The organism is Marinobacterium sedimentorum (assembly GCF_024267675.1).
GTDB classification, from domain to species: Bacteria; Pseudomonadota; Gammaproteobacteria; order Pseudomonadales; family Balneatricaceae; genus Marinobacterium_A; species Marinobacterium_A sedimentorum.
Map to the genome: position 1 here is coordinate 56,926 of NZ_JALDYX010000010.1, position 55,559 is coordinate 112,484.

At 59.0% G+C, this 55,559-nt stretch carries 56 protein-coding genes (2 of these 56 only partly in view); 32 read left to right on the plus strand and 24 right to left on the minus strand.

The window, feature by feature from the left end; genetic code table 11:
- From MRS74_RS10925 to MRS74_RS10940, 4 genes are all read left to right on the plus strand, one after another.
- Positions 1 to 14 carry the end of an amidase gene (locus MRS74_RS10925; RefSeq protein WP_254580321.1) on the plus strand. 1,420 nt of this gene lie to the left of the window's left edge, so 14 of the gene's 1,434 nt are visible here — the last part of the coding sequence; its start codon lies off the left edge, out of view; its stop codon occupies positions 12 to 14.
- Positions 15 to 64: 50 nt separating this feature from the next.
- Entirely contained in the window at positions 65 to 1,087 is a 1,023-nt protein-coding gene (locus MRS74_RS10930; protein WP_254580322.1) for a TRAP transporter substrate-binding protein, read from the plus strand.
- A 164-nt stretch (positions 1,088 to 1,251) separates the two neighbouring features.
- Entirely contained in the window at positions 1,252 to 1,761 is a 510-nt protein-coding gene (locus MRS74_RS10935) for a TRAP transporter small permease (protein WP_254580323.1), read from the plus strand.
- Positions 1,762 to 1,829: 68 nt separating this feature from the next.
- A complete protein-coding gene (locus MRS74_RS10940) occupies positions 1,830 to 3,128 on the plus strand; it encodes a TRAP transporter large permease (protein WP_254580324.1) in 1,299 nt (432 codons plus the stop codon).
- A 203-nt stretch (positions 3,129 to 3,331) separates the two neighbouring features.
- Here the strand turns inward: MRS74_RS10940 and MRS74_RS10945 are convergent, their stop codons facing one another.
- Together MRS74_RS10945 and MRS74_RS10950 are read right to left on the minus strand one after the other, a co-directional pair.
- Complete coding sequence (locus tag MRS74_RS10945) at positions 3,332 to 3,703, minus strand: carboxymuconolactone decarboxylase family protein (RefSeq protein WP_254580325.1); 372 nt, start codon at positions 3,701 to 3,703, stop codon at positions 3,332 to 3,334.
- A complete protein-coding gene (locus tag MRS74_RS10950) occupies positions 3,700 to 4,683 on the minus strand; it encodes an aldo/keto reductase (RefSeq protein ID WP_254580326.1) in 984 nt (327 codons plus the stop codon). Before MRS74_RS10950 ends, MRS74_RS10945 begins: the two co-directional genes overlap by 4 nt.
- A 97-nt stretch (positions 4,684 to 4,780) precedes the next feature.
- Between MRS74_RS10950 and MRS74_RS10955 the strand changes: the two genes are divergently transcribed.
- On the plus strand, positions 4,781 to 5,671 hold the full coding sequence (locus MRS74_RS10955) for a LysR family transcriptional regulator (RefSeq protein ID WP_254580327.1): 891 nt from the start codon (positions 4,781 to 4,783) through the stop codon (positions 5,669 to 5,671).
- Between the two features lie 106 nt (positions 5,672 to 5,777).
- Here the strand turns inward: MRS74_RS10955 and MRS74_RS10960 are convergent, their stop codons facing one another.
- Positions 5,778 to 6,467 carry a GntR family transcriptional regulator gene (locus tag MRS74_RS10960; protein ID WP_254580328.1) on the minus strand — a complete coding sequence of 230 codons (690 nt, stop codon included), beginning with the start codon at positions 6,465 to 6,467 and terminating at the stop codon, positions 5,778 to 5,780.
- A 658-nt stretch (positions 6,468 to 7,125) separates the two neighbouring features.
- On the opposite strand from MRS74_RS10960, the gene MRS74_RS10965 reads away from it, so the two are divergent.
- The 13 genes from MRS74_RS10965 (at position 7,126) to MRS74_RS11025 (ending at position 20,967) form a co-directional block, all read left to right on the plus strand.
- Positions 7,126 to 8,160 carry a TRAP transporter substrate-binding protein gene (locus MRS74_RS10965; RefSeq protein ID WP_254580329.1) on the plus strand — a complete coding sequence of 345 codons (1,035 nt, stop codon included), beginning with the start codon at positions 7,126 to 7,128 and terminating at the stop codon, positions 8,158 to 8,160.
- Positions 8,160 to 8,705, plus strand: coding sequence for a TRAP transporter small permease (locus MRS74_RS10970; protein WP_254580330.1), 546 nt, complete (start codon positions 8,160 to 8,162; stop codon positions 8,703 to 8,705). Before MRS74_RS10965 ends, MRS74_RS10970 begins: the two co-directional genes overlap by 1 nt.
- A complete protein-coding gene (locus MRS74_RS10975) occupies positions 8,702 to 9,985 on the plus strand; it encodes a TRAP transporter large permease (RefSeq protein ID WP_254580331.1) in 1,284 nt (427 codons plus the stop codon). The genes MRS74_RS10970 and MRS74_RS10975 overlap by 4 nt, the downstream gene beginning before the upstream one ends.
- An 82-nt stretch (positions 9,986 to 10,067) precedes the next feature.
- The gene (locus MRS74_RS10980; protein WP_254580332.1) at positions 10,068 to 10,799 is read left to right on the plus strand and encodes a maleate cis-trans isomerase family protein; all 732 of its coding nucleotides are present in this window, start codon (positions 10,068 to 10,070) and stop codon (positions 10,797 to 10,799) included.
- A gap of 104 nt (positions 10,800 to 10,903) precedes the next feature.
- Positions 10,904 to 11,812, plus strand: coding sequence for a bile acid:sodium symporter (locus MRS74_RS10985; protein WP_254580333.1), 909 nt, complete (start codon positions 10,904 to 10,906; stop codon positions 11,810 to 11,812).
- A gap of 390 nt (positions 11,813 to 12,202) precedes the next feature.
- Positions 12,203 to 13,708 carry a dihydropyrimidinase gene (gene hydA / locus MRS74_RS10990; RefSeq protein ID WP_256557899.1) on the plus strand — a complete coding sequence of 502 codons (1,506 nt, stop codon included), beginning with the start codon at positions 12,203 to 12,205 and terminating at the stop codon, positions 13,706 to 13,708.
- 86 nt (positions 13,709 to 13,794) lie between these two features.
- A complete protein-coding gene (locus MRS74_RS10995) occupies positions 13,795 to 15,000 on the plus strand; it encodes a pyridoxal-phosphate-dependent aminotransferase family protein (protein ID WP_254580335.1) in 1,206 nt (401 codons plus the stop codon).
- Between the two features lie 133 nt (positions 15,001 to 15,133).
- Complete coding sequence (locus tag MRS74_RS11000) at positions 15,134 to 16,171, plus strand: TRAP transporter substrate-binding protein (RefSeq protein ID WP_254580336.1); 1,038 nt, start codon at positions 15,134 to 15,136, stop codon at positions 16,169 to 16,171.
- A gap of 119 nt (positions 16,172 to 16,290) precedes the next feature.
- Positions 16,291 to 16,929 carry a TRAP transporter small permease subunit gene (locus MRS74_RS11005; protein ID WP_254580337.1) on the plus strand — a complete coding sequence of 213 codons (639 nt, stop codon included), beginning with the start codon at positions 16,291 to 16,293 and terminating at the stop codon, positions 16,927 to 16,929.
- Positions 16,926 to 18,218, plus strand: a complete 1,293-nt coding sequence (locus MRS74_RS11010; protein WP_254580338.1) for a TRAP transporter large permease — start codon at positions 16,926 to 16,928, stop codon at positions 18,216 to 18,218. Before MRS74_RS11005 ends, MRS74_RS11010 begins: the two co-directional genes overlap by 4 nt.
- Positions 18,219 to 18,279: 61 nt before the next feature.
- Positions 18,280 to 19,743 (plus strand): amidase, encoded by a 1,464-nt coding sequence (locus MRS74_RS11015; protein ID WP_254580339.1) that lies wholly within the window; start codon positions 18,280 to 18,282, stop codon positions 19,741 to 19,743.
- A 141-nt stretch (positions 19,744 to 19,884) separates the two neighbouring features.
- On the plus strand, positions 19,885 to 20,151 hold the full coding sequence (locus MRS74_RS11020; protein ID WP_254580340.1) for a hypothetical protein: 267 nt from the start codon (positions 19,885 to 19,887) through the stop codon (positions 20,149 to 20,151).
- A gap of 42 nt (positions 20,152 to 20,193) precedes the next feature.
- On the plus strand, positions 20,194 to 20,967 hold the full coding sequence (locus MRS74_RS11025; protein ID WP_254580341.1) for a 2-keto-4-pentenoate hydratase: 774 nt from the start codon (positions 20,194 to 20,196) through the stop codon (positions 20,965 to 20,967).
- Positions 20,968 to 21,406: 439 nt separating this feature from the next.
- Here MRS74_RS11025 and MRS74_RS11030 read toward each other — a convergent pair whose 3' ends face one another.
- Positions 21,407 to 21,559 (minus strand): DUF3309 family protein, encoded by a 153-nt coding sequence (locus tag MRS74_RS11030; protein WP_254580342.1) that lies wholly within the window; start codon positions 21,557 to 21,559, stop codon positions 21,407 to 21,409.
- Between the two features lie 1,069 nt (positions 21,560 to 22,628).
- On the opposite strand from MRS74_RS11030, the gene MRS74_RS11035 reads away from it, so the two are divergent.
- Positions 22,629 to 23,843 carry an MFS transporter gene (locus MRS74_RS11035; protein ID WP_254580343.1) on the plus strand — a complete coding sequence of 405 codons (1,215 nt, stop codon included), beginning with the start codon at positions 22,629 to 22,631 and terminating at the stop codon, positions 23,841 to 23,843.
- An 876-nt stretch (positions 23,844 to 24,719) separates the two neighbouring features.
- On the opposite strand, the gene MRS74_RS11040 is transcribed toward MRS74_RS11035, so the two are convergent.
- The gene (locus MRS74_RS11040) at positions 24,720 to 25,850 is read right to left on the minus strand and encodes a RelA/SpoT domain-containing protein (RefSeq protein WP_254580344.1); all 1,131 of its coding nucleotides are present in this window, start codon (positions 25,848 to 25,850) and stop codon (positions 24,720 to 24,722) included.
- A gap of 295 nt (positions 25,851 to 26,145) precedes the next feature.
- Positions 26,146 to 26,766 carry a hypothetical protein gene (locus tag MRS74_RS11045; protein WP_254580345.1) on the minus strand — a complete coding sequence of 207 codons (621 nt, stop codon included), beginning with the start codon at positions 26,764 to 26,766 and terminating at the stop codon, positions 26,146 to 26,148.
- Between the two features lie 2,147 nt (positions 26,767 to 28,913).
- On the opposite strand from MRS74_RS11045, the gene MRS74_RS11050 reads away from it, so the two are divergent.
- From MRS74_RS11050 to MRS74_RS11065, 4 genes are all read left to right on the plus strand, one after another.
- Positions 28,914 to 29,279 carry a thiol-disulfide oxidoreductase DCC family protein gene (locus MRS74_RS11050; RefSeq protein ID WP_254580346.1) on the plus strand — a complete coding sequence of 122 codons (366 nt, stop codon included), beginning with the start codon at positions 28,914 to 28,916 and terminating at the stop codon, positions 29,277 to 29,279.
- Positions 29,280 to 29,287: 8 nt separating this feature from the next.
- Positions 29,288 to 29,539, plus strand: a complete 252-nt coding sequence (locus MRS74_RS11055; protein ID WP_254580347.1) for a DUF3081 family protein — start codon at positions 29,288 to 29,290, stop codon at positions 29,537 to 29,539.
- 735 nt (positions 29,540 to 30,274) lie between these two features.
- Positions 30,275 to 30,643 (plus strand): DUF2306 domain-containing protein, encoded by a 369-nt coding sequence (locus tag MRS74_RS11060; protein WP_254580348.1) that lies wholly within the window; start codon positions 30,275 to 30,277, stop codon positions 30,641 to 30,643.
- A 394-nt stretch (positions 30,644 to 31,037) separates the two neighbouring features.
- Complete coding sequence (locus MRS74_RS11065; protein WP_254580349.1) at positions 31,038 to 31,982, plus strand: PDC sensor domain-containing protein; 945 nt, start codon at positions 31,038 to 31,040, stop codon at positions 31,980 to 31,982.
- Between the two features lie 320 nt (positions 31,983 to 32,302).
- Here the strand turns inward: MRS74_RS11065 and efp are convergent, their stop codons facing one another.
- From efp to MRS74_RS11100, 7 genes are all read right to left on the minus strand, one after another.
- On the minus strand, positions 32,303 to 32,875 hold the full coding sequence (gene efp, locus MRS74_RS11070) for an elongation factor P (protein ID WP_254580350.1): 573 nt from the start codon (positions 32,873 to 32,875) through the stop codon (positions 32,303 to 32,305).
- Positions 32,876 to 32,917: 42 nt separating this feature from the next.
- Positions 32,918 to 34,108, minus strand: a complete 1,191-nt coding sequence (gene earP, locus MRS74_RS11075; RefSeq protein WP_254580351.1) for an elongation factor P maturation arginine rhamnosyltransferase EarP — start codon at positions 34,106 to 34,108, stop codon at positions 32,918 to 32,920.
- A gap of 73 nt (positions 34,109 to 34,181) precedes the next feature.
- Positions 34,182 to 35,048, minus strand: a complete 867-nt coding sequence (locus MRS74_RS11080) for an MBL fold metallo-hydrolase (RefSeq protein WP_254580352.1) — start codon at positions 35,046 to 35,048, stop codon at positions 34,182 to 34,184.
- A gap of 48 nt (positions 35,049 to 35,096) precedes the next feature.
- Positions 35,097 to 35,507, minus strand: coding sequence for a DUF6691 family protein (locus MRS74_RS11085; RefSeq protein ID WP_254580353.1), 411 nt, complete (start codon positions 35,505 to 35,507; stop codon positions 35,097 to 35,099).
- Between the two features lie 3 nt (positions 35,508 to 35,510).
- Positions 35,511 to 35,930, minus strand: a complete 420-nt coding sequence (locus MRS74_RS11090; protein WP_254580354.1) for a YeeE/YedE family protein — start codon at positions 35,928 to 35,930, stop codon at positions 35,511 to 35,513.
- A gap of 2 nt (positions 35,931 to 35,932) precedes the next feature.
- Positions 35,933 to 36,226, minus strand: a complete 294-nt coding sequence (locus MRS74_RS11095) for an ArsR/SmtB family transcription factor (RefSeq protein WP_254580355.1) — start codon at positions 36,224 to 36,226, stop codon at positions 35,933 to 35,935.
- A gap of 144 nt (positions 36,227 to 36,370) precedes the next feature.
- Complete coding sequence (locus MRS74_RS11100) at positions 36,371 to 36,901, minus strand: hypothetical protein (RefSeq protein ID WP_254580356.1); 531 nt, start codon at positions 36,899 to 36,901, stop codon at positions 36,371 to 36,373.
- A gap of 197 nt (positions 36,902 to 37,098) precedes the next feature.
- Here MRS74_RS11100 and MRS74_RS11105 point away from each other — a divergent pair, with 197 nt between their 5' ends.
- Complete coding sequence (locus MRS74_RS11105; RefSeq protein ID WP_254580357.1) at positions 37,099 to 37,335, plus strand: DUF2986 domain-containing protein; 237 nt, start codon at positions 37,099 to 37,101, stop codon at positions 37,333 to 37,335.
- 115 nt (positions 37,336 to 37,450) lie between these two features.
- Here the strand turns inward: MRS74_RS11105 and MRS74_RS11110 are convergent, their stop codons facing one another.
- The 4 genes from MRS74_RS11110 to MRS74_RS11125 form a co-directional block, all read right to left on the minus strand.
- Positions 37,451 to 38,140, minus strand: coding sequence for a GntR family transcriptional regulator (locus MRS74_RS11110; protein WP_254580358.1), 690 nt, complete (start codon positions 38,138 to 38,140; stop codon positions 37,451 to 37,453).
- A 218-nt stretch (positions 38,141 to 38,358) separates the two neighbouring features.
- Positions 38,359 to 38,532 (minus strand): hypothetical protein, encoded by a 174-nt coding sequence (locus MRS74_RS11115; RefSeq protein ID WP_254580359.1) that lies wholly within the window; start codon positions 38,530 to 38,532, stop codon positions 38,359 to 38,361.
- A 133-nt stretch (positions 38,533 to 38,665) separates the two neighbouring features.
- Positions 38,666 to 39,661 (minus strand): cytochrome d ubiquinol oxidase subunit II, encoded by a 996-nt coding sequence (gene cydB, locus MRS74_RS11120; protein ID WP_254580360.1) that lies wholly within the window; start codon positions 39,659 to 39,661, stop codon positions 38,666 to 38,668.
- The gene (locus MRS74_RS11125; RefSeq protein WP_254580361.1) at positions 39,661 to 41,067 is read right to left on the minus strand and encodes a cytochrome ubiquinol oxidase subunit I; all 1,407 of its coding nucleotides are present in this window, start codon (positions 41,065 to 41,067) and stop codon (positions 39,661 to 39,663) included. Before MRS74_RS11125 ends, cydB begins: the two co-directional genes overlap by 1 nt.
- A gap of 294 nt (positions 41,068 to 41,361) precedes the next feature.
- Here MRS74_RS11125 and MRS74_RS11130 point away from each other — a divergent pair, with 294 nt between their 5' ends.
- The 7 genes from MRS74_RS11130 (at position 41,362) to MRS74_RS11160 (ending at position 47,770) form a co-directional block, all read left to right on the plus strand.
- On the plus strand, positions 41,362 to 43,239 hold the full coding sequence (locus MRS74_RS11130; protein WP_254580362.1) for a sensor histidine kinase: 1,878 nt from the start codon (positions 41,362 to 41,364) through the stop codon (positions 43,237 to 43,239).
- 31 nt (positions 43,240 to 43,270) lie between these two features.
- Positions 43,271 to 44,629 (plus strand): sigma-54-dependent transcriptional regulator, encoded by a 1,359-nt coding sequence (locus tag MRS74_RS11135; protein ID WP_254580363.1) that lies wholly within the window; start codon positions 43,271 to 43,273, stop codon positions 44,627 to 44,629.
- Between the two features lie 33 nt (positions 44,630 to 44,662).
- Positions 44,663 to 45,082, plus strand: a complete 420-nt coding sequence (locus MRS74_RS11140) for an NINE protein (protein ID WP_368671263.1) — start codon at positions 44,663 to 44,665, stop codon at positions 45,080 to 45,082.
- Positions 45,083 to 45,283: 201 nt separating this feature from the next.
- On the plus strand, positions 45,284 to 45,658 hold the full coding sequence (locus tag MRS74_RS11145) for a PH domain-containing protein (RefSeq protein ID WP_254580364.1): 375 nt from the start codon (positions 45,284 to 45,286) through the stop codon (positions 45,656 to 45,658).
- Between the two features lie 4 nt (positions 45,659 to 45,662).
- Positions 45,663 to 45,977 (plus strand): hypothetical protein, encoded by a 315-nt coding sequence (locus MRS74_RS11150; RefSeq protein WP_254580365.1) that lies wholly within the window; start codon positions 45,663 to 45,665, stop codon positions 45,975 to 45,977.
- Positions 45,978 to 46,215: 238 nt separating this feature from the next.
- A complete protein-coding gene (locus MRS74_RS11155) occupies positions 46,216 to 47,208 on the plus strand; it encodes a squalene/phytoene synthase family protein (protein WP_254580366.1) in 993 nt (330 codons plus the stop codon).
- A 190-nt stretch (positions 47,209 to 47,398) separates the two neighbouring features.
- Complete coding sequence (locus tag MRS74_RS11160) at positions 47,399 to 47,770, plus strand: amidohydrolase family protein (RefSeq protein WP_254580367.1); 372 nt, start codon at positions 47,399 to 47,401, stop codon at positions 47,768 to 47,770.
- Positions 47,771 to 47,840: 70 nt separating this feature from the next.
- On the opposite strand, the gene MRS74_RS11165 is transcribed toward MRS74_RS11160, so the two are convergent.
- The 6 genes from MRS74_RS11165 to rsgA form a co-directional block, all read right to left on the minus strand.
- Positions 47,841 to 48,053: a hypothetical protein gene (locus MRS74_RS11165; RefSeq protein WP_254580368.1), complete on the minus strand. Its 213-nt coding sequence runs from the start codon at positions 48,051 to 48,053 to the stop codon at positions 47,841 to 47,843.
- A gap of 750 nt (positions 48,054 to 48,803) precedes the next feature.
- Entirely contained in the window at positions 48,804 to 49,835 is a 1,032-nt protein-coding gene (gene ygfZ, locus MRS74_RS11170) for a CAF17-like 4Fe-4S cluster assembly/insertion protein YgfZ (RefSeq protein ID WP_254580369.1), read from the minus strand.
- Positions 49,828 to 50,718, minus strand: a complete 891-nt coding sequence (gene asd / locus MRS74_RS11175) for an archaetidylserine decarboxylase (RefSeq protein WP_254580370.1) — start codon at positions 50,716 to 50,718, stop codon at positions 49,828 to 49,830. Before asd ends, ygfZ begins: the two co-directional genes overlap by 8 nt.
- Before the next feature lie 28 nt (positions 50,719 to 50,746).
- Positions 50,747 to 51,565: a sulfurtransferase gene (locus MRS74_RS11180; RefSeq protein ID WP_254580371.1), complete on the minus strand. Its 819-nt coding sequence runs from the start codon at positions 51,563 to 51,565 to the stop codon at positions 50,747 to 50,749.
- Between the two features lie 112 nt (positions 51,566 to 51,677).
- Positions 51,678 to 53,336 carry an HDOD domain-containing protein gene (locus tag MRS74_RS11185; RefSeq protein WP_254580372.1) on the minus strand — a complete coding sequence of 553 codons (1,659 nt, stop codon included), beginning with the start codon at positions 53,334 to 53,336 and terminating at the stop codon, positions 51,678 to 51,680.
- Between the two features lie 15 nt (positions 53,337 to 53,351).
- Positions 53,352 to 54,386 (minus strand): small ribosomal subunit biogenesis GTPase RsgA, encoded by a 1,035-nt coding sequence (gene rsgA, locus MRS74_RS11190; RefSeq protein ID WP_254580373.1) that lies wholly within the window; start codon positions 54,384 to 54,386, stop codon positions 53,352 to 53,354.
- Positions 54,387 to 54,525: 139 nt separating this feature from the next.
- Between rsgA and orn the strand changes: the two genes are divergently transcribed.
- Complete coding sequence (orn, locus tag MRS74_RS11195; RefSeq protein ID WP_254580374.1) at positions 54,526 to 55,110, plus strand: oligoribonuclease; 585 nt, start codon at positions 54,526 to 54,528, stop codon at positions 55,108 to 55,110.
- 23 nt (positions 55,111 to 55,133) lie between these two features.
- Here the strand turns inward: orn and queG are convergent, their stop codons facing one another.
- Positions 55,134 to 55,559: the 3' portion of a tRNA epoxyqueuosine(34) reductase QueG gene (queG, locus tag MRS74_RS11200; protein ID WP_254580375.1), read on the minus strand. 735 nt of this gene lie beyond the right edge of the window; the window shows 426 of its 1,161 coding nt (coding positions 736-1,161); the start codon falls outside the window, past its right edge — the gene reads right to left on this strand; its stop codon occupies positions 55,134 to 55,136.

Sequence of the window (55,559 nt, forward strand, 5' to 3'; positions counted from 1 at the left end):
GGCCCTTTGGCTAGAAAACCCGATGGCTTTTGCCATCTACACTGAACGCAACAGGAGTAACACCATGAACGTAACTCTGAAACAGCTGGGTTTGAAAAAGGTGCTGGCAGCCGCGGTCATTGCCGCCGGTGCCCTGTGCACGGCAGGCGCGGCCAGCGCCGATACCATTCGCCTGAGCACCACAGTGTCGGATTCGTCCAACTGGGTGAAGGCGGCCAACAAGTTCAAGGAACTGGTCGAGGAGCGCAGCGGCGCCAAGCACAAGGTTGAAGTCTATGCCAACGGCACCCTGGTCAGCGGTAACGACCGCGTGGAGCTGGAAATGGCTCAGGCCGGTGCCATCGATATCATCATGAAGTCGACCCCCTGGCTGAGCCAGCTCAATCCGGATTTCGTCGTGGTATCCATGCCCTGGATCTTCCCCGATACCGATGCGGCTATGGCGGTAATGGACGGCCCGGTCGGGGACAAGCTGTCGGCCAAGCTTGAGTCCCAGGGAATTCGTGCTCTGGCCTGGGGCTCGGGTAGCTTCTTCCAGCTCTATACCAACCCGGGTCCGATCGAGACAGTGGATGATATCAGCGGCGTGAAGATCCGCACGCCCGGGCTGGAGCTGTACCTGGATTCCTGGTCCGCCATTGGCTCGGTACCGGTTGCCATGAGCTTCGCCGAGGTGTTTACCGCATTGCAGGCCGGCGCTATTGACGGCGGCATTTCACCGATTCCGCTGATCTATTCATCGCGTTTCTATGAGGTGAGCAAGAATATTGCCATGGTCAATTATTCTTTCGAAGCCATTGGCATGCTGGCCAGCAATGTGTTCTGGAGCCGTCTGTCCGACGACGACAAGGCGCTGGTAGGGCAGGCTGCCAAGGATGCCATGATCTATCAGCGTGAGGTTGCCGCCGGTGAAGAGGCGGATCTGGCCAAGGTGATGCAGGAGGCTGGCGTCAATATACAGACACCGTCCGCCGAGGCACTGGCTGGCTTCAAGGCCAAGGTGGCGCCGGTCTATGCAACCTTTAAAGAGAAGGTTGGCGCAGAGCTGGTGAGCGAAGTTGAGGCGCAGGTGCAGGCGCTGAATTGATGTATTGAATTGAAGCGCTAACGGATGACGTTCACTTAAGGAGTCAGGCGCAGGCTCATCGCGGTACTGGCCGCGTTGGGTTGCCGGCGACCTGCTCCGAATGCCATCCATGCAGTTGGCGCTTTATGTCCGCATTCAATGTCCGCATTTATTGGAGACTGATGATGAAATATGTCGCTGCAAAAGCCACCAGCTGGCTCGACAGACTGGAAAAATTTACGGTCGTCACGCTCTGCGGGTCCATTGTCGTGCTGATTTTCATGGGCGTGCTGTCGCGCTTTTTCTTCCACTATTCCATTGCCTGGTCGGAGGAGCTGGCCCGCTACATGTTTCTTCTGGGAGCGCTGTTCGGCGCCGCGGCGGCCTGCAAAACCGGCCAGCATGGCGGCATTCCGCTACTGGTGGACAAGCTGCCACCCGCGTGGCAACGCGTGACCGAAGTGATTGTCGGTATCTGCATGCTGGTGTTTATCGGTTTTCTCGCCTGGCTCAGTTACGGCACCACCATGCGCGCCCTGGCCAGCGGGCAGTCCAGCATGACCACGGGCATTCCAGTCTGGGTCATCAATTGCGGCATGTTCATGGCGTTTTCACTGGCCTTCCTTAGGACCATTCAGGGCCTGTTCCTGGGAGCCTACAGAGTCGACAAGCCGCTCGTGGATGAGCACGAATGACAGAGCGCCCGGCAGGCTAATCAACAGCAGGCCGATCGACAAGCCGCAGCTTACGAGTGGATTGAATCATGGAATTATTAACTAACCCGGCCATTATCGGCCTGATGGTGTTCTTTGGCTTTTTGGCCCTGAACGTCCCCGTATTTGTCTCCATTGGCCTTGCCGGTCTGATGGCGTTTGTAGTGTTTGAAATCGCACCGCTGAGCGTGGTGCCCTATGTCTTTTCCGGCTCGCTGGATTCCTTCCCGCTGCTGGCGACGCCGCTGTTTATTATCGCCGGCAACCTGATTACCCGCACGGGTATCGCCATCAAGCTGGTGCGCCTGGCCGAGATGATGCTCGGGCCCTTGCCGGGTGGTCTTGCGCTGACGGTACTGGTCACAGGCGCGATGCTGGGTTCCATGTCCGGCTCCAATATCGCCACCGTAGCGGCATTGAGCTTTCTGGTCGGACCCATGGTGGAACGTGGCTATGACCGTGGCTTTGCAGTGGCGGTGGTTGCGGCCGGCTGTACCTTTGGGGTGGTGATTCCACCGAGCATCGGTTTTATCATCTATGGCGTTATTACGGAAACCTCGATCCCCAAATTGTTTGCTGCCGGTGTCGGGCCTGGCCTGACCATGCTGCTGATTCTGGGCGGTTATGTACTCTTTATTTCCAAGAAGCGCGGCTATAAGGGCGCGGATATCGAGGAGCGTAACCTGGCGACCTTTTTTGCTGCCTTCAAAGATGCCTTTTGGGGCCTGATGGCGCCGGTGATTATCCTCGGCGGCATCTATACCGGCATCTTTACGGCGACCGAAGCGGCGGCGGTGGCGGTGGTCTATTTGTTCCTGATTGACCGCTTCGTGTACAAGCAGATTTCCTTTGCCCAGCTGCCGGATGTGATCTTCGAGTCGGGCCGTACCATCGGTGTGATCGTGCTGCTGATTGCCACGTCCGCCGTCTATGGCTGGGTGATGCAGACACAGGGCCTGGCCACCATGCTCAACGACTACATACTGGATATCAGCGGCGGCAATGCCATTCTTATTCTGCTGTTCTTCAACCTAGTGCTGATCGTGTCCGGGGCCTTTCTGGAGCCGATTGCCGCCATGTACCTGCTGGTGCCGCTGTTCAAGCCGACCTTGCTGGCGATCGGTTTTGACCTGGTGCACTTCGGTGCGGTACTGACGGTGAACCTGTCCATGGCGCACCTGACGCCGCCCGTGGGCGTGGGGCTCTTCCTGGCCTCGCAGCTGGGCAAGGTGCCCTTCGCCACGGCGGCGCGCTATGCCATTCCGTTCGTGCTCTGCGAGGTGGTCGTGATCCTGCTGGTGACCTACGTAAAACCCATCGCCATGTTCCTGCCGTCCCTGATCGGTTAGCAGAACGCAATCCACGCCTGCCGCGAACGGCAGGCCACGCAACGCCCCCGGTGTCGGCCGGGGGCGTTCTTCGTTTGGCCATAGCGCATTGCTGAACCTGAACGAAGGGTGAAATGGCCGACACTAAGCGCCGCCACGCGCCCGGTTACGCCAGGTCGTGGCTTGAGTATACATCTCAGAATTCTTCCTCTTTGCCCGCTGGCTCAACGGGATGCGAAGGCGGATTTCGCCGCCGTGATGGCATTCATGGCTGCGGGAACTCCCACATAGACCGCCACCTGCAGGACAATCTCCCCACGGGTGACGCCCGTGTTCAGCGCTGCGCGCATGTGAAACTCGAGCTGGCCCGGCGCCGTGCCCATAGCCGCGAGCATTGCGACGGTCAGCATCTCGCGGGTTTTCAGCGCCATCCCGTCGCGTGCGACCACATCGGTGAATGCGAAGCCCAGCAGGAGCTCGGTCGCCTCGCTGTGAAAGTCGTCGAGATTTGCCGCCACGCGCCCGGGGGCGCCGGCTTCGAGTCGTTCGAGCAGCGCCAGGGCCTGCACGCGGCGATCGGAGGGGGCGGTGCTCATGCGTTCACCCCCTTCATGCCCTCGGCGGTGTAGCGTGCGCCCGTCACCGGCAGGCGCGCGATCGACGCTTCGAGTTGCTGCTGTTCTTCGGTGCTGAGTGTGATTTGCGTGGCGGCGGCATTCTCCTCGAGATAGTGCAGTCGCTTGGTGCCTGGGATAGGCACAATGTCGGGGCCTTTCGACAGGAGCCAGGCCAGCGAGAGCTGCGCCGGGCTGCAGCCCTTGCGCGCGGCCAGCTCGGCGATCAGGTCGGCGATCCGGCGGTTGGCACCGATGGCGTCCTGTGCGAAACGCGGCAGCCCGGCGCGGAAATCGCCATCCTCGAACTCGGCCGTAGTCTGAAACCGGCCGGTCAGGAAGCCGCGGCCCAGCGGCGAGTAGGGCACGAATCCAACACCCAGTTCGCGGCAGCTGGGCAGCACTTCGCGTTCCACGTCGCGTGACCAGAGCGAGTATTCGGTCTGTACCGCGCTTATCGGGTGTACCGCATGGGCGCGGCGCAGCGTGTCAGCGCTGACCTCGCACAGGCCGATGCGGGCGATCTTGCCAGCCTTGACCAGGCGTGCGAGTCCGTCGATCGTTTCTTCGATTGGCTGTTCGGGATTGATGCGATGGACGTAGTAGAGGTCGATTTGCTCCACACCGAGCCTGCGCAGCGACGCCTCGCAGGCCTCACGCGCGTAGCTGGCACTGTTGTTCAGGCTGCGTCTGTACTCACCGGGATTACGGACAATGCCAAATTTGGTCGCGATGCGGATCTGCGGTCTGTTGCGGGCCAGAAAGGCACCGAGCAGCTCTTCGTTGTGATGGGGGCCGTAGATATCCGCCGTGTCGAAGAAATCGATACCCAGCTCGACGGCCCGCGCCAGCACACGCAAGGATTCGCTGTCATCGCGAGGGCCGTAGAATTCGCTCATCCCCATGCAGCCCAATCCGAGTGCGGAGACCGAGAGGTCGGTACCCAGTGTTCGTTTTTCCATTTGCGCCTCCTTGAGTCATCGGAGGACAGCGTGACATACTCCGAAAATGGAAAAAATAAAGAATACTGTTAAGCCGATTTCCAATATCGGAAATAGCATGCCGCGGGGAATGATCTGGGACGACACCCGTGCATTTCTTGCCGTGGCGCGCCATGGCACGCTAAGCGGCGCGGCGGTGGCGCTCAACCTTGGCATTGCAACGCTCTCGCGGCGCATCGACCGGCTGGAGGACGCCTTGAAGTTGCCGCTCTTCGTGCGCCAGCAATCTGGCTACCAGCTGACAGAGGACGGCGCCGATCTGGTCGAGAAGGCCGAAGCGATGGAAGTCGCCGCATTGGCCTTTACCTCGGGCGCAGATGCCCAAGCCAGGATTACCGGCAAGGTTCGCCTGGCCACGGCCGAGAATCTGGCGACCGGACTGATCCTTCCGGCGCTGCCTGAATTTTGTGCACAGCACCCTGAGCTGACGGTTGAAATCGTGACCGATATCTCGACCGTGAACCTGCACCGCCGCGATGCCGATCTTGCGCTGCGCATGCTTAAGCCCGAGCGGGGCAATGTCACGCTGCGTCGTCTTGGCACCCTGGGATACGGGCTTTACGGCAGCCCCGGCTACGCGGCGCAGCGCCTGGCCAGCCTCGGTGCGGGCGATTTTGACTCTGATGCCTTCATTGGCTGGACAGAGATGCAGTCGCAGCTGCCGGCCGCGCAATGGATCGAGAGGATTCTGCGCGGGCGCCAGCCGGCACTGACCACAAGCTCACTCGCGACACAGGTGGCGGCGACCAGCGCAGGGCTCGGGCTCGCGGTACTGCCGCATTTCGTTGCCCGCGATGCCGGGCTGGTCTGCATAACGTCGGATATCGGCGTCGACCAGGCGATATACCTGGTGATTCAGTCCGATCTGGCGCGCTCGCGCCGCATCCGTGTGCTGGCTGATTTCCTCAGCGATCTGGTGATCCGCAATAGCACACGGCTGAGCGGCTGAGGCCCGGGCTGGGTGCCCGTTACGGCGGCTTCTTCGTAACAGCCGTGCCGCCCGGGGCGAGCGTCAGCGAGGCTGTTAGATGATGTCTGAGATCCGCCGTGCGCCGTCAGGCCTGAGCAATTTTTTGGTGTTGCATCATGTCGAGAATGGTGTCGCCAGTCTTGATGACATGATCGAACAGAATGCGACCGGCCTGCTTGCCGTCCCGGGCCAGCAGGGCCTGCACCAGGGCGTTGTGTTCCTGTACCGATTCATCCCAGTGGGCATCGGACAGGGTCGAGGAGTAGCGCCCGCGGCGGGTGCGGCCGCTCAACAGGCTGTGCACCCGCTTGAGCTGGCGGTTGCCGGACAGGTCAATCACCCGCTGGTGCACCTGCAGGTTGAGCGCGAAATAGGCGCGTGGGTCGCGGGCGCGGTACTGGGTTTCCATCTCGTCGTTGAGTGCGCGAAACGCCTCCAGCTCCTCATCGCTGGCGCGCTGGGCGGCCAGTTCCGCCGCCAGGCGCTCCAGTCCGCTGAGAACATCGAAGAGTTCGCCAAGGTCAGCTTCGCTCATCGCCGTTACGCGGGCGCCCTTGTGGGGTTCGATGCTGATCAGGCCTTCGCTCTGCAACACTTTGAGCGCCTCGCGCAGCGGTGTGCGGGAAATATCCAGCAGGGCGCAGAGTTCCACCTCATCCACCCGGCTGCCTTCAGCCAGGGTTTCCTCGGTGATCATGGTCCGCAGATGTTCGGCAACATCCTCGTGTAGCAGGCGCCGCCGGACGCTGTGTGTGAGCCGGACGCTTTGATTCATGCCTATCTTCCTCTGTTCTGTGACGCAGGGCCCGGCCGCGGTCAAAGGCGGCAAAGCGCCTGAAAGCGGGCTCTTTCGGTGCCTGTCAGTATGCTCATCGGCTTGCCGGCGGCGAAAATCAGTTTTTGCGTCGGCTCGAAATCATGGCTAGCAATATTTAATTCATAATTATGTTTATTCTAGTGTTGCCTTAGGGGCAGGTCAATCTGTCTGTGCCTCAATGGGGTGCGTTCTCTGCTTTCATGATTTTAAGTTTTTAAAAACAATAGCTTGCGAACAACAAATACACTAAAAATATTGAATTATTAATTCTTTCTAGTCTTTTTGGGTCTTCTTAAGCCCCGTTCTGGTGCGGTCTATGGGCTTGGAAGTAAGGATAACGGGGCAGGGGGCTCACGCAGATGCCGCGGGTGATGTGGCTGAAAAGTGCTGCCCGGGAGGCGCGCTGCGCAGGCAAAAGAGAGACAGCGCAAAAGGTCATGGTGGCTTGTCATCTCTGAATTGCTGGTGTATATATTGTTCATAATTAGAAATTCATAATTATATTTTTAAAAGTGACTGCCGATCAATCCGGCCAGTTAGCCCCCAGAGCCCAGCAAGCGAAGGGGGATTCTGGCCGCTGTCATCGGCGGCAATACGCTGGAAACCAAGAGGAAACATGATGCGAAACAATAACAAGGCGCCATCCCGACTGGACAACCTGGCACGGGCCTGTGTCCGCACGACATTGGCGACCGGGCTGGTGGCGGCGACGCTGTTCTCGGCCAGTGCCATGGCGGAAAAGAATCTGCGCCTGGCGGGCAACTTTGCCACGACCCATTCAAGCAGTGTGGCGATGGAGCAGTTCAAGGCGCGCCTGCCGGAAGTATCCAAGGGGGCACTGACCGTGGATGTGTTCCCGGCCATGCAGCTGGGCGGCGCCAAGGAAAACATCGATCAGGTGCGCTCCGGCGTGCTGGAAATGACCTGGGTGGGCGCTTCCTACCTGTCCCGCATAGTGCCGGAACTGGAGGCGGTAAGCCTGCCGTTTGTATACGCCAACCGTGAGGAAGCCTTCAAGGTGGTGGATGGCCCGGTGGGGACTCTGCTGAACGAGAAACTGGCGGACAAGGGTTTTGTCGCCCTGGGCTTTATGGAACTGGGATCGCGCCAGGTCACCAATAGCCAGCACCCGATCCGCACCCTGGCGGATTTCGATGGTCTCAAGATTCGCCTGCAGCCCAACGAAACCCACCTCTCTACCTTCCGCGCTCTGGGCGCAAGCCCGGTATCCATGGGCATCAATGAGGTTTACTCCGCGCTGCAGCAGGGCGTGATCGATGGTCAGGAAAATCCCTACAGCGTGATCGAGACGCAGAAGTTCAACGAGGTACAGACCTATCTGACCGATACCTCGCACTTCTTCGATTTCATCGTGGTGGTGGCCAACAAGCGCAAGTTCGACAAGCTCGAACCCGCCGAACAGCAAGCGCTGCGCGATACCATGGGCGAAGCTGTAGCCTGGCAGCGGGCCAAGGCCGCCGAAGAGGATACCGCCGCACGGGACAAGCTGGTGGCGTCCAATATGGAACTGGTGGCGGTTTCCCCCGAGCTGCGTCAGCAGATGCGCGAGCGTACCGCACCGGTAATTGAGGCGCTGAAGGAGCGAATTGGCGCTGATGTGATTGATGCCGTACTGGCGGAAGTGCAGTAATGACTGATCGGGTTCTTGACGGAGCCCCGGTGGCGGAGGAGGCCCTGGTGGCCTCCCTGCTGGTCCGGCGCTATCAGCAGATGCTCAAGGCCGCCGACGGATTGTCGTACGGGCTCATTGCCCTGGCGATGACCCTGATGACGGGGCTGGTAACGGCCCAGGTGGTGTTGCGCTACTTCTTTGGTGACTCGCTGGACTGGGCCGATGAAATGTCCCGGCTGGCGTTTGTCTGGTCGATCTTTCTGGCTTTGCCCCACGGCGTGAAGAAAGGCATTCACGTGGGTATCGATATCCTTATCAACCAGTTTGGTTCGCGTATCCGCGAAGGGCTGATGCGGCTGATGCTGGCGTTCAGCGGTGCGCTGATGCTGCTGGTGATGTGGCAGGCGGTGCTGGTGGCGCAGGAAGCCTGGGGCGAGATGATGCCCACGGTTGAACTCAGCGTCTCGGCCTTCTATGTAGCGGTGATTATCTCCATGGCCCACGCCTTTTTGCACCTGGCGTTCCTGGTCTGGCAGGGCACTCATGTCTGGGGGGATGAATGATGGTCCTTGTATCCATTGGCATATTCTTCGTACTGGCGCTGCTGGGCATGCCGCTGGCCTTTGCGCTGGGCTTTTCGGCTCTGGGCGCCTTTGTTTTCGGTGATATTGACCTGGCGCTGATGCCCCAAAGCATGATGCATGCGGTGAATTCCTTCCCGCTGATGGCGATTCCGCTGTTCATGCTGGCCGGCGAGTTCATGGTGGGCGGCCAGATCATGCAGCGCGTGATCGACTTCGCCAACGCCGTGGTGGGCCGGGTGCAGGGCGGGCTGGCCCATGTGACCATTCTGTCCGGGCTCGGCCTGGCCTCGGTCACCGGTGCCGCCGTGGCCGGTGCCAGTGCGCTGGGCACCACCATGATGCCGTCGCTGCGCAAGCACTACGACAATGGTTTTGGCTCCGCCGTGGTGGCGTCGGCATCGAATCTCGGGCCTATTATTCCGCCCAGTGCCGCCATGATCGTCTATGCGCTGATGGCCGGTTCCAGCGTCTCGGTGGGCGGGCTCTTTATGGCCGGTGTCGTGCCGGGCATTCTGCTGACCGTCGGCATGATGGGCCTGGCGACCTGGATGTCGTACCGCAGTGGCTATGAGCCCACCGGCGAGCCCTTCAGCTGGCGCAATGTGCTGCTACAGAGCCGCCGTGCCGGGGTTATTCTGCTGATGCCGGTACTGGTGATCGGCGGTATCGTGGGTGGGGTTTTCACCGCCACCGAGGGGGCCGCCATCGCCGTTATCTACTCGCTGCTGGTGGGCCTGTTCGTGACCCGCAAGCTGACGCTGGAGGCGATTCCGGGCTGCATGTACCGCGCCGCGCTGACCTCGGCCGTGGTGGGGGCGCTGATTGCTTTCGCCAAGCCGGTGACCTTCGTGTTCACGCTGGACCTGCTGCCGCTGCACCTGTCGCAGTTCATTCAGGGCTTTACCGCCGATCCGATGGTGTTCCTGGCGCTGGTCATGGGCATGCTGCTGGTGGTGGGGATGTTTCTGGAATCGAACGCGGCCTACATCATGCTGGCACCGCTGTTCGCGCCCATCGCCATGGCCTACGGCATAGACCCGCTCTATTTTGGCTTCCTGTTCGTCATGAACCTGGTGGTGGGCATGATGACGCCGCCGGTGGGCGTACTGCTGTTCGTGATGTGCGGTATTTCCAAGATATCCATCGGCGAGCTGCTGAAATCGGTCTGGCCCTTTATTGCGCTGCAGTATCTGGTGCTGGTGCTGTGCTGGGTCTTCCCCGATATCGTCACCGCGCTGCCCCGAGCGCTGGGCTATTAAGTTGCCGGCTGCGTAATGACACTTATCCTGGAGTGCCCGCGGGCGCTCCAGGCTGACTATATAAAGAAGAAGGACTACAACGATGAACCAACGTACCTTGCTGGGCGTGCTGACGCCCTCGTCCAATACAGTGCTGGAGCCGTTGACCGCCGAGATGCTGCACGGCGTGCCGGATGTCAGCGCCCATTTTGGCCGTCTCAAGGTCACCGAAATTTCCCTGCGTGATCAGGCCCTGAGTCAGTTCGACAACGAACCCTTTCTGCGTTCGGCCCACCTGCTGGCCGATGCGCGGGTGCAGTCCATCACCTGGAGTGGCACCTCATCGGGCTGGCGCGGTTTTGGGGATGACGAAGCACTCTGTGAAGTACTGCAGGCCGAAACCGGCATCCCCGCCTGTACCTCGGTGCTGGCGCTGAACGAAATCTTCCACAAGACCCGGGTGAAGAACTTCGCCCTGGTGACGCCCTATCTGAATGATGTGCAGGAAAAGATCATCGCCAACTATCGCGAGGCGGGCTTCAACTGCATCGCCGAGCGTCATCTCGGGGACAAGGGCAATTTCTCCTTCTCCGAATACAGCGAGGAAACCATTGCCGATATGGTGCGGGCCGTGGCGGCCGAACAGAAGCCTGATGCCATCACCATCTTCTGCACCAACCTGCGCGGTACCCGCGTGGCGGCCGAGCTGGAAAAGGAACTGCAGATTCCGATCTACGACAGCATCGCCACGGGTCTGTGGAAGGGCATGAAACTGGCCGGCGCCGATACCCGCCGCATCAAGGGCTGGGGGTCACTCTTCAGCGAGGTCGATTGATCAGCTTTCCCTGACGGGTTGCACTGCCTTAGACTCCGGTGCAGCCGATCACGCAAGCATGCCTGGCGGTTTCACCCATCCTGCTGGCGCTAAGGAGCTTTGCCATGGTCTGGTTTTTGCCACTGGGATTATGCCTGGCCATAGTGGCGGCGCTGCTGTTGCCGGGGCCCGGCCATGCACTCAATCAGCTGGGTCTGCCGGCGCTGCTGGTGGCGCTGATCTTCCTGATCAACGGCATGCAAACGCGGCTGTCGGGCCTGAGGCCCGAGCCGCGCTTTGGCGCCACCTTTGTCGCTGCGGCCCTGATCAGCCTGCTGCTGTCGCCGTTGCTGGGCTGGCTGATTGTGCGGGCTAGCGGGGTGGATGCGAGCCTGGGGCTTGGCCTGCTGGTGATGGCGCTGGTGCCGCCGACCCTGTCATCCTGCATAGTGCTGACCCGGGTGGCCGGCGGCAAGACGATCTGGGCGCTCTTCCTGACCCTGGGGCTGAACTTCCTCGGCATCCTGACGATTCCATTGCTGCTCAGCACTCTGGTGGGCAGCTCCATCGAGATGTCTCCCTGGCCGTTGCTGTTTAAACTGCTGCAGATCGTGCTGCTGCCCTTTGTGCTGGGGCTGCTGCTGCGACCAATGCTCGGTGCTCTGATACAGGCGCCCTGGCTCGGGCTGGTGCCGACGGTCAGCGTTATCGCCACGGTCTGGATCACCCTGTCCGCCAGCGAGGCCTCGCTGTACCAGCTATCCCTGTCGGCACTGGCCGGCATTGCCGTGCTGGCGTTTGTGCTGCATGGCCTGCTGTTGCTGCTGAGCATGCTGGCGGCGCGGCTGCTAAGTCTTGAGGCGTGCGAGCGCAGCGCCCTGATGCTGACGGCCTCGCAGAAGACATTGCCGGTGGCGGTGTCTGTGCTGGTGGGGCTGGGGTCGTCCACCGGTGTGGCGGTGATCAGCTGTATCCTGTTTCACTTGCTGCAACTGCTGTTTGATTCTCTGCTGGCGCCGCGTCTGCGACGCTGATTACAGGGCCAGTTTCTTCTGGCCCTTTTTTCTACCTTTTTCTGCCTTTTTCCTGGCTCTCTTTTCTGAAGCCGTTTCAATGCCTGAGATGCATGTCGCAGCGCTGTGCCGGCTACTGTCTTGTGCCTGGTCATCCGTCATTCGATATTCGTGGGCATCCGGCCGGGTCTAGCCGCGAACAGAGCCCGCTGGCGGGCATTTTTTTACGTCTGGATACGGCTAAAACCGCCTAAATCCCTGCAAATATTCTTTTAAATCATGATCTTGATCTTATTGTTACCGCTATCTTTATGCGGAATAAAATATATTGCATTCATAATTATATCGGAGGTAGGATAGTTTTAACGCTTAACGAATGGGAAGCGGGTCCGGCGCCTGAGCCTCTGGCTGTTGCTAGCAGAGGCGGGCCGGGTAGCCGCCTTCGAGAGAGGAATCACGATGTCTTCAACTGCAGCTTCAACCACACTGTCATCGTCCCAGGCCCAGTTTGATCTGGTGATCCGCAACGGCCAGGTGGTTACCGCCGCCGACAGCTCCCACTGCGATATCGGTATCCGGGACGGGCGCATTGTCGCCCTGGGTGAAAATCTGGGCGCCGGGCGCGAAGAGATCGATGCCCGCGGCAAGCTGGTGCTGCCCGGTGGCGTTGATGCCCACTGTCATCTGGATCAGCCGATGCCGGAAGGCATGAAGATGGCGGACGATTTTACCAGCGGCACCAGGTCCGCCGCCTGCGGTGGCACCACCACCCTGATTCCCTTTGCGGCCCAGGAAAAAGGCCAGTCGCTGCGCGCTGCGGTGGAGGACTATCACCGCCGTGCCGAGGGCAAGGCGCTGGTGGATTACGCCTTTCACCTGATCGTCACCGACCCCACCGAAACCGTACTCAAGGACGAGCTGCCACAGCTGATCCGCGAGGGCTGCAGCTCGTTCAAGATCTACATGACCTATGACGATTTGAAGCTCGATGACGGCCAGATCATCGATGTGCTCAGCGTGGCGCGCAACGAAGGCGCCATGGCCATGATCCACGCCGAAAACTCCGATTGCATCAGCTGGCTGACCAAGCGCCTGCTGGCCGCCGGCCATACCGAACCGCGCTATCACGCGGCCGCCCGCCCCATGCTGGTGGAGCGCGAGGCCGCGCACCGCGTTATCGCCTATGCAGAGCTGGTGGATGTGCCGATTCTGATCGTGCATGTCTCAGGCGCAGAGGCCGTGGAGCAGATCCGCTGGGCGCGGGGCCAGGGCCTGAGTGTCTTTGCCGAAACCTGCCCGCAGTACCTGTTTCTCACCGCCGAGGATCTGGGCATCGATGGCTACGAGGGCGCCAAGTGCGTCTGCAGCCCGCCGCCGCGGGACAAGGCCAACCAGCAGGTGATCTGGGATGGGCTCAGCGATGGCCTCTTCACCATCTTCTCGTCCGACCACGCGCCCTTTAACTACGATGATCCGCTGGGCAAGAAACCGGGCGGCAAGGAAGTGGATTTCCACTATATCCCCAACGGCATTCCGGGCCTGGAAACGCGCCTGCCGCTGCTGTTTTCAGAAGGCGTGGGGAAGGGGCGCATCAGCATCAATCGCTTTGTCGAACTCACCTCCACCAACCCGGCCAAGCTCTACGGCCTCTATCCGCAGAAGGGCAGCATCGCCGTGGGCGCAGACGCCGATCTGGTGATCTGGGATGCGCAGCGCGAGGTCTGCATTCGCAACGAGCAACTGCACCACGATGTGGATTACACCCCCTACGAGGGCATGCAGATTACCGGCTGGCCCGAGACAACCCTGTCCCGTGGCGAAGTCGTCTGGGGCCAGGGCGTGCCCAGCGATGCGGTGGGGCGCGGTCGCTTCCTGCACTGCGGCCGGCCCGAAATGGCCAAGCCGCGGGTGCGCTAGGCCTGTTTTATCTATACCTGCTGGCCGGGCCTGTGCCCGCGCCAACTTGTCATCGAGCGTTTTATATAACAACAAGGAGATCGCGAATGACTTACCGAAGTGGCCGCCATTTTTTGCAGATACCCGGGCCCAGCAATGTGCCGGACCGCATTCTGCGGGCGATGGACAAACCCACCATGGATCATCGTGGGCCCGAGTTTGCCGAATTGGGCAAAAACGTACTGGCCGGCATGAAGCAGATTTTCAAGACCGAGAATCCGGTGGTGATCTATCCGGCGTCCGGTACCGGCGCCTGGGAAGCGGCGCTGGTGAACACCCTCAGTGCCGGTGACCGGGTGCTGATGTGCGAAACCGGCCAGTTTGCCACCCTGTGGCACGGCATGGCGGCAAAGCTGGGGCTGGATGCCGAGTTTATCGACGGTGACTGGCGCCACGGCGTTGACCCCCAGGCGGTACAGCGGCGTCTGAGCGCAGACAGCGATCACCGCATCAAGGCGGTCTGCGTGGTGCACCACGAAACCTCCACCGGCGTGACCAGCGATGTGGCGGCCGTACGCCGTGCCATCGATGCCGCCGGCCACCCGGCCCTGCTGCTGGTCGACACTATTTCGGGCCTGGGCTCGGTGGATTTCCGCACCGATGAATGGGGTGTGGATGTCGCCATCACCTGTTCCCAGAAAGGCCTGATGATGCCGCCGGGGCTGAGCTTTAACACGATCAGTGCCAAGGCGCTGGAAGCCTCCAAAACGGCGGGTCTGCCGCGCTCCTACTGGGGCTGGGACGAAATGCTGCAGCACAACGCCAAGGGCTATTTCCCCTATTCGCCAGCTACCAACCTGCTGTACGGCCTGAAGGAAGCCATCGCCATGCTGCTGGAAGAGGGGCTGGAGAACGTCTTTGCCCGTCATGCCCGCTTCAGCGAAGCCACCCGCCGTGCAGTGCGCGCCTGGGGGCTGGAGGTCCTGAGCCTGGTGCCCTCGGAACACAGCAATGTGCTCACCGCCGTACTGATGCCAGAAGGCGAGAGTGCCGACCGGTTGCGGGCGGTGATTCTGGAGCACTTCGACATGTCGCTCGGCACCGGTCTGAACAAGCTGCAGGACCGGGTGTTCCGCATCGGCCATCTGGGCGACTTCAACGACCTGACCCTGATCGGCACCCTGGCGGGCGTCGAGATGGGCCTCAGCGCCGCAGGCATTGCCCACAACAAGGGCGGCGTACAGGCGGCGCTGGATTACCTGGCCGAGGTGGCCGCAAGCGGGCAGCACAGCGCACAGCAGCGGGTTGCCTGATATATACGGACGCGGGCTCTGCAGCGCGCGTCCACCCATCGTCATTTAAGACGAAATGCTCGACCGCATACCGCGGAGCAGCTTGCAGGCAATTGTCCTGACAGCTCGATTATAAAAATAAGGAGTCATTGTCATGAAAAAAACTCTACTGGCCGCAATACTGGGCGCCTGTGTTATCAGCGCGCCTGCGATGGCAGAAGATGCGGTGAAACTGAGGGTTGTGGGCCAGCCCCTGGCCACCGGTCTTATCCAGAAGAACAAGGAGCAGCCATTCTTTGAAAGCCTGCAGGCGAAAACCGGCCTGCCCATCGAGGTGAACTACAAGCCGCTGGACACCACCGGCATCAAGGACGTGGAGGAACTGCGGGTACTGAAATCCGGCATGTTCGACCTGGTGTCGCTGCGCATGTCCCAGGTGTCCCGTGACGAGCCCACCATCCTGGGTCTTGATCTGGTGGGCCTGAGCCCGGACTACAAGGCCGGACGCGAAGTGGCCGACAAGTACAGCAAGGTGGTGGATGCGCGTCTGCAGGAGCGTTTCAACACCAAGCTGCTGGGTGTATGGCCCTTCGGCCCCCAGGTTCTGTTCTGCAATCACCCCATTGCCAGCCTGTCTGACGTCAAGGGGCTGAAGGTGCGGGTCTATGACCAGAATCTGGCGCAGTTCGTCGAATCCGTCGGTGGCATTCCGGTGCCGCTGGGCTTTGGCGATGTACACCAGAGCCTGGCACTGGGTGTGGTGGACTGTGCCATCACAGGCCCCAGCTCTGCCAACTCCGCCGGCTGGCCGGAAGTGACCACCCATGTGCTGCCACTGGCCTTCCAGATGGCGCTCAATGGCTACGGCATCAACCTGGATACCTGGAACAAGTTCACGCCTGAACAGCAAGCGACGCTGCAGGGCGCCTTCGATACCCTGGTGGATGATATCTGGGCCTACTCCGAAGAGCTGTTCGATGATGCCGGCCGCTGCAACGTTGGCGCCACGCCGTGCGACACCGGTACCAGCTTCAAGCTGGTCGGCGTACCGGTGAGCGATAACGATATGGCGCTGCTGCGCAATGGTGTGAAGGAAGTCTCCTACCCGACCTGGTCCGAAGTCTGCGACAAGACCAATCCGCAGTGCTCGGCTGACTGGAAAGAAGTACTCGGCGAGTCCGTCGGCCTCTAACCGACCCTTGGTCCGACGGGGCCTGGGCGCAGAGCCCAGGCCCCTTTTCCAATCTTAAAGCCAGGGATGGTTTCTATGCAGAAAATGCACGCGCGATTTTCTGTGAGTGAGGTGTCTTGATGAAACGTATAGAGACGATCGCCAGCATCGTATTTGGCGCAGTGTTTTTGCTGCTGTCCGTGCTGGTCTCGGTCGAAACGATTCTGCGCAAGTTTTTCAGCATGTCTCTGCAGGGCGCCGACGAACTCGGCGGCTATGCGCTGGCCGTCGGCGGCACCCTGGCATTTTCGCTGGCGCTGCTGGGCCGTACCCATATTCGTATTGACCTGTTCCATGAGCTGCTGCCGCGCAAGATGCAGACGCTGCTTAACTGGCTGTCGGCGGTATTGATGGCGGCCTTCGCGGCCACCCTGTGCTGGACCACCTACAAGGTGATCGGCGAAACCCATGATTACGGCAGCACGGCGGCCACGCCCTGGGCCACGCCGCTGATTTATCCGCAGGGCGTCTGGTTTGCCAGTATCACGACCTTTGCACTGGTGTCCGCAGGCTTTGCCGTGCGCGCCACCTGGCTGCTGTTCAGTGGCGATCACGACACCCTGAATACCGAGTTCCATCCCAAGGGTGTGTCTGAGGAAGTTAAAGAGGAACTCGAAGACTTTGAGCACCGTTCAAAGGATGAGGCGCAGGTCGCAAACCGGGCTCAGGAGCCGATGTCGGCTGTTACCGTAACGGGCACTGCGGGGGCCGCAAAATGAGTATATCCATCGTATTTCTGACCTTTTTCGCCATGCTGGGCATGCTGCTGCTGGGGTTGCCGATTGCGGTCACCATGGCACTGGTGGGCATGGTGGGTGGCGGCATCGTGTTCGGCTGGCCCTTTCTGGAGTCCACCGGGGCGGTGATCTGGAGTGTGCACAACGAGAACATCCTCACGGCCATTCCGCTGTTCGTACTGCTGGGCGAGCTGATGCTGCGCAGCGGCATTGCCGATCGCATGTATGTGGCCATGGCGGCCTGGCTCGGGCGTCTGCCGGGCGGCCTGATTCACACCAATATCGGTTGCTGTGCGCTCTTTGCCGCCACCTCCGGCTCCTCTGTGGCCACGGCGGCCACCATCGGCACCGTCGCCTTGCCCACCCTGGGTGATCGCAAGTATTCGATGAAACAGGCGCTGGGCAGCCTTGCGGCCGGCGGCACCCTGGGGATACTGATTCCGCCGAGCGTCAACATGCTGATCTACGGCTCCCTGACCAACAACTCCATCGGCAAGCTGTTTATGGCCGGTCTTTTGCCGGGCATCCTGCTGAGCCTGCTGTTCATGGGCTATATAGCCGTGACCAACTGGGGCCCCGAGGGCAAGCGGGAAGAAAGGGTATCGCTGCAGGACAAGCTGCGCCTGTCGAAGAACCTGATTCCGCCAACGGTGATCTTTGGCATCGTTATGGGCAGCATCTACCTTGGTATCGCCACGGCCACCGAGTCCGCTGCGCTTGGCGTGATGGCGGCACTCTTCTTCGGCTGGAGATCAGGCCGCCTGAGTCTGGAGTTTTTCAAGAACTGCTTTATACAGACGGCGCGCATCACCGGCATGATCCTGCTGATCATCACCGCGGCCTTTATCCTCAACCTGACCATCAGCCTGACCGGCGTGGTGGATGATCTGACCGCCTGGGTCGTCTCCTTCGGGCTGTCTACCACCGGGCTGCTGCTGGTGCTGATCCTGTTCTACCTGTGCCTGGGGATGTTCATGGATGTGCTGTCCATGCAGGTGGTGACCATTCCCATTACCTATCCCATCATGATGGCCATGGGTGTGGACCCGATCTGGTTCGGTGTCTTTATAGTACTGATGTGCGAGCTGGGCATGATTACGCCACCGGTGGGCATGAACCTGTTCGTGGTGCAGAGTGTACGCAAGGATGGCGGTAATATTCAGGAAGTCATGTGGGGTGTACTGCCCTATATGCTGATGATGCTGGCCTTTACCCTGGCGCTGATGACCTTCCCGCAGATTGCGCTCTGGTTGCCCAACCTGATGCAGTAACGGCGCCTGGCGATAATCAGCTTTATGAACCCGCTTTATGAAACAGACAGGGGAGATACCGATGGCAGGAACGCCTGAATTGAGCGCCGATGCGATTGATGTGTGCAACCTCAGTGCCGCCGCACTCAGCGCCGCCTACGCAAGCCGCGAACTGACGCCGCTGCAGGTGCTGGCGGCCATCGAGCAGCGCATCGCGGCGCTGAACTCTGATGTGAAAGGGCCCGGTCTCAACGCCATCGTCACGACTAACCCGGCGCTGGCCGCCGATGCCCGTGCAAGCAGCGAGCGCTGGGCGGCGGGCACACCGCTGAGTGCGCTCGATGGCGTGCCGGTGACGGTGAAGGACAACATTCAGGTGCGCGGTCTCGCGTGCTGCTGGGGCTCTAAGCTGCTGGCAGACTATATACCCGATGTCGACGAACTGCCGGTGGCGCGCATGCGTGCCGCCGGCATGCTGATCCTCGGCAAGACCAACGTGCCGGAGTTCACCCTGGAGGGCTACACCAATAATCCGTTGTTCGGGGTCACGCGCAATCCCTGGAACCCGGACCTGACGCCCGGTGGCTCCAGCGGCGGTGCTGTGGCGGCGGTGGCCGCGGGCATGGGGCCCCTGGCCATAGGCACAGACGGCGGCGGTTCCATACGCCGCCCGGCCTCCCATACCGGGCTGGTGGGGCTCAAGCCCTCCATAGGTGCGGTGGCGCGCTGCGATGGCCTGCCGCCCATACTGCTGGATTTCGAAGTTATAGGCCCTATCGCCCGCACAGTGGCGGATACGCGGCTGCTGTTTGAGCTCATTGCCGGCCCCGATGAGCGGGATCGCAAGTCGCTGGGTGCTGCGCAGGCAGCAGGCGAAAGCGCGGCAGCCGGGCCCGAGACTCAAAAGCCGCTGCGCATTCTCTATGTGAAGGATTTCGGTGGCAACGCGCTGGATAAGGAGATAGACGCCAGCGTGGCCGGTGCCTGCGAAACCCTGCGTGCCCTGGGGCACAGGGTCAGCGAAGGGCCCCTGCCGTTCAGCCTCGATTTCGTTAACGACTTCTGGCCGGTGCTGGGGCAGGTGGGTGTGGCCTCGCTGTTCGAGCGTTATCCACAGGCTGCAGAGCTAGCCTCCGCGCGCTTTGTCGATATGGCCGCCGCCGGTGCTGCGGTGGGAGCGCCGGCCTATCTGCGGGCGCTGGAGAGCATCGATCAGTTTCGCAGCGATGTCACCGCCGCCTATGGCGACATCGATATCATCATGACCCCTTCGGCGGCGGCGCTGCCCTGGCCTGCGGCCACGCCGTACCCTGATCATATCGATGGCCGCGAAGTCGGCCCGCGGGGGCATGCCATCTACACCGGCTGGGTCAACGCCTGCGGTCACCCGGCGATCAACCTGCCATCTGCACCATCGAGCGCCGGCCTGCCCATCGGCTTTCAGCTGGTGGGCCGCTTTGGCAGCGACCGCGCCCTGCTGGACCTGGCCGAAGCGTTTGAGGCCCGCGCCCGCGCAGAGCGTGGCGAGCCGCACTGGCCGGCGTAGCCGTTCGTCGCTGGTTTGTCATTGGCGGGATAGGCTAGCTAGCCGAAGCACTTCCAGAGACTTGCAGCTACCACCCCGAATCCCGTTAGGAGCCGACGAGCACTGGGACTATTTTTCGATAAGGCCCGGCAGGGGCGAGGCATGGATGCCGAGCTGCCGATGCGGCACAGGGATGTGACGTCAGCGGCATCCGAAAAATCGTTCCAGCGCGCAGTAGTTGAGGCTGCTTCGGGCGTGCTTTCTTTGGATACTTTCTTTGCACGAGCAAAGAAAGTATCGCGCCAGCAAGGCGCAATGGAAGTAACAAATAGCCACCGGGCAAGCAGCCATGCCCAAAATACGGAACGGCAGGGATTCGCCAACAGCAAATACCCTGAATTCCAATTGATACGCGAAAACGCTTTTTAGCTTTCCCCCTTTCATTTTCCCAACCCTTTACAGGAGACAGCTATGTCACTAACCCAACCCCAGGTGGAACAGGCCGCCGAACTCTTCCTGCAGGCCTACCGCAGCGGCCAGCAGATCGATGCGCTGCCGGAGGAGCTGGAGCCCCGGAGCAAGGCCGATGTCTACGCCATTCAGGCCATTGTCAGCGGGGAGCTTTGCAGTGAAGGCATCCGCACCTGGAAGGTCGGTGCCCCCAATATAGACACCGAGCCCTACGCCGCCCCCATCTTCGAGTCGGTTGTCAGCGCGTCGCCGACGGTTATCCCGGCAGAGAAACAGCACATGATCGGCATCGAGGTCGAGCTGTGCTATCGCTTCAACACCGACCTGCCGCCACGGGCCCAGGCCTATAGCGTCGACGAAGTGGCCGCTGCCATTGAGGGCGCCTATGTCGCCATCGAGGTGGTGGATACACGTATCAAACAGTGGAAGACCTGCGCCGAGCTCTGGAAGCTGGCCGACAACCAGATCAATGCTGCACTGATCGTCGGCAGCGGCGTGCAGGACTGGCGCGGGCTGGACCCGGCTGCGCTTGCCGGTGAGCTGGTGGTGAATGGTGAAGTGCTGGTGCGCGGTGAAGGTGCCCATTCGGTGGGTGATCCGATGCACCTGGTGCACTGGACGGTGAATCATCTGACCGGGCGCACCGGCGGGTTTCGCAAGGGAGATCTGGTGACGACCGGCACCTGGACGGGAATGGTCTTTGTGGAGCCGGGGGCCGAGGTGGTGGGGCGGTTTGAGGGAGTGGGCGAGGCGAGGGTGTCTTTTCCGGTTTGATGTTCGGTAGTTAGTTTGGCTGTATAGTTTTTAATCACGTAAAGCCTGAGAGCAGAGCTCGTTATCGGGCTGTACTGTTGAAACCTGTGATGTGGTGGTTGTCGGGAGCTTTGTTTTGCGCCTTGCTGGCGCGTTACTTTCTTTGCACGCGCAAAGAAAGTAACCAAAGAAAGGCGCCCCTGATGATGCCTTTTCGCTGCGCTCTGAGCTCATTTTCCGGGTGCCGCTGACGTCACGTCCCTGTGTCGCATCGGCAGCTCGGCATCCATGCCTCGCCCCTTCGGGCCAATTCGAAAAATGACCTCAGTGCTCGCCGGCTTCATAAGGGGGATGGGAGCCGTTCTGATATTTCAGTCGTGATTGAACGATATCGGCGCAGCCCGATTCACTGCTGAGGCTTGCGGTGGTCGTAGGAGTCGCGTCCCGCGACGACGCTTTGCTACAGTTTGCCCATCAGGAGCAAAACCAGCACGATCACCAGCAGCAGGCCAACCCCACCGCTCGGACCATATCCCCATGAACGGCTATGGGGCCACAATGGAATGGCGCCGAACAGCAATAGAATCAGAATTATCAGCAGAATGGTTCCCATGGCGTTTTTCTCCGAATGTAAGCCCAGATAATAATCCGGTACGATTCGGCACGGGGCCGCTCCGGGGGCTTGCTGTTATGCCGGAGCACGTTTGCGTAACGGCTCCAGCGGACATTGGTGCCTGCCGAGTATTAGCGGGCAGGGCTTTTCCTGGCGGTCCCGACGGCTTGGCATCCATGCCGTCCATGCTTGGGTCCGCTGGACATCGTCTCGCTCAGATTTATATTCGCTCCAAGAGCGGGCTCTAGTCTGTACGCCAACGCACACAGAATTCAGGTTGCCGCAGGCCGGTATCTGTCTGGTAGTTATTGCAACGACGGCAGGGGGAATTCTTGATGTTCGCTCGAGGTAAATCTGATGGTGGTGGGGCCGTTGCTGCTGACGCTGGTGTTTGATTTGTGGCGGCGGGAGAGGGTGGTGGTTTTGGGGGAAGGAGGTTAGTTGACTCATGCAAGGGCCGTCTTGATGTTGTTGGAATCATTGGTGGCTAGAGAGGAAGGTCGCGGTTATTGGATAGCGCCGGTTCCGCCCTCCTGGGCGTGTTACTTTCTTTGCACGCGCAAAGAAAGTAACCAAGGCTTTTTACCTTGAAGAATACGCCCCGATGAAGCCTTTTCGCTGCGCTCTAAACTCTTATCGCCAGCTCGACAGTCCCTTCAGGTCAATTCGCAAAATGACCCCCATATACGGCTTAAGGCCACGGGTGGCCAGTAGTCAGAAAATGCAGGAGCAATTTTCTGCTCGAAGGGAATGAAGCCGCTCTGACAGTTCTGTATCGATTTAATGATTCAGACGAAGCCTGATTCCCTGCCGAAGCTTGTGGTGGACGTAGGAGTCGCGTCACGCGACGAAGCTTTTTTTCTGTCATCTGAGCGCATTTCGCCGGCTCGACAGTTCCTGTCTCGTCCGTCTGGCCAATGCGCCAAACAGCCGCAGTGCTCACCGGCGTTACAAGTGGGATCGAGGCCACCCTGAGGTTGCGTTTCCAGTCCTAAAGCCTGCACCAATTCTGAACTTTTGTCGGGCGTCAGTGAGCTGTGTTTTTTCTTTGAAACTCGGGAGTACCCACATGGAATCGAGTAATGCGGTGCAAGACACGACCGTGCAGGTCACTGCGCGTAATGACCTGATCCTGCTGAGCCTGGCGCTGGCGTTGTCCCAGACTGGGGTCATGCTGTACCTCACGGTGGCGGCGCTCACCGGGTTCGGGCTGGCGGATAACAAGTCACTGGCCACGCTGCCGCTGGCGCTGCAGTTTGTCAGCATGGCGGCGGGGGCTTTTGTGGTGGCGCTGGCGATGCGCCGGTATGGCCGCAGGCCGGTGTTTTTGCTGGGCCAGCTGATTGGCGCGCTGTCGGCACTGCTGGCGGCCGTCTGTGCGTTGCAGGGCAGCTTCACGGGGTTTTGCTTCGCGACGCTGGGCTTGGGAATCCACAATGCGACCTGGCAGCACTATCGCTTTGCCGCCATTGAACAGGCACCGCCGGTCTGGCGCAGCCGCGCCATCGGGCTGGTGCTTAGCGGGGGCATACTGGCCGCGCTGGTCGGTGGCCCGCTGGCCAACTGGAGCCAGGGGCTGCTGCTTAAACTCTACGCCGGCACCTACCTGACCATCGCCGCCCTCTGCCTGCTGACGGCCCTGTTGCTGCTCAAATCCCGCCTGCGTTTGCGCCGGCCGCCTGCCAGGGGTACCCAGCGCTCGTTGCGTCAGATCGCGGCCCAGCCGGGTTTTGCCCTGGCGGTGTGGGTGGGCGCCATCGGCTTTGCGGCGATGGCCTTCATCATGAATTCCACGCCGCTGGCCATGCGCCTGTGCGGGTTTGCCAGCAGTGATTCCAACTGGGTGATTCAGCTGCATACGCTGGGCATGTTCGCGCCGAGCTTTGTCACCGGCCGCCTGGTGCGCCGGTTCGGCAGCCGCAGCACCGCGGCGCTGGGTATCGCCTGCTTCCTGGTGGCGGTGAGTATCAATCTGGCCGGTGTCGACAAGCTGAACTTTGCCGCCGCCCTGTTGCTGCTGGGCGTTGGCTGGAATCTGATGTTCGTCAGCGCGACCGACATGCTGGCAGACAGCTACCGGCCCGAAGACGCCGAGCGGGCCCAGGCACTGAACGATACGCTGTTGTTCAGCGTGGTGGCGGGCTCGAATTTACTCGCCGGGTTCTTGCTGGAGCTGCACGGCTGGCAGTGGGTAAACCTGATGGTGGTGGGGCCGTTGTTGCTGACGCTGGCGTATGTTTTGAGGCGGCGGGAGCGGGTGGTGGTTTTGGGGGAAGGAGGTTAACGGTGGGAGCCAGCTGGCTAGCTGGTTACTTTATTGAACGGTGGTAAACGGGACTATTTCTGGCGTTGTTTGGGTGCGTATTGCGCCTTGCTGGCGCGTTACTTTCTTTGCACGCGCAAAGAAAGTAACCAAAGAAAGGCGCCACCCATCAGCCGGCCTTCGGCTGCACTGCGCGCCGGAATGAGGCTCCGGACGCCGCTAAGGGGACATCCATGTCCCCAATCGGCGGCTCGACAGTCCCTGTCTCGCCCCTTCGGGTCTGATCGGAGCATAATCCCGGTGCTCGTCGGCTGCCGAGGGGGTGGGGAGCCGTTCTGATAGTTTTGTAGTGATTCAATGATACCGGTGCAACCTGATTCCCTGCTGAAGCTTGCGGCGGTCGTAGGAGTCGCGCCCCGCGACGAAGCCTTTTCGCTGCGCTCTGAGGCCATTTCGCCAGCGCGACAGTCTCTGCGGAATTCCGGGGACCGTATGCTTATTTCGACCTGCGGCCTACCGACTCCAACGCTCAACCCGGTTCACCAGCGAATGACCTCAGATTGCAGTAACGAGTTTTTCGAGTTAGGTATACTGTCCCCGGAATCCCCAAATCGCAAAATGACCACAGTGCTTGCCGGCTTCATAAGGGAGAGTCAACCGTTCTGATATTTGGTTACCGGGATGGATTTTCGGGTGAGTTTTGCCCTGTGTAGAGTGTCTTTGAGCCACAAGCGAGTTGCACCGGTATTGAAAACGGTATACAAAGTAAGCAGATATCTTGTTTAAATTTTTCAGAAAGTCTGATGTTTTCTTACTTAATGCTAACTTTTATAACTTTGGAGTTTTCGTCGGGGTAAATATAATATTAACTCATTGATATGAAGGCTTAATTATATATTATAAATATGAATTTATTTCTTCTTGTTTTCTTATGTTGAGAGAAAATGGGCCCCTTTTTCCATTTTTTGTTACTAGGCCTAGTTCTAGAAGTTTTTCCAGGGCTACATCGAATCCGAAAACAGTCTGGCAGTAGTGGTTTTTTAAAGTATCTAAACTGACAGCTTTTTTTCCCCAACGATTTTTTCTTCGTAGTGTTAACAGAATTCTTCGACTGCCAGCATCAATTGTTTGTCTTGATGAGAAGCCGAGAATCGATTGATCGAGCTTTTCTAGTATAGAGTCATAACCATCAATTCCGAAATAATGGCTATGAGTTTTTCGAATCATTTCTACGTTTGATGAACCAACCAATACTACTTCAAAGCCTGTTTCTTCTTCATATAAACGCTCATTTTGACTGTATGCCTCATATGCTTCAGTTGGATCCCTAGATATTGACTCCCAATTGACAAAGTGTCCAGTATTCCAATCAAAAATTAGAATCCAATTCTTAATTGAATCTGGGTTTTTTGACTCTATGGTTGTTAATGTGTGTATAACATCATCATTAACGTGGCTGTGAAGAATTTTTCCATTTTTCTTATTTTCAATAATTTTCTCAGACTCTTCTCGTTTCCTATCAAGATCGATTTTCTCTTGTGGTGTTGGTTCTCTTTTTGACTCTATTTCAAAGAATACATGTGATAATAATTTAAAATAGTCGATAACTCTTTTGTCTCCATCATTCTCTTTTAAATAGTGGCCATAAATTACTGATGTTCTCTCTATACATTCGGCCCAATAGTGCTGAGCACTGCTCCTTATTTGAAGCTCAATCTTTGTTTTGTGTGTTTCTAATATTATATGTAATGCCCTATAGCCAGTATCATCTCTTCCTACAGTTCTATAATCTGTTTCTCGGTGAATTTTTATATCTTTGTTATTCACTAGTTTTTCATGAATGTATCTTCTTAATGATTCTACATCCTCATTTTTATCTACAATGATTCTGTTTCCTCCGATATCCTGAAGTTGAGTTAGTCTTACAGAGAATCTGTGCATTTTTCTTAATATTTGAGGCTTTCTTTTTAGCCTTTGAGCAATGTAATACTGACCATCAAAACCGGATAGCCATGACTGTATCTGCATCGTTGTATCGGTCAGCGGCTGTAGGTGAGATCTTCTATAGTCATCGAATATTAGTTCGGCTTCTAACTCTTGATCGTCTGACGAAAATACGTTTCGCGATAGTGCTTTACCTGAATTATCTATTTTTGATTTTGAGTACATATTAATATCTCTAGATAAGTAAAATATTTTATGTGTCAAAGCATGTCAGAGGGTCATGTCTTGCTTTTTGCCTCTCCAATAAAAACTGGAGTAAAAGACAAGACCTGATCCTTTAGACTTTCTATTAATCTGATTTTCCTTATCCGGTGAAAGCTTAGGCTTTAACCACGTTTTCTAATTCAAACTTGAACGGCTCAGCAGCGCTGCCAGGCCCGCCACCGGTAACAACAATATCGGCAGACTTAATTCCCAATAAAGATATTTCAGAAGGTTTCGAAGAAACGGCCGCAGATTCTATAGCGTCACCTTCCTGAATATGCGAAACGGCACTTATGCAGATTACCGGGTTTAATTCAAATGTAACTTTTTGGTCTGGAGCCAAACTGGGGCTTGAGTTAAATAACTTTCCATCTTTGTAAATCTTCGCTTTTATGGATCCATGCTCAAGGTGATTTTCGACCTTGAATGCATTTCCATAATGTCCTGTCCCTGCATGTTTTATGACGTCACCCGTTTGGTCCTTGACCATGGCAAACAGGTCTCCCGGGTTCGCTTTCAACTGTGGCGTGTAATTTCCATAGTTGTCCTCGACAGAAACGAAAAAATCGCTTGAATAGACAAATGGGTGACTGTCATCTCTACCAAGATTTCGAATCACCTTCCAGGCAACTGAGCTGTTATCAGAACCGCCGAAAGTATTCTTGGAAAATATTACAAATTCGGAGTTGTTTTGATCATTGGATTTATTGATGAAGTTTAGCGTTATGTCCGACATTCTATCCTCCTTATGGCAGCAACATCGTGATTCATTCGGTCAGGTCTTGTCTTCTCACATAACGATAGGGTCAGGTCACGCATCACCACTTGCCATGAAATCGAAAAACCACGCTACCGCCCGCCCTGTGACGGAATGCGAGTGGCGCTGGGCGCGGGTCAGGGGAAAATAGAAGGGAGAGTGGGGTGAAGTCACCCAGACTGGCTTCCATGCTCAGCTGACGATTGTGGTGGTGCTGTTGCCGGGCGTGGGGCTCCTGTTGCCGGTGCGCCTGGCGGTGTTTTGTGGCAGGGCGCATCCGCTGCGATGCCTGCTGGCCGTCTACTGGGTACTTACAAAATGGTGACGGACTCATTGAAGTTACAACAGGGGCTGCCGGCTGTACAGGCGTTAGTATCGCCAGGCGACCAAATATCAGAACGGCTTTCATCCCCCTCAGCAGCCGACGAGCACCGGGGTTTTGCTCCGATCAGACCCGAAGGGAGTAGATCACAGCAGATCGATCAGAACGGCTCCCATCCCCTTATGAAGCCGGCGAGCACTGAGGCCATTCTGCGAATAGGCCCGAAGGGGCGATACAGGGACTGTATCGACGCCGATTAGCACATGGATGTGCCGGCTCTTCACCTTGACGGCAGTGCGCCCGCAAAATGAGTTCAGAGCGCAGCGAAAAGGCTTCGTCGGGGCACGTTTCCTTTGCGCACTTTCCCTTGTAGAAAGTCCTTGTCACGTTACAAGGAAAGTAGGTCGCCGGGAGGCGAAATACGCGCTCCACCAAAACCACATATCGACCTGTTAAATGGAGGCTTATCCAGTAGCAACCAAACCGCCATGTAGATTTGCATTGCATGAGCTGCCGAGTTACCGCTACAGCACAGCGATGTCCCGCTCTGCACCTTGACGGAAGTAGCGCCTGCACAATGAACTCAGAGCCCAGCGAGAAGGCTTCGTCGCGGGGCGCGACTCCTACGGGCACCACGTCACTACACTACAAAACTATCAGGACGGCCTTTTACACCCTCAGCAGCCGACGAGCACCGGTATTTTGCTCCGATCAGACCCGAAGGGGCGAGACAGGGACTGTCGAGCCGCAGATTAGGCACAGGATGTGCCGTTAGCTGCGTCCGGAGCAGAATTCCGGCGCGCAGTGAAGCCGCAGGCCGGCTGATGGGTGGTGCGTTTCCTTTGCCTACTTTCCTTGTCGCATAACAAGGAAAGTAGGTCGCCGGGAGGCGAAATACGCACTTCACCAAAACCACATATCGACCTGTTTATCGACAATCATTTCGATAGCCGCCAAATCACCATTTTAGATACATCTCCTTGAGGCATCGCAGGGACTGTCGAGTTGCCGCTGGAGCACAGCGATGTCCCGCTACCTTGACGGAAGTAGCGCCCGCACTCTGAACTCATAGCGCGGCGAAAAGGCTTCGTCGCGGGGCGCGATTCCTACGGCCATCGCGAAGCTTTCGCAGGGAATCAGTCTGCGCCGGTTTTATTAAATCGCTACAAAACTATCAGAGCGGCTTTCATCCCCCTTATGAAGCCGGCGAGCACTGGCGTCATTGTACGATCAGGCCCGCAGGGGCGGAGACAGGGACTGTCGAGCCGCAGATTAGGCACAGGATGTGCCGGCTCTTTACCTCGAAAGCCGGCGCCCGCCGAATGATGTCAGAGCGCAGCGAAAAGGCTTCATCGGGGGGGCCTTTCTTTGGTTACTTTCTTTGTGCGTGCAAAGAAAGTAACGCGCCCAGGAGGGCGGAAACGGTGCTATCCAATAACCACAATCGACCCGTTTACAGCCATTCATTCGACAGCAATCAGACCGTCGTTTAACAGTATTTTCTTGAGTGTAAGCAGGGACTGTCGCGCCGGCGAAATGAACTCAGAGCGAAGCGACAGGGCTTCGTCGCGGGGCGCGTCTCCTACGGCCACCGCAAGCTTTCGCAGGGAATCAGGCTGCCCCGGTATCATTAGTAAATCGCTACAGAACGATCAGAGCGGCCTTCATTCACCTTCGAGCAGAAGGAGGGCTGAACCAGTACTATCCAATAACCTCATTCCGGGCCGTTTACAGCCGTTCATTCAACAGCATCCAGACTCTGCCCAGTGAACCAACCCACTCCGTGTCTCCGTATAGCCCTCCCATGAAACCCGTAATTTTCTATGATGGCAGCTGCGGCCTGTGTCGCCGCGAGATTGCGCACTACCGTCGCCTCGATACCCAGCAACGGATTGAGTGGGTAGACATTGCCGCGCATCCGCACCGGCTGGCGTCGGTGGGGGTGGATTATCTGGATGCCATGGCGCTGTTGCATGGCCTGGACGAAGACGGACGTCTGGTTACGGGGGTGGCCAATTTCATGCTGATCTGGCAGCGGCTGCCGGGCTATCGGTGGCTGGCCAGGCTGCTGGCCTTTTTGCATCTGCTGCCAGCGCTGCAATGGGCCTATCTGCATTTTGCCCGCTGGCGTTTTAACAGGCGCATGCGCAAGGGCTGTCAACTATTGTAGGGCGGGTTATGCAACATCGATTCAGTGTGGTCACGGCGCTCAAGGCGTTCAATGTCATTCGGCAGCGCGGCGAGAAAGGCGCAGAGGGTTATGTGCTGGATGGCATCGCGGCGCGGGCCGAATATGATGGCTATACGGTATCCATGACCGATGGCCGGGTGACGCTTTATATCTATTTTCACAACAAGCACAAATTTGATTTTGAGCGCAGCGATGATCTGGACAGCTTTATGGAAACCTTAAAACGCTTGAGCGAGTGACATCCTGCTGGGGCTAAGCCAGGCGCGGCGCTACCTTATGTGTATGATCATGGGGCAGCCTGGTGAACTGGCCGTTTTCGCCACTTCAGGCCGCTTCGGTGGGACTGGCTCGCGGGTGACAATCGCCCCTGGGAAGGGGCCAGAAGAGGGACGGAAATTGCTTTGAAAACTTGGGCAAAAAGAGGTTTTTCCCCTGGCTAGAATATTTTTTCGATCTTTGCAACTATTTCTGTTTTTGGCTATTGACGCACTGCACAAAAACTCTATAATCGCGCGCCTCTAGTCGAGAGACGCCTCGCTCCAGACGGCCTTTGCCGCCCCCCGTACGTGCTCCGACCTTCTTAAATTTATCTGTAACCGACAGGACTAAAAGGCCTCATGGCACACTTGCAGCACCCATTTCACCTGGATATCGAACTCGTGGAAAAGCTTATTTACGGTGCCACTCTTATTACGATGGGCATGATGCTGGTTCGCTGAAAGGCGCTACCTCCGTGCAGCTGTACCTCTGAGTCTTCTTCGGTGTGTCACCTTTCCCTGGCGCTGCCTGTTCTGCTGCTGTTTGCGTTTTGCCTGGCTGCCGCCTGCCTGTGCCTGTCCGTTGAATGCAGCCTGGCCCGGTTTTCCGGGCTGCGCTTTGCTGGCTGACAGTTACCGGCCGCCTGTCCATTGCGTTTCGCCCACGGCTGGTGAATGCTTGCGGCATCCTGATGCTGCCAGTGAGCGCTTCGATTCATGACCCTGACAATACATATAGCCGCGGCGCTCTGGGTGCTGCTTGCAGGCCTGGTACAGCTGTTGTTGCCCAAGGGCACGGGGCGGCATCGGGCACTGGGGTGGTCCTGGATGCTGGCGATGCTTGTGGTGTCGCTGTCGTCCTTCGGAATGCCGGGCTTTGCGGATTGGCTTTATGGCTATGGCCCGATTCACCTGCTGTCGGTCTGGGTGCTGATTTGCGTCGCTGTATCGGTGGCCTCGGCCCGCTTTGGCTACATACGCCGGCACAGGGCTTTTGCGGTGGGGGCTTATCTGGGTACGGTGGGTGCCGCCCTGGGCGCACTGCTGGTGCCGGGGCGTCTGTTGCATGGGATGCTGTTCGGTTGATGGGTGCGGTGACTGGTAAATTGTGATTCGTGATTCGTGATTCGTGATTCGGTATTGGTAATGAGTTAACAGGCTTGCGCCTGCAATTCTGCTCAAGCATGTAGCTTCCCTGCTTCATCATTGGGCCTTCTGTTGAACAGATGGCCCAAGGCGAACCCCACCCGTTCTCTCGAAAGAGCGCAGCACGTCCACGCAGGTGCGCCCATTCTTTTAGGCTGAAGAGTTGTGGGGTGACCGCACATACGCATCCATGCGTGTGCGGCATGACCGCCAGGGATGGCGAAAACCTCGCCTTTCTTTGTCTAAAAGCACATTTTTATTCGACTGAAGTAGAAGATGTCTTGTTGATTGGTTAGCGTGGTGACTTTCGATCCCCAGCGAGATTCCAGGTAACGTGAGCACCTCCAATCATATCCATTTGTTGCAGCAATACCGGCAGTATGAACAGACCATCCACAGTCTGATGGAATCGATGATGACCAGCCTGAATGCGCAGGCGCTGCTGCATGACAGCAATGCCCAGCAGCAGACGGTGGATCTTCTGAGCCGTGCTTATCCGTTCGTCGAGCTGCTCTACAGCCTGGATGCCAGGGGTGTCCAGCTGATGGATTCGGCCTATGGGCCGAACGTCAGCGAGCGGCAGCGCCGTTCCCTGGGCAAGGGCAGTGACCGCAGCAAGCGCCCGTACGTGGTAGCGGCGCGCGATCAGCTGAACCGGGCCCTGGTCACCGCCCCCTACCTGTCCAGCGCCACTCATCAGCTGTCGGTCTCGGTGGTGCTGCACCTGGCCGATGACGCTGGTCATGAGCTCGGCTATCTGGTGCTCAATTTCAACCTGCAGCGCCTGATCGCCTATCTCAATGGCGACGGGCGGCGCACCCGCTTTCATCCCTGGTTTCAGGCGATCTACGGCCTGATTGGCGGCATGCTGATCCTGGTGTCTGCGTTGTTGCTCTACTCCGCGGGCGAGTCCATGTTCAGCGTGTTCGATGCGGGCAGCAACATTGCCACAGGCGCCTTTGGTATCGTGATCATGATTACGCTGGGTATGTCGATCTTCGATCTCGGCAAAACCATCCTCGAAGAGGAGGTGCTGGTGAGCAAGGATATCCACCACCACGATACAACCCGGCGCACCATTTCACGCTTCATGGCTGCGATTATTATCGCCGTTTCCATCGAGTCGCTGTTGCTGATGTTCAAGTCGCTGCTCAATGGCGGGGACGGGGGAACCCCGCTGATCAGTGCGGTCTGGATGTTGCTGGCCGCCGTTGCCATGCTGGTCGGGTTGGGAATCTACCTGCGGCTCAGTCAGGAACGCAAAGGCGACAGCGCCTGAGCCTGGCGAGGGTGCGTTCGCCGTTTTCAGTCGGGCCACCGGCGCTTGCATCCAAAAGGGTGGGCGCAGCTGCGCGGACATGCAGGACATCGTCGGGGGAAAAGGCGGTGTTTGCACTGGGCCATATGGTCAGCAGAGGGTCAGGTGATGACGCATCCCTGCTTGATGTATCAAGCCGTCGGCTTGATATGACGCACGAGGGTAACGCACGTCAGCTGGGCGCTTTCACTGCATCCGACTCAAGCCCGCCCAAAAGCGCGGAGCCAGCAAAAAGCCCGGCATGGTGGCCGGGCTTGAGTCGATAACGCGTACTGGCTGTATCAGGCCGGCGCCTTGGCGCGGGACTTGTACTCGCCGGTGCGGGTGTCGATTTCGATCCAGTCGTCGGTGTTGCAGAAGTCCGCGACCTTGATTTCAGTGCCGTTGGCGAGACGGGCGACCTTCATCACCTTGCCGGAGGTATCGCCCCGGGCGGAGCCTTCGGTGTAGGTGAGCTGGCGCACTATGTTGGTGGGCAGATCGACGGAAATGACCTTGCCTTCAAAGAAGACGGCGGCGCAGATGTCGGTCATGCCTTCAACGATAAAGGGCAGCACGCTTTCCAGATCGTCGGCGTTGAGTTCGTACTGGTTGTAGTCTTCATCCATGAACACGTAAACCGAATCGCTGGAGTAGGAGTAGGTTACGTCGACGCGATCGAGTATCACCTGCTCCATTTTGTCGTCAGCCTTGTACACGGTCTCGGTGGCCGAACCGGTCAGCAGGTTTTTCAGCTTCATTTTTACAATGGCGCTGTTACGACCCGATTTGGTGAACTCGGCTTTTTGTATCAGCCAGGGCTGGTTGTCGATCAGAGCCACACTATTGGGTTTCATTTCTTGTGCGGTTTTCATGGGAATGTCCAGGACAAGGAGTAGGTGCTATTCAAGGTCGCATCATAGCCATTTTCGAAAAAACTGCACTAGGGCCGTGGAAATATTTATCTGGGCACTTAATTGAGTACACCAGGCATCGCTATGGGCCTCCAGCTCCGGCCAGACTTGCCGCAGTGCCTGCTCGCTTTTCGCCATGTTTAGGCCGCTGTTCCAGGCGTGCCACTGTGCCTGCAGCGCGGTGCCTGCCGCCGGGCTCAGACCATGGCAGTAAAGCTTGAGAAAGGCATCGAGCTTGTCCATATGGGCGTTTTCCTGCTGTGGATAGATGTGCCAGAGCAGCGGTTTGGCGGCCCACTGGGCGCGAACAAAGGAGTCCTCACCGCGCACAACATTTAAATCACAGCTCCAGAGCAGGCGGTCATAATCCGGCTGGCTTAAAAAGGGCAGTAGCTGCACTTTTAAGGCACCACGCTGATGTTGATCGTTTAAAGATAATTGCTTTACGCCGAGCCATTCTTGCAGCTCGGCAATAATTCGACCCTGGGGCACCAGCAGCTGGGTGGGCCTGGTAGCGGCGGCCAGAGTATCCAGCCAGCTGAACAGGCTTTTGTTTTCATAGGAGAAAAGCGACACCAGGCGGCTATTTTTTTGCGCGATGACCCCCAGGGAATTTAAAAACTGCTGTCGCGCGGCCGGGTCCTGCTGAAAACGCCGGCGCTGTTCAATGAGTCCTGCTTCACGCAGGAGCCCGCCGGTATCCGGGGTGAAGCCCGGAAAGAAGAAGTATTTTTGCAGGCCGCGGGGCTGGAGCGAGGGCAGGCCGTGGCAACCGGCCACCCAGTCTTCGGCGCTGAGGTATTCCAGGTTCAGCCAGAGCGAGGGGCGTGCCCGTTGCGCCATGGCCGCTATATAAGCGTCGGGCAGCTGGCAGGCGAAGGCCTCTATCACTACATCCGCTGCCTTTACCGATGAATAGTCTGGCGCTGAAGCGCTCGGCGGCTGATCCTGTGGTGAAGGGTCCTGTTGTAGAGGGTCATGCAACCAGTGCTGCACCCGCACGCCCTGATGCAGCTGCTGGGCATCCTTGGCGTTCGCCGCGGGGCACAGGCGAGCGAAGCACTCCAGATCATCCACCCAGAGGCGCACTTCCTGATCGTGCTCGGCCACCAGTTGTCGCGCCAGGCGCCAGGTGACGCCGATATCGCCAAAGTTGTCGATAACGCTGCAAAATATGTCCCAGCTCGCGCGCATGCCGAATCCGCCGTCAAAGGCTGAAAGAATAGGCGTCATTATGCCCGATGCGCTGCTTCAGAGCTTCAGAGCTTCAGAGCGCATTGATGGGGACTTTAATGTAACTCAGGCCGTTGTCTTCCGGCGGTGGAAACTCGCCCGCACGTATATTGATTTGTACCGAGGGTAAAATGAGCTTTGGCATGGGGAGCGTCTTGTCACGGGCATTGCGCATCCGCACGAAGGCGTCTTCGCTGATGCCCTCATGGACGTGGATGTTGCTGCGCCTTTGTTCAGCAACGGTGCTTTCCCAGCAAATGGTTTCGCGCCCGTCTGGCAGATAGTCGTGGTTCAGGAAGATGCGGGTGTCTGCCGGCAGCGCAAAGACTTTCTGGATTGAGCGGTATAGCGCATGGGCGTCGCCGCCGGGGAAGTCGGCCCTGGCTGTGCCAAAGTCGGGCATGAAGAGGGTGTCGCCGACGAAAGCCGCATCACCGATAACGTGGGTCATGCAGGCCGGTGTATGCCCTGGTGTATGAATGGCTCTGGCCTCAAGCGACCCGACTTTGTAGCCTTCACCGTCCTTGAAAAGGTGGTCAAACTGGCTGCCGTCGATACGGAAGGCGGCTTCAGCGTTAAAGAGTTTGCCAAATATTCTCTGCACTTCGGTGATGTGCTCGCCAATACCGATGCGCCCGCCGAGTACTGTTTTCAGGTAGTGCGCGGCGCAAAGATGGTCGGCGTGTACATGGGTGTCGATAATCCACTCGGTTACCAGGCCCTGTGCTTTCACATAGTCGGCCAGCCTGTCGGCGGAGCGGGTCGCGGTACGGCCAGAGGCCGCATCGTAATCGAGCAGTGAGTCGATAATCGCACAGCTGCGGCTGCCAGGATCGATGACGATATGGCTGACATTGCTGGTGGCCTCATCAAAAAAGGAAGTGATTTCAGGCTTTTTCACGGGCAGATCCTTTTGAACATGAGTGGATTGCACAGCCAGCCGCTGGGCTCAGGAGCGCTGCAGCTTGCGCGTTGCAGAGGTGGCAAGCAGCATGGCGGCGACGAAAATCGCAGCCTGCCCGGGGGCTGCGCCCAGGGCCGCGATTGCAGGGCCCGGGCAGAAGCCGACCAGGCCCCAGCCAATACCGAAAAGGATGGCGCCGCCAACGAGCCTGCGGTCAATCAGCAGCCCCTCGGGCAGGAAAAAACGGGCCTCGAACAGCGGTTTTGGACGCCTGAGAACAAGGCGCAACCCGATGCCGTAGACAATAACGGCGAAGGCCATAACGAAGGCAAGAGACGGATCCCAGACGCCGAAAATATCCAGAAAGCCGATAACCTTTGCCGGATTGATCATGCCGGAAACCATCAGACCCGCGCTAAAGAGGGCGCCGGTGAGGAAGATAACGAAGAGGTGCATGACTTAATTCCCCAGGAGATGTTTGCTGACGGCGACGGTCACAATGGCGCTGGCCATAAAGAGTCCCGTTGCGACGACAGAGCGTTTTGACAGCCGTGCAACCCCGCACACGCCATGACCGGAGGTGCAGCCGTTACCCAGGGCCGTACCAAGGCCAACGATGGCACCTGCGAGTGCGAGCATGGGGATGCTGGCGCTGATCTCGATGGCCGGCATGCTGCCGGACACTGTGCGCCAGGCCAGGGGGGCTGCGACTATGCCGGCGATGAAGGCGGCGCGCCATTGCCAGTCGTTTGCCAGCGGTGGCAGCAAGCGGCTGACAATGCCACTGATGCCCATGATCTTGCCGTGGCTGGCCATAAGGAGCAGGGCGGCGGCGCCGATCAGGATGCCGCCTATGGAGGCGGCAATAAAGTTATGCATGGTCAGGCTCCTGTTTCATCCTGGCAAAAGGTGCTGTAGAGAAACGCCATGATCTGCCGGACGTCTTCGTCGACGATGGCGTAGTAAATGGTCTGGCCATCCCGGCGTGCCGCGATGGCACCCTCGCGGCGCAGTATGGCAAGCTGTTGCGACATTGCCGGCGGCTTCATGCCAACGGCGTCACAGAGCGCACCCACGGATTTTTCGCCCGCTACCAGGTGACAGAGCGTCATGAGTCGCTGTCGTGTTGACAGCAGTTTCAAAAGACCGGCGACACGATCGGCGGTCTGTTCCATCTGTTTAATTTGCATATTTCATAATATACGCAAGTATTGAAGTTGATGGCAAGCGAAATCAGTCCGGCGCCGACAAGGCCGATGCTGGCTTTGGCATGCCTGCCTTGCCTGCGCCGGGAAGTCGCCTTTTAACTGGCAGGGCAGTTAGCTGCCAGGCGCGACCTTGACCATGATGTGGGCGTAGGGCGTACCCTTCCACATCACATAGACCGGATCAGCCGGGTTTGTGGACATGCCTTCGAGCATGGCGGGATCGGGTACCACGATCATCAGGTGCGGCCCTTCCTTTACCCAGTCGTCACTGCTGGCAGGATCGGTGGCGTAGGGATCGCTGTTGCTCGAACCGGTGGCAGTTCCTTCGCCGGCCAGCATGTAGGACACACTGAGGCTGTCGGGCTTGAAATCCTTTTTACCCATCAGGGCGCCAATCATGGAATCCCATACCGGTTCGTTGCACATCGGACCTATCATCTCCTGTTGCGGATAACAGGTGTAGCTGTTAGAGCCTTCGCGCAATACCGTGCCATCGGGTGCCTTGATGGTGGCGTTGGCGGTTACGGCGGGCGGGCCTGCGCTTTGGGCGCTGGCAATCATGTCGGCTTTTTCGTCTGCCAGCGCCAGGCTGCATCCGAGCAGGCTGAGGCTGGCACAGGTACTTATGAACTTGCTGTACATGGTAATCACCTGTTGGGTTATTTTTTATCAGTGGGTACAGCGAAAACACCCGTTCAAAGTATAGGTGTGCCAGGAAGGAGAATGGCGTTGCGAAAACACGGGGGACGGCGGGTGCAAAGTTTGCGCGACCTTTGCTTGTATCTTTGGTCGCCAGCTCTTACATTGCCGTCTCTTTCTACTTACATTGCTGGCGCCTCATGAATCGACGCAAAAAAATCAATCAGATCCTCGGCAAGAAGGCCAAGAAGGCAAACTTAAAGGCGAACCCCAGCCACAAGCCGCGCTATATCTCCAAGGCCGAGCGTGAAAAGGCGCAGGAGACGGAATCTGCCGAGCTCGGAGAGGTGTCGCAGGATGCCGCTGCTGAAAACGGTGGGGCTGAAGAAGCGGGTGCGCAAGAGGGTACTGTTAAAGACGCCGGCGCTGAAGGCTAAAAGCCAGGGTAGTTTCTTTGAGTAGTTTCAATGCCCCGTCTGGCATAGGGCGGGCTGAGCCCGAGCCCTGTCTGGCAGGGCCCGCCGCGCTTGAAGCTTTGATACGACGAATCAGTTAGACGGCCTTTCTGAGTTTGAGTGCATTCACCGCACAGTCGCCGGTGTGGCGCACGTGTTCCAGCATGATCTCGCCGGCTTTCACGCTGTCTTTCGCCTGCAGGGCATCAAGCAGTGTCTGGTGTTCCTGTACCGATTCCTCCCAGCGATCTTCAGTGCCTATCGCCATGTAGCGGCCGCGGCTGGCACGCATTAGCAGCTGTTCGTGCAGGCTGGTGAGGGTGCTGTTGCGGGACATCGCAATGATCATGCGATGAATGTCCTGGTTGAGCTCGAAATAGTTGTGCCGGTCGCCGGCGCTGTACAGGGATTCCAGACGGGTCTGCATCTGCGCCAGCTTTTTCAGTTCGCTGTCGGTGGCGCGGCTCGCCGCCAGTTCCGCTGCCATGCGCTCGAGCCCGCCGATGAGCTCGAACAGTTCGGCGAATTCTTCCGGTGTCAGGACCGCCACGCGGGCGCCACGGTTGGGCTCAATGGACACCAGGCCTTCGGAGTGCAATACCTTGAGGGCTTCGCGCAGCGGGGTGCGGGAGATTTCCAGCTGTTCGCAGAGGGCGCTTTCGTCGATACGCTCGCCTTCGGGCAGCTCGCCCTCGATAATCATCGAGCGCAGGTGATCGGAAATTTCCTCATGCAGCGAGCGTCGTTTCATCGACGTCTTTTTACGGGTCAGGTTGCTAGTGGTCATGTCAGCCATCTCTTGTTTTGGCCTTTGGCAAGCCGGCGGGTCCGTGTCTGCCAGGGGCTGCAGCATCAGGCAGCGCAGTCTGCGCTGTCAGCCAGTATCAGGAATACATAATTATAGCGACTTCGGTGCCGGAAAGCAGCGTGAAGCGGGGATCTTGCGGCAGGAAGTTCAGGCGCGGGGATGACCGAACGGCGGTGAGAGAGGCGTTTTGAGGCCTTCTAGCCCAGGGCGGCAAAGGCGAGTTTGAGAGTACCGGTGGTCACCAGCAACAGCGCCAGGCCTGCGGCGTAACAGACGGCAAAGCCACGCCAGTTCGACGCTGTCTTTTGGCTGCCAGCCGGCCGCGGCATGTTTATTTGGGTGTTGTTTGGGATCTTCGTTGAGGTGCTCATGGCGATGGACCTTTGGTTTGCTGTCTGTTTTAGCGCTGTTTGTTTAAAAAAAACCGCCAGCCCAGGCGTAGAGGGGCTGACGGGTGCTTAGTAAAGGCAAGCCAGGGTGCAAACAGTGAATAGGGCCTGTGGATTAATAGCCTTCCTCGAAATCTTCCACCTTGCCGCTGAAAATGCGGTAGCCCCAGAAGGTGTAGGCACAGATCAGCGGTACGAAGATCAGTACGCCCGGCAGCAGGAATTCCAGGCTCGATACCGGCGCCTGGGCCTGCATGAAGGTCAGCTGGCGTGGCACCAGGTAGGGGAAGAGTCCCACCACCAGACCTGCAAATCCCAGCACGAACAGGGCGACCGCGAGAAAGAACGGTCGCTGTTCATGCTGCTTTCCGCCCAGGTCATGGAACAGCAGCCAGCCGGCGCCCAGGCTCAGCAGCGGCAGCGGGCTGAGTAGCAGCAGGTGGTAGCCGTCGAACCAGCGGGCGCGGATTTCCGGGGCTTCAACCAGCGTCCAGAGACTGACCAGTGCCATCGCGATCAGCACGGCGACCACCAGACGGCGCCCGAGGCGAGCCGCCCTGTCGCGGATCTCGCCGCGGCTTTTCATCGCCAGGTAGCAGCTGGCCAGCAGGGCGTAGCCGGCCATCACCGAAAAGGCGGTAAGCACCGAGAAGGGCGACAGCCAGTTCAGGCTTGAGCCGTCGATGGCGTCGCTGTCCACGCCCTGCACCAGGGAGCCCAGCATCAGCCCCTGGCAAAAGGCCGCCACGGAGGAACCTACGGCAAAGGCAAGGTCCCACCAGGGCTTGGATCTGTGGGCCTTGAAACGGTATTCAAAGGCCACACCACGAAAGATCAGGGCGATCAGCATAATCATGATCGGCACGTAGAGCGTCGACAGTATGGCGCCGTAAGCGACCGGGAAGGCGGCAAACAGCACCACCCCGCCGAACACCAGCCAGGTTTCGTTGCCGTCCCAGACATGGGAAATGGAGCGCATCATGTGATCGCGCTGGGACTCGTCATCGAACCAGGGGTAGAGAATGCCCAGGCCCAGATCGAAGCCATCCAGTACCACGTACATGAGGATGGCAAACCCCAGTAACAGGAAGTAGAAAAAAGCCAGTTCCATCAGTGCACCTTCTCGTGAGCATCAAGCTGTTTCACCCAGGCCAGGGCATAGCCCGGTGCATGGGTACCGATCAGTTGTTCCGGCAGGGAGGCGAAGTCTGGCGGCCCCTTGCGGATCAGCTTGCGCATGAAGTACAGATACACGCCCAGCAGCAGGCTGTAGGTGATCAGGAACAGGCTGAGGGAAAACAGCACCCGTTCCGCCGGCAACGGCGACACCACGTCCATGGTCCGCACCAGGCCATGCACCAGCCAGGGCTGACGGCCAACTTCCACCACATACCAGCCGGCGACCGTGGCCACCACGCCGGCCGGGGTCAGCAGGGTGCAGACCCGCAGCAGCAGGGGCGAGCTGTACAGCCGATCACCGCGGCGCAGCCAGAGGCCATACAACGCCACGGCGATCATCAGTACACCCAGGCCCACCATGATGCGGAAGCTGAAGAACACCACGGCGACGGGGGGGCGATCTTCCGGCGGCACGGACTTGAGCCCCTGCAGGTCTCCATCCAGCTCGTGGGTCAGGATAAGGCTGGCGAGATGGGGCACGGCGATCTCGAAGTGGTTGGTCTCGTCTGCCTTGCTGGGCAGTGCAAACAGCAGCAGCGGCGCGCCGGTTTCGGTCTCGGGCCAGATACCCTCCATGGCCGCCAGCTTGATGGGCTGGTGTTCCTTCACGTTCAGGCCGTGCATATCGCCGATAAAGGCCTGCAGCGGCGTCAGTACCAGGGCAAACCAGAGCGCCATGGAAAAGCCCTTGCGGGCCATGGGCTGGTATTTGCGCCGCAGCAGATAGTAGGCACAGACGCCAGCCACCACAAAGGTGCCGGTAATCAGTGCCGCCAGCAGCATATGGGCCAGGCGGTAAGGCATGGACGGGTTAAAGATAACTTCCGGCCAGCTGGCGACCTGAAACACGCCATCGACGATTTCATAGCCTGCCGGTGTCTGCATCCAGGAGTTGGCGACGATGATCCAGAAGGCCGAGATCCAGGTGCCCAGTGCCACAATGCAGGTGGCGAAGAAGTGCATCCGTTCGCTGACCCGCTGCCAGCCGAACAGCATGACGCCGAGAAAACCGGCTTCCAGGAAGAAGGCAGTCAGCACCTCGTAGGCCATCAGCGGGCCCAGTACAGCACCGGTGATACGGGAGAATTCGGAGAAGTTGGTGCCGAACTCGTACGACAGCACTATCCCCGAGACCACGCCCATGCCAAAGGTAATGGCAAAGGGCTTGATCCAGAATTTGGCCAGTTGCAGGTAGACCGGATTGCGGGTTTTCAGCCAGAGCCCTTCCCAGATGGCGATAAAGGTCGCCAGACCAATGGTCACGGACGGGAACAGGATGTGAAAACTGACGGTGAACGCGAACTGCAGCCGCGATAGCAGGGCGGCATCAAGCTCCATGGCTGCGTCCTGTGCGCGTGCGCAGGTGCTGCATCAGCGCTGGTGCACAGGCAATGCTGAAAACGGCGCCAAACATCAGAAATTCGGTCATCAGGGCGGACAGGCTCATAGGTGTATCTCCAGACGTTTGTTTTAATCTATTATTCCGATGGCTAAACCTTATGCAGGGTGCGTGCCAATATTGAAATAGCCGCAAATGCCTTGATTTCGGTCAATTGAGAGGCGAGTATTGCCCGCAGGTGTAAACCTTGTAGACAGTTACTGTTCCTGATCTGTAAACGGTGTTGACGGCTGATGAACCGGGTAATCGCGTTTGAACTCATGATGCTGGTGACCAGCGGCTGTGCCCTGGTGGTGTCCGGCTGGTTGCTGTTGCAGGCGCGCAAAAGGCGCAGCCTGCAGGCGCTGGCAGGCTTCGGCCTGATGATGGCGCTCTGGTGCGCCGGCCATATCGCGATCCAGCAGGGCTGGCACCAGGCCGGCATACTGCTGATTCTGGCCAATCCGCTCATGCCCACCTTCTTCCTGCACTTTGCGCTGCGCTTCGTGCGCCCGGAACGGCCCCGTGTGCCTGGCTGGCTGCTCTGGCTGAGCCGCCATATAGTGGCCATCTATGCCACCAGTGTGGCCGTGATTCTGCTCAGTTGGGACGGGCCCGGCGGCACGGTGGTGCCGCTGGGGCCCTTTGCCGACTTCTTTGTGTTCCGGGGCCTGGGCTGGTTCAACATCGCCTACACCGTGGTGGTGGGGATTCTGGCGCACCTGGTACTGGTCTGGGGGCTCAGTGTCCATCGGGGCAACCTGCGCCGCTCCATTGTGGCCATGTTTGCCGCCGGCGCCTGGGGTCTGCTGCTGGCGACCAGCTTTATCTTTCCGTCGCTGGGGTTCGACTGGTACCCCTATCCCATGCTGCTGCTGCCCAGCTATGTCGTGCTGCTGGTCTATGGCGTAGTGCGCTACCAGATTCTGGAAGCCAACGACTTCGCCAAGCGGACCCTGCCCTGGCTGGTGCTGATGGCGGTGATGCTGGGGGTGATGGCGCTGCTGGGCACCCTGGCCGGGCACTTTGGCCTGGTACAGCTTGCCGCCGTACCGCTGTGGCAGCTGTGGATATGCGCCTTGCTGGCGGTGGCCGTGGCGCTGTTGCTGCGTGGCCCGCTGACGACCCTGTCGGGTCTGCTGATTTACCCCGGCATACGCCTCGATGAAGCTCTGCTTGAGCAATGGCTGAGCCGGCTCAAGGCCGAGGGCAGCTGGCAGGGCCTGCAGGCCCGTGCCGCCGAGCTGATTTCGGCCCAGGTGCGCCAGCCCGTGCATATCTATCTGCAGCACGAGGGCGCTGGCATGCCGGTACGCTGTGAGGGCGAGCTGAGCATTCTGTGCCAGCACCAGGCCCGGGGCTGGCGTTTTCGCCTGCAGCGCTGGGAAGATCTCAAGCCCGGCCTGCGCCTGACCGGCGAGGTGTTCGGCTCACTATTGTCCACCAGTTGCGGCTTGCTGGAGCGCTCCCTGCAACTGGCCGAGGCCGAGCGCCGCCGTCTGGCCAGCGAGCATCTGGTGGAGCTGGGCAGCCTGTCGGCGGTCATGGCCCATGAGCTGCGCAATCCCTTGAATGTGATCTCCATGGCCACCGCCGATCTGCCGGGGGAGCGGCGCAGCCTGATTCAGGCGCAGCTCAAGCGGGCAGACCGTCAGATCTCCGACCTGCTGCTCTATTCGGGTCGCCTCGAGCTGCACGTTCAGCCGGTGCTGCTATCGGCCATGGTCGATAGCCTGGTGCCGCTGTTTGACTGGCAGCAGACCCGGTTCGAAAGCGCCATTGCGCCAGACCTGCTGTTGCCGGCGGATCCGCACCGCCTGCAGCAGGTGTTTACCAACCTGATCGAGAATGCCTTGAGCTTTGTGCGCAACCAGCCGGGCAGCCTGATCCGCATCGACTGTGACGCCGATGGCCGTTGCATCCGCATCCACAACAACGGGCCGGCCATCGATGCGAGCCTGCATGGCACCCTGTTCCACCCCTTTGTCAGCCGGCGTGCCGGCGGCAGCGGCCTCGGACTGGCCATTGTGCGCCGCATCATGGATGCGCATGGTGGTCATGTGACGCTGCGCGAAGACCTGGGCTGGCCAGTGACCTTTGAACTGAGCTTTCCAGAGGATGCCAAGGCATGAATGCTTTACTGCGATTTAACCGGAGCTGGCCATGAACAAACCCCGCATTCTGCTGATTGATGACGAGCCGGCATTTCGTTCGCTGTGCGAGCAGTGGCTCGCCAATGCCGGTTACGAGGTGCGTGGCGGCGCCAGCCTGGAGGACGCCCGCGCCCAGCTGCAGTCCTTCGATCCGGACCTGTTGCTGCTGGATCTGTCATTGCCGCCGCAGTTTGACCCGGCCCATACCCTGGCGGCGCTGCCGGAGTTCGCCGACCGGCCGGTGATCATCATCACCGGTCACGCGGACCGGGAGCTGGCGCTGGAGGCTATCCAGCGGGGCGCCTGGGATTTTCTCGCCAAGCCGCTGGACCCGGACATGCTGGCGGTGGTGGTGAAAAGGGCGGTGACCAAGCACCAGCTCAGCCGCGAGTTGCAGCAGCTCAAGCAGGGCAGCCGTGAAGCGTCACCGCTGGCCCGGCTGATCGGCAACTCGCCGTCCATGGCCGGTATCCGGGCGCTGGTGGAACGCATTGCGCCCACCGATGCCAGGGTGCTGGTGACCGGGCCATCCGGTACCGGCAAGGAGGTCATATCCCGTGCGCTGCACGATCTGAGCCTGCGGGCGAGCGGCCCCTTTATCTCGGTACACTGCGGTGCCATTCCGGCAGATCTGCTCGAAAGCGAGCTGTTCGGCCATGTGCGCGGTGCTTTTACCGGCGCGGATCGTGACCGTGACGGCCTGCTGAAACTGGCCGATGGCGGCACCCTGTTCCTGGATGAAATCGGCGAGATGCCGCTGCCCATGCAGGTCAAGCTGTTGCGGGTGCTGCAGGAAGGCACCTTTTATCCGGTGGGTGGGCGCAGCCAGCAGCAGATCAACGTGCGGGTGATCTCGGCCACCAATGCCAATCTGCCCGACAAGGTTGCCCGCGCCGAGTTTCGCGAGGATCTCTATTACCGCATCAAGGGCGTTACCCTTGAAACCCGGCCACTGGGCGAGCGGGCCGAGGACGTGCCTTTGCTGGTGCGCCACTTTCTGACACTGCAGGCCGCCGATACCGGCGCCAGCGAACTGCTGCTCGACCCCGCGGTGCTCGACTGGCTTATCCACAGGCCCTGGCCCGGCAATGTGCGGGAGCTGCGCAATACCCTGGAAAGCATCTGCGCCCTGAGTCGGGGCGGGCGGGTGACGCTGGAGGATGTAGCCTTGCTGCACCCCGGCGTACAGCAGGCCGGCGCGCAGCAGCCGGCCTCGGATGCGCCGCTGGATGAGCAGGTGCGGGCGCTGGAAATTCGCCTGATCCGCGACGCCCTGGGCCGCCACGACGACAACCGAACCCATGCGGCGGCCACGCTGGGGTTGTCTCGCCAGGGCTTGCTGAAGAAAATAGAGCGCTACGGACTTTAACCAGATCGTCAACAAGCCAACAGGGATAACAGAGTGAGTGCAATTTCGACCAACAGTCACAGCAAATTGATGGGTTACATACTCTGGATCCTGGGTTTCATGGGGGCGCACCGCTTCTATTTCGGGCGCCCGGTCAGCGGTACCCTGTATTTCTTTACCCTGGGCCTGTTCCTGATCGGCTGGATCGTGGACCTGTTTCTGATTCCCTCCATGGATCGCAGCGCCGATATTCGGTACCGCGAGGGTGATACCAACTACAACATTGCCTGGATTCTGCTGACATTTCTCGGCATCTTTGGCGCGCACCGCTTTTACATGGGCAAATGGCTCAGCGGCCTGATTTACCTGCTCACCGGCGGCCTGCTGCTGATCGGTGTGATCTACGATTTCTGGACCCTGAACGATCAGGTCAGTGAAATCAACGGCCAGTCACCGACGGTCGGCACCCGTTAAATTTTTTGTATTGCCTGGCGACTTGAATCTTGGATCTTGCTCCAGCCATTCGATTAATGGCCGGTTCATGGGCCAAGATGGACAATCGTCGCCTTGCTCGGCGGGATCACCGGCCGAGCGTTGATTAGCGGCAATGCATCTGCGAAGCTGCGCATACGGTTGGGCACGGGGCCTGATCGCTGTAACGGGGAAAGAGACCTGATGGACGTCAAGTATTCAGAACATCCGGCGATGTTCAAAAACAATCCGCTGGGCTTTCTGTTGTCGGTACTGCTGATTCCGGTCGGGGTCGGCATCATTATCCTGCTGGCCTGGTATCTCAAGTGCAAATCCACCCAGCTCGAGCTAGTGGGTAATGATCTGGTGCTGGAGCGTGGTCTGCTGAGCAAGGATCGTACTGAACTGGCACTGAGCAGCGTGCGCTCGGTGAATGTCTATCAATCCTTCTTCAACCGTATTTTCGGTGTCGGCAAGATCGCCATCTATACCGCCGGCGACGAACCCGAAATGGAAGTGGCCGGCCTGCCGGACCCGCACCGCTTGCGTGAACTGATTAAAGAACGCCAGGACGCCTGAACCCATGGCACGGGATTCGGATGCAAGAGACAAGCGCGAGGCCAGAACGGTTGCTCTGGCCATTCTTGTGTTGCTGGTCCTGCTGCTGGGGGCGGCGGTGCTGCTGCTGCCTCAGCTGGCGGAAATCAGCCGTGTCAGCCTGGAACCGGGACTCGGCCTCAAGGATGCGGCGGTCATATCGTTTTTCGTCACCATCGCCCTGATGGTGGTATTTGCCATTGCCGCGGGTGATGGCTTTATCGGTGAAATCCAGTTCATGCTGGCGGGCTTTGCCAGCTTCTTTGTGGTGATCTGGCTCATGCTGGCCTGGATCTTCTAGATCTATCACCACCCCCTCTAAGTGCATGATAAACAGCGGTCTTTTGCGCAGGCGCGGGTGCCTTTTCGCGCCGCATCAGCGTGGCTGTGCTTGGACAGCATTAGTTGAAGCAGGTAGACTCGGACGGCCTGTATGGATGTATTTGAGTGCCAGATGGCAGCCTGGTTGTCGTGTCGACAGAGGCTGACCAGGCACCCGAATTCGCCGCAGCCATCGCCCCTAGGTAACCCTGTTTTATATGACAAATAATAATTTACCGGCGCAAGACTTTTGCTATGAATCCCTGCGCAAGGTTTCGCGCAGCTTTTACGTCAATACAGTGGCGCTGCGTAACCCCATCAGGGATTACGTCTGCGTGGCCTATCTGCTGTGCCGAATTGCCGATACCATCGAAGATGATCCCGGCTTGTCGGTGGATGCCAAGGAACAGGGCTTTGTACTGTTCAAGGATGGATTGAGCCTGGGCGCGCCTGTCGCGGGTTGGAGTGACTTTGTTGCAACCTTGAAGAGCAGCAGCGACGAACTGGAACTTGCGCTCAACTTTCACACCGTACTGGCCCAGTTCTCGGCCTTTGCGCAAAGCATCCGCGATATTATCAGCAAGCATGTGGTCATCATGGCCGATGGCATGCTGCTGTACTGTAACAAGCTGGAAGGGCGGCGGGAGTCGATCGAGAACTTCAGTGAGCTGGATGACTACTGCTATTACGTCGCCGGTGTGGTGGGTGAGCTGCTGACGGCGGTTTTTTCGGAAGAAATGGACATTCCCCCCGCTGCGCTGGCGCAGCTGCAGAAAAATGCCGTGGCCTTTGGCCTGGCGCTGCAATACGTCAATATTATCAATGACTATTCCACCGACAATGAGCGCGGCATCGTTTTCTGGCCGGACTCCTGTGTTCGCGATGGCGTTGATCCGCAGAAGCCGCTGCGGGAGATGTCCCGCCACTGCCTGGATTACATCGTCGACTCGTTCGAATATGTGCGTTACATCCCGCGAAAGGAACGCACGGTGCGGGGTTTTTGCCTGCTGCCGCTGTTCTTTGCCGTGGCGACCCTGAAGCAGATCAACCAGGACCGCAGAAGTCTGGGGCATCGGCAGAAGGTAAAGATTTCGCGCAAACGCGTGCGCTTTATCTTTTTCTTCGTGATGGCATTTTCACGCTTTGACTTCATTCTTGACGCCTACTTCAGGCGCAACGTCGCCTTCCTGCGCAAGTATCTGAGCGCCTAGTGTAGTGCTTCGTTCTTAGAAGCGCTTTTAGCGAGTCGCCCGCAGGGAGCACGCCAATTCGCGCCCTGCTGCGTTGCCGCTCTTGGCAAGAGCCCACTTATACCTGCGAACGGCGCCTTGCCGGACACGAATTGGCGGGCTCTATAAGCACCCATTAGGGCGAAGCAGTACACTATTACTGGTGCCTTTGTTGCTGGCATCATCTGTGCGCATCCTGATCGATCACTCTGGACGACCGGTGCCGGAGCAGGGGCTGAATCAGCCGGGGTTTCAGGCGTTGCTTTCGCTGGCGCAAACGGGACGCTGTTTCGTCAAGCTGTCGGGACAAGCCAAGTTTTCCCGTCAGAGCTATCCATGGGGCGATACTTGGCCTTATGTACAGGCGTTGCTGCAGGCCTTTACGCCGGATGCCTGTATCTGGGACTCGGACTGGCCTTTTTTGCGTGCGCCTGAACGAATGGACTACGGGCTGTTGCTGCAACTGCTTGAGGAACTGATTCCGGATGCTGGCGATCGGCACCGGGTGCTGTGGCAGACGCCACGGCAGCTGCTGGGCTTTTAAACGGGTTTTGAAAGGCAGGGTGTTCTGTGTTTCGGCGTTTTAATGTGCGCCCGGGCTAGCCAGCGCTTGATTAAGCGTGGCTAACGTCCGCAGTGGTAGTGGCGTTCTTGCAAGTGCAAAACAGTGATTTGACCTTGCCGAACAGGTTATGCAGAGCTTCGGAGATGTATTCGGCGCGGGCGGCTTCGGCACGCAAGCGAATGACTTCGGTTTCGCTCATGCTGGACAGGTCAAGACGATCCAGCAGTTCAGCCAGGCTTGGGTTTTCGATATCGCGGCTCATGGGGTCTCTCCGGTGGTTGTGTGTCTGTGTATGGAGCCATAATAGGTCTTATGCCGCACTGCAACAAACGACAACTTTTAACTAAAAAAGTGAATTTATTTCATCAATTTATGCCTACTTTAAGCTATGTCGGTGTTTTGAAATCGAAAAGGTGTGAATTAGTCATCAGTTCGATAAGGACGGTGCCTTCCATATCATGGGCGGGATGGGCCCTGGGTTGTGACATGGGATTGCCGCTCGGCGGTGAAAAGTTCCTTCTTGAGCGGCGGGCTTTACCGGCCTGGGTGCTGGAGTGCTTGCTGGTTTTTGTCCCGGGAGTGGGATGCTGCAGAAAGGGCAGCAGGCGCCTTGCCCGGGCGGTCGGGCTGCGGGATGCAAAAGGGAGGCTAGCAGCCTGTCGGGCTTGGCCGGTCGTAGCGAGGGAAAGGCCGATTTGCGGCAGTTTTTGAGCTCTTTTGAGGCGATAAATCGGCAGGATGGCCGATTTACACAGCATGAGCTGCCCGCAGGGCAAGCTACACGGATGTAGCTTGTGCATAGTGGTTCTATTTAACACTTGTAACGAAGTGGAAAGAACCGCTTTAGCGGGGGTCGCAGACCGAGGAGTCTGCGACGAGTAAAAAAGAGCTCGGAAAATGACCCCTCTTTTCGAAAGAGAGGGGCTTTGCGTACGACTGCATGGCTGCAGAAGGTAGGGCGAAGCAGGATACCCGAGCCGAGTAGATCAGTGGTAAACCTGACAGGCTGCCGTTAGCGCTTGCTCTGAAACAGCTCGGGGTCGAGCTCGTAGGGCAGATCCAGCAGCGTCAGGGCGGGGCCGCTCTGACTGCCGAGCAGGATGGGTGTGCTTTCGGCCAGATCCTTCACGATCACGGCCAGCAATTCGAACTGACCCTCAGCGCAAGGCGCTGCCAGCACCACCTTGCCCACATTATCCTTGTCGGCGCTGTACAGCATAGTGCCTGGCACAGGGCGGCTGTCACACGTCACACTGGCCCGGTACATGGGGCGCTTGAGCTGGCCACGGTGCTGCAGGCGGGTAACGATTTCCTGCCCGGTATAGCAACCCTTGGTAAAGCTGACACCGTGCAGGGCCTGCAGGTTGGTCATCTGGGGGATAAAGCCTTCAACCGTTTCGGCGCGCAGATCCGGAATGGCGGCGCGAATTTCGTCCAGCTCCCAGCGATCGGTGGTGCCCAGCGGGGCAAATTCAATCAGTTCCGGCAGCAGTGTCAGTGCCTGCGCTTTGGGCAGCCAGATTTCAAAGCGCTTGCCGGGTACCCGTACCGCAAGCATGCCTTCGCTGGCATAGACGCCATCGACTTCGCTTGGCACCTGGCCCAGTACCTTTTCTACCAGCACGGCGGCGCCGGGGCCGCTGCAGCCAAGCCCGACCAGGTCGTCACTGAGGTCGGTGGCCTGGGCCTTGGAAAATACCATGTATTTTTTCAGCAGCGTCTGGGTGTTTGGCAGCAGGTCACGCTGGCCGCGCAGCCAGAAACCATCCTGTGCGCGCATTACGCGCACCAGGCTGTGCATATGGCCCTTGATGTTACAGTGGGCGCCGAGGCGACTGCCCAGGGTGCTGACATCCTTCAGATCGCAGCTGAGCTGACCCTGCAGGAATTTTTCGGCATCAGGACCCTGCACACTGAATACGCCCTGATGTACCAGAGGGGTGAGCCTCGTCTCTGATTCCCGGTCTGCGACATGCAGGATGCGATCGCCGCTGTCGTTGAGGGTTGCGCCCAGGGCGCGAATTTTATCCAGCCATTCACTCATCGGTTTCTGTCCCTTGTTGTTCAGGTGCGCTCTGGCTGCCGATCTGCTGGCCAAGACGCAGCGCGTGCTCGGCGGCAAGCCCCTGGCTCCACTGCATGGCCTCTGGGCCGAACAGCAGTATCACCGTGGAACCCAGTTTGAAGCGGCCCATTTCAGCACCCTGCTCAAGCCGGATATCGGCTGCTGGCTGGGCATCGAAGCGGGTATGCAGCGGCTTCTTCAGTACCGGGGCAACCTGGCCTGCCCAGACGGTCTCGATGCCGGCGACGACCATGGCGCCCACCAGGATCATGGCCATGGGGCCGGCCTGGGTATCAAATATCGCCACCAGACGTTCGTTGCGGGCAAACAGCTGATCCACATTGGCCGCCGTGGTCTGGTTTACCGAGTACAGATCCCCCGGAATATACAGGGTCTCACGCAGAGTGCCGGCGATGGGCATATGTACGCGGTGATAATCCCTGGGTGCTAGATAGATGGTGGCGAACTGGCCATTTTTAAAGGGCTCGGCCATCGCCAAGTCGCCGCCAAGCAGGGTGCTGAGGCCATAGCCGCGTCCCTTGGCCTGAAAAATACGGCCATGATCAATGGAGCCGAGCTGGCTGACCGCACCGTCGGCCGGGCTGATAATGTTGCCGGGCGTGGTATCCAGCGGGCGGGCATCGGGCTTGAGTGCACGGGTGAAGAAGGCGTTGAAGTTGGGATAGGCGCGCAGGTCTTCGATCTGCGCCTCCTGCATGTTGACGCCGTAGCGCCTGGCGAACCAGCCGATGAAGGTGTTCTTTACCCAGGGTGTGCGGCATTCCGCCAGGGCGCCGGTAAGGCGTGACAGCAGATGCTGGGGCAGCAGGTATTGCAACAGGATAAACAGCTTGTCTTTCAACGTTGAACGTCCTTATAGGGAGAAAATCTCAGGATTCTGTGGGGGTATCGTCGCGGTTGCCCCACTCGAACCAGGAGCCGTCGTAGCAGCGCACCTGCTCAAAGCCCAGGTGTCTGGCCACCACATAGGTGAGGCCCGAGCGGCGGTGGGTCTGGCAGTGGGTGATCACCTGGTGTTCGGGCCTGATGCCCCGGGCGCGCAGCGTTGCCAGCAGTTCGGCATCGGGCCGCAGGCGGGTGTCGCTCGGCGGGCTGATCAGGCTGTCGGTCCATTCGAACCAGCGTGCGCCGGGAATATGACCGCCTTTTTGGGCGTTGACGATTTTTTCGCCGCGGTATTCCGCTTCGGTGCGGGCATCCCAGATGCGCAGGTCCGCATCACCCAAGTGCGCCAGTATATGTTCCACGTCGGCGACGAGGGAACGGTCGATTATCGCCTCGAACTGGCTGGCGCTGGCCAGGTTTTCGCCGTTTTCGAGCACCTGACCGGCCTGCGTCCATGCCTGCAGCTGGCCGTTGAGAAAGGAGACGCGGCTGTGGCCGACGCAGTGCAGCGTCCAGACCATGCGTCCGGCCAGCGCCCCCATCTGGTCGTCGTAGACCACCACATGGCGTTCGGGCGTGAGACCCAGGCTCGAAAACAGCGCGCTGAGCTGCTCGCGGCTCGGCAGCTTGTTCGGAACGGGCGCAGTGCCGCACAGCAGCAGGGCTGGGTCGACATTCAGGGCGTGGGGTATATGGCCCTGCCGGTAGGTTTCAGGCTTGGACAGGTCGAGAATCAGCAGTGACGGCTCGTCCAGGTTTGGCGCCAGTTGGGATGCATCGATCACGAGTGGGAGCGGGGTCATCTGTGCCTCCGTAAACTCTGGGGATTGGCGATCATATAGGTTTCACGGGGATTTTACATGCTGGGGTCACAAATTGGGATTGGTGACCCCAGGGGTGCCGCTGTAGCGGGCCTCAGGCCTGGCCCAGCATGCGGTCCAGGGCGCCACTGGCGGCCGTGCACAAGGCACGGAACTGGTCGCGGTGAAAGCTTTCCAGCGCCGCGATTGGCTTGTCGGGGTCGCCATTGCCGAGATTACCGTAGACCAGTGCCACTGGCTTTGCGTGGGCGAAGATGCACATCATCAGGCCATCCTGATCCCCCAGTGCCGCGCGGTAGGACACTGGCAGCATGGGTAGCAGGCGCGGGCGGGTCGTGGCGCTAAGCCAGATGCAGCCGGGGCGGGCACAGAGTTGCCTGAGTAGCAGTGAGCTGTCGAACTCGGCTTCCAGTCGTGTGATGGGGTCGTTATCGTCGATACCCATGACCTGGGCTGTCTTGAGTTGCTGCTTTGCGCGCACCACCTGCAGCGCCAGTCGATTCAGCCCCAGGCCCTGGGAGAGCCCGAGCAGCAGCCCCTGCAGAATATGCCCTGGACGCGTGTAGAGGTTGTAGCCATGCAGCAGACGCTGGCTGATCTGCTGGTAGGCCTGGGCATCGGCAAAGGTCGCCGCGGGTCGCAGCTGGGCCAGGCTGGGGTCGGGCAGCGGCGCAGGTTCCGGGTAGAGCTCGCTGTAACGCTGCAGTTCGTGCTCGCCGAGGGTCTGGTCGAACTGACTGTCTGACGCAATGAAAAGCATCTCGGCGGCCGGCGCCAGGGTGCCGGGCACATGGTATTGCTGAGCGGCCAGGGCACAGTTCTGATGGATGAGCGCGGTGGTTTGTTGCAGTTCCTTGCCCAGGTAGTCATTGACGATGTCGTACATGCCCAGCGCCCGGGTGTTTTGCCAGCCCAGCTCAGTCGTCTGAACCAGCCAGTTGGCCAGTTTGACCGGGAAAAAGTGCTGCTGCAGCAGATGGCTGAGGCTGCGCAGATCATCCTTGTTGAGGCGCGGGTCACTCAGGCTGCGCCGGTGCAGCTTGTCGAGGGTGCGGGGCGAGTATGAGGTTTCATTGTCCAGCGCAGCGATAATCAGTGGTGGCAGTTGCCAGCTCTGGGCCAGACCCAGTGATATTTGCTGCACGCTGCAGCCCAGGGATTCGATCTGCGCCTCAATGGGGTCTAGCCCTTCGCGGATGCGGCAATGGATGCGGTGCATGTGCAGCGGCGCGTGGCGCCACAGGGACCAGAAACCCACGCCGTAGCACAGGGCGGCGACCCAGCCTTTTTCGGCGTAGGTGGCATGGCGTACCCGCAGCCACTGGGCACACTGGGTGGCGGCGTGATGGCTGTTGGCGATGGCGCGAAAATACTGCAATTCGGCGGTGCGGCGGACATGCAGGCGCAGCGCCTCGCATTCCTTGGCCAGCTTCCCAAGCCGTTCCATGCCCAGCGATCCGATGGCGTGGTCGATACCTGTGACGTCAGAGCCCTTGCTGGCATGCAGCGCCTGGGCCTGGCGTACCACCTGCAGGCAGAGCACGGGGTCGGCCTTGATGATGGCGGTAATGCTCATCAGGGTGCCGCGGTCGGATGCTGTTTCGCGTTTCAGTTGCTGCAGGCTGGACAGTCGGGTGGGCAGGGAGCGGTCAGCCAGGTACGAGGTCCAGCCCTGGGCACTGAACAGCGGCTGCTCCACTGCCTGGTTGCTGTCTGCGCTGTCGTCTGCTGCGTCGCTGGACGGATCGTGCATCGAGAGGCCCTGTTGTCAGTGACTGCTATTCGGTGCCAGCAAGGTCTGGCGGATATGCTGAAAGCTGCGTACCCGGGTGGCGCTGATTTCATTCTGTTCGATGGCACCCTTGATGGCGCAGCCTGGCTCCTGTTCGTGACGGCAGTCCCGGAAGCGGCAGTGGCCAAGATAGGGGTGAAACTCGCGAAAGCCTTCGATCAGGCGCTCCGGTTCCAGGTGCCAGAGGCCAAACTCGCGGATACCGGGGGAGTCGATCAGGTCGCCGCCATCGGGGAAGTGAAACAGGCGCGCCGTGGTGGTGGTGTGGCGGCCCTTGCGGGTTTGGGCGGAGAGCTCGCCGACGCGGATATCGACGCCCGGCAGCAGGCTGTTGATCAGGGATGACTTGCCTACGCCCGACTGGCCGACAAAGACGCTGACGCGGTCATTAAGCAATGCCTTGAGTTCGGTCAGGGCGTCGTCGCCATTGGCCGAGGTGGTCAGTATCTTGTAGCCGATGCGCTGGTAGTTTTCGAGCAGGGCCAGGAGTTCGTCGCGGTTGCCGTCGTGCAGCAGGTCGGACTTGTTGAGCAGAATCACGGGCTCGATACCGCTGAGCTCCGATGCCACCAGATAACGGTCGATCAGGTTGGCAAAGGGGGTGGGTTCTACTGCGATGGTGACGACGATAAAGTCGATATTGGCCGCCACCGGGCGTAATTCGCCCTGGGGGTTGGGGCGCATGAGCTCGGTCTTGCGGGGCAGCTGTGCCACCACCACGCCGCCTTCCTTGCCGGCGCGCCAGATAATGCGATCGCCGGTGACCAGTTGGCCGAGGTTGGTGCGCATATGGCAGCGGGTAATGATGCCGGCCTGTTCGCCGTCCAGGCCTTCGACATCCACCTGGCGGCCGAAATGGGAAATGATCAGGCCATGCTGTTCCTGTCCCAGCTCGCCACCTTCCAGCTGTTCGTCCACGACATCATCGCGTTTGCTGGCGCGGGCGGTACGTTCCTGCTGAATTTTTTCTACCCGCCAGGACTGGCGGCGGGTCAGTTTGCGCTTAGACATCAATCTCCCGGCTGCAGCTGGCGGCACGGACAATGATTCGTGGCCTGCGGTGCAGCGCTTTCGTAGGTATTCGGATAGGACCTAAGGTATTCTATTCACGAGCAAATTAGTAGTGGCCAGCGCAGGAGAGCGGCGTCCCATGAGCAACAGCAAGCAGTCAGCCAGTACCCCTAACGAGAGTAATTCACGTAGCACTAATCTGATCTGGATCGACCTGGAAATGACCGGTCTCGAACCAGAGCACGACACCATTATCGAGATCGCCACTATAGTGACGGACGCAAACCTCAATCTGATTGCCGAGGGTCCGAGTCTTGCGGTGCATCAGAGTGATGCAGCACTCGCGGCCATGGATGAGTGGTGTACGCGCCAGCATGGCCAGTCGGGCCTCACCCAGCGGGTGCGCGAAAGTCTGTTTGGCGAGCGCGACGCCGAATTGCAGACCCTGGCGTTCCTGCAACAGCATGTGGACCAGGGGGCTTCCCCCATGTGCGGTAACAGCATCGGTCAGGATCGGCGTTTTCTGGACAAGTACATGCCGGAGCTCGAGGCCTTCTTCCATTACCGCAACCTGGATGTCAGTACCCTGAAAGAGCTGGCGAGGCGCTGGAAACCGGAGGTGCTGGAGGGCGTCAAAAAGCAGGGTTCGCACCTGGCGCTGGATGATATCCGCGACTCCATCAACGAGCTCAGCCACTACCGGCAGCACTTTATAAAACTCTGAGTGCTGGTGTCGCAGGGGCTGAGTCAGTCCGCCAGCTTGCACGCGCGCGGGTGATCTAGGATGGGGTGTGCCGGATGCACCTGCACGCTTGCACCCTGTGCCTCGTCTTTAGTGTCAGTGCGCTGTTGCAGCTGCGCCAGTGCCCACTGCACATGTTCCTGCACCAGAGGTGATGGATAGGCGAGCCGTGCCTGCAGCGCGGCTATTACCTGGGCGCCACCGTTGCTGTTGCCCAGCGCGATGGCCAGATTGCGCAGCCAGCCTTCATAGCCGGTGCGCCGAATGGCCGAGCCCTCGGTCTTGTGCAGAAACTGGGCTTCATCCCAGCCAATCAATTCAGTCAGATCGATATCGTCCAGCTGGTGGCGTGGCTCGAAGTCCGTTTCCGGACTGTGGCTGGCAAAGCGATTCCAGGGGCAGATGAGCTGGCAATCATCGCAGCCAAAGAT

What these genes read in the sequence shown, in the direction of transcription:
- MRS74_RS11095 (WP_254580355.1), bottom strand. Translation starts at nt 36,226, where the DNA reads ATGGAACAGACCGCCGATCGTGTCGCCGGTCTTTTGAAACTGCTGTCA.
- MRS74_RS10975 (WP_254580331.1), top strand. Translation starts at nt 8,702, where the DNA reads ATGATGGTCCTTGTATCCATTGGCATATTCTTCGTACTGGCGCTGCTG.
- MRS74_RS11000 (WP_254580336.1), top strand. Translation starts at nt 15,134, where the DNA reads ATGAAAAAAACTCTACTGGCCGCAATACTGGGCGCCTGTGTTATCAGC.
- MRS74_RS11055 (WP_254580347.1), top strand. Translation starts at nt 29,288, where the DNA reads ATGCAACATCGATTCAGTGTGGTCACGGCGCTCAAGGCGTTCAATGTC.
- MRS74_RS11185 (WP_254580372.1), bottom strand. Translation starts at nt 53,336, where the DNA reads ATGCACGATCCGTCCAGCGACGCAGCAGACGACAGCGCAGACAGCAAC.
- efp (WP_254580350.1), bottom strand. Translation starts at nt 32,875, where the DNA reads ATGAAAACCGCACAAGAAATGAAACCCAATAGTGTGGCTCTGATCGAC.
- cydB (WP_254580360.1), bottom strand. Translation starts at nt 39,661, where the DNA reads ATGGAACTGGCTTTTTTCTACTTCCTGTTACTGGGGTTTGCCATCCTC.
- MRS74_RS10945 (WP_254580325.1), bottom strand. Translation starts at nt 3,703, where the DNA reads ATGAGCACCGCCCCCTCCGATCGCCGCGTGCAGGCCCTGGCGCTGCTC.
- MRS74_RS10965 (WP_254580329.1), top strand. Translation starts at nt 7,126, where the DNA reads ATGATGCGAAACAATAACAAGGCGCCATCCCGACTGGACAACCTGGCA.
- MRS74_RS11085 (WP_254580353.1), bottom strand. Translation starts at nt 35,507, where the DNA reads ATGCACCTCTTCGTTATCTTCCTCACCGGCGCCCTCTTTAGCGCGGGT.
- MRS74_RS11060 (WP_254580348.1), top strand. Translation starts at nt 30,275, where the DNA reads ATGACCCTGACAATACATATAGCCGCGGCGCTCTGGGTGCTGCTTGCA.
- MRS74_RS10980 (WP_254580332.1), top strand. Translation starts at nt 10,068, where the DNA reads ATGAACCAACGTACCTTGCTGGGCGTGCTGACGCCCTCGTCCAATACA.
- MRS74_RS10995 (WP_254580335.1), top strand. Translation starts at nt 13,795, where the DNA reads ATGACTTACCGAAGTGGCCGCCATTTTTTGCAGATACCCGGGCCCAGC.
- MRS74_RS10970 (WP_254580330.1), top strand. Translation starts at nt 8,160, where the DNA reads ATGACTGATCGGGTTCTTGACGGAGCCCCGGTGGCGGAGGAGGCCCTG.
- ygfZ (WP_254580369.1), bottom strand. Translation starts at nt 49,835, where the DNA reads ATGAGTGAATGGCTGGATAAAATTCGCGCCCTGGGCGCAACCCTCAAC.
- MRS74_RS11105 (WP_254580357.1), top strand. Translation starts at nt 37,099, where the DNA reads ATGAATCGACGCAAAAAAATCAATCAGATCCTCGGCAAGAAGGCCAAG.
- MRS74_RS11020 (WP_254580340.1), top strand. Translation starts at nt 19,885, where the DNA reads ATGGATGCCGAGCTGCCGATGCGGCACAGGGATGTGACGTCAGCGGCA.
- MRS74_RS11045 (WP_254580345.1), bottom strand. Translation starts at nt 26,766, where the DNA reads ATGTCGGACATAACGCTAAACTTCATCAATAAATCCAATGATCAAAAC.
- MRS74_RS10985 (WP_254580333.1), top strand. Translation starts at nt 10,904, where the DNA reads ATGGTCTGGTTTTTGCCACTGGGATTATGCCTGGCCATAGTGGCGGCG.
- MRS74_RS11040 (WP_254580344.1), bottom strand. Translation starts at nt 25,850, where the DNA reads ATGCAGATACAGTCATGGCTATCCGGTTTTGATGGTCAGTATTACATT.
- MRS74_RS11125 (WP_254580361.1), bottom strand. Translation starts at nt 41,067, where the DNA reads ATGGAGCTTGATGCCGCCCTGCTATCGCGGCTGCAGTTCGCGTTCACC.
- rsgA (WP_254580373.1), bottom strand. Translation starts at nt 54,386, where the DNA reads ATGTCTAAGCGCAAACTGACCCGCCGCCAGTCCTGGCGGGTAGAAAAA.
- MRS74_RS11030 (WP_254580342.1), bottom strand. Translation starts at nt 21,559, where the DNA reads ATGGGAACCATTCTGCTGATAATTCTGATTCTATTGCTGTTCGGCGCC.
- MRS74_RS10940 (WP_254580324.1), top strand. Translation starts at nt 1,830, where the DNA reads ATGGAATTATTAACTAACCCGGCCATTATCGGCCTGATGGTGTTCTTT.
- earP (WP_254580351.1), bottom strand. Translation starts at nt 34,108, where the DNA reads ATGCGCGCGAGCTGGGACATATTTTGCAGCGTTATCGACAACTTTGGC.
- MRS74_RS11035 (WP_254580343.1), top strand. Translation starts at nt 22,629, where the DNA reads ATGGAATCGAGTAATGCGGTGCAAGACACGACCGTGCAGGTCACTGCG.
- MRS74_RS10960 (WP_254580328.1), bottom strand. Translation starts at nt 6,467, where the DNA reads ATGAATCAAAGCGTCCGGCTCACACACAGCGTCCGGCGGCGCCTGCTA.
- MRS74_RS11050 (WP_254580346.1), top strand. Translation starts at nt 28,914, where the DNA reads ATGAAACCCGTAATTTTCTATGATGGCAGCTGCGGCCTGTGTCGCCGC.
- MRS74_RS11130 (WP_254580362.1), top strand. Translation starts at nt 41,362, where the DNA reads ATGAACCGGGTAATCGCGTTTGAACTCATGATGCTGGTGACCAGCGGC.
- MRS74_RS11150 (WP_254580365.1), top strand. Translation starts at nt 45,663, where the DNA reads ATGGCACGGGATTCGGATGCAAGAGACAAGCGCGAGGCCAGAACGGTT.
- MRS74_RS11145 (WP_254580364.1), top strand. Translation starts at nt 45,284, where the DNA reads ATGGACGTCAAGTATTCAGAACATCCGGCGATGTTCAAAAACAATCCG.
- MRS74_RS11110 (WP_254580358.1), bottom strand. Translation starts at nt 38,140, where the DNA reads ATGACCACTAGCAACCTGACCCGTAAAAAGACGTCGATGAAACGACGC.
- MRS74_RS11090 (WP_254580354.1), bottom strand. Translation starts at nt 35,930, where the DNA reads ATGCATAACTTTATTGCCGCCTCCATAGGCGGCATCCTGATCGGCGCC.
- MRS74_RS11180 (WP_254580371.1), bottom strand. Translation starts at nt 51,565, where the DNA reads ATGACCCCGCTCCCACTCGTGATCGATGCATCCCAACTGGCGCCAAAC.
- MRS74_RS10930 (WP_254580322.1), top strand. Translation starts at nt 65, where the DNA reads ATGAACGTAACTCTGAAACAGCTGGGTTTGAAAAAGGTGCTGGCAGCC.
- MRS74_RS11155 (WP_254580366.1), top strand. Translation starts at nt 46,216, where the DNA reads ATGACAAATAATAATTTACCGGCGCAAGACTTTTGCTATGAATCCCTG.
- MRS74_RS11025 (WP_254580341.1), top strand. Translation starts at nt 20,194, where the DNA reads ATGTCACTAACCCAACCCCAGGTGGAACAGGCCGCCGAACTCTTCCTG.
- MRS74_RS11015 (WP_254580339.1), top strand. Translation starts at nt 18,280, where the DNA reads ATGGCAGGAACGCCTGAATTGAGCGCCGATGCGATTGATGTGTGCAAC.
- MRS74_RS11135 (WP_254580363.1), top strand. Translation starts at nt 43,271, where the DNA reads ATGAACAAACCCCGCATTCTGCTGATTGATGACGAGCCGGCATTTCGT.
- MRS74_RS11115 (WP_254580359.1), bottom strand. Translation starts at nt 38,532, where the DNA reads ATGAGCACCTCAACGAAGATCCCAAACAACACCCAAATAAACATGCCG.
- MRS74_RS10955 (WP_254580327.1), top strand. Translation starts at nt 4,781, where the DNA reads ATGCCGCGGGGAATGATCTGGGACGACACCCGTGCATTTCTTGCCGTG.
- MRS74_RS10950 (WP_254580326.1), bottom strand. Translation starts at nt 4,683, where the DNA reads ATGGAAAAACGAACACTGGGTACCGACCTCTCGGTCTCCGCACTCGGA.
- MRS74_RS10935 (WP_254580323.1), top strand. Translation starts at nt 1,252, where the DNA reads ATGAAATATGTCGCTGCAAAAGCCACCAGCTGGCTCGACAGACTGGAA.
- orn (WP_254580374.1), top strand. Translation starts at nt 54,526, where the DNA reads ATGAGCAACAGCAAGCAGTCAGCCAGTACCCCTAACGAGAGTAATTCA.
- MRS74_RS11100 (WP_254580356.1), bottom strand. Translation starts at nt 36,901, where the DNA reads ATGTACAGCAAGTTCATAAGTACCTGTGCCAGCCTCAGCCTGCTCGGA.
- MRS74_RS11165 (WP_254580368.1), bottom strand. Translation starts at nt 48,053, where the DNA reads ATGAGCCGCGATATCGAAAACCCAAGCCTGGCTGAACTGCTGGATCGT.
- MRS74_RS11010 (WP_254580338.1), top strand. Translation starts at nt 16,926, where the DNA reads ATGAGTATATCCATCGTATTTCTGACCTTTTTCGCCATGCTGGGCATG.
- MRS74_RS11005 (WP_254580337.1), top strand. Translation starts at nt 16,291, where the DNA reads ATGAAACGTATAGAGACGATCGCCAGCATCGTATTTGGCGCAGTGTTT.